The sequence below is a fragment of the Flavisphingopyxis soli genome, from assembly GCF_007995095.1.
In the GTDB taxonomy this organism is placed as follows: domain Bacteria; phylum Pseudomonadota; class Alphaproteobacteria; order Sphingomonadales; family Sphingomonadaceae; genus Flavisphingopyxis; species Flavisphingopyxis soli.
This window is the reverse complement of the sequence record NZ_VOPY01000002.1, coordinates 675241-731915: the sequence shown is the minus strand read 5'-3', so window position 1 is coordinate 731915 and position 56675 is coordinate 675241. Positions and strand designations below refer to the sequence as shown.

At 63.9% G+C, this 56675-nt stretch carries 57 protein-coding genes and 2 tRNA genes (2 of these 59 only partly in view); 50 read left to right on the top strand and 9 right to left on the bottom strand.

The features are described from left to right. The 14 genes from FSZ31_RS10120 to ccoS form a co-directional block, all read left to right on the top strand. Window positions 1-235 carry the 3' portion of a universal stress protein gene (locus FSZ31_RS10120; RefSeq protein ID WP_147123207.1) on the top strand. 572 nt of this gene lie to the left of the window's left edge, so 235 of the gene's 807 nt are visible here — the last part of the coding sequence; its start codon lies beyond the left edge, outside the window; its stop codon occupies window positions 233-235. Between the two features lie 78 nt (window positions 236-313). Then, window positions 314-1015 carry a VIT1/CCC1 transporter family protein gene (locus FSZ31_RS10115; RefSeq protein ID WP_147123206.1) on the top strand — a complete coding sequence of 234 codons (702 nt, stop codon included), beginning with the start codon at window positions 314-316 and terminating at the stop codon, window positions 1013-1015. Further along, on the top strand, window positions 1002-1478 hold the full coding sequence (locus FSZ31_RS10110; RefSeq protein WP_147123205.1) for a universal stress protein: 477 nt from the start codon (window positions 1002-1004) through the stop codon (window positions 1476-1478). The genes FSZ31_RS10115 and FSZ31_RS10110 overlap by 14 nt, the downstream gene beginning before the upstream one ends. A 102-nt stretch (window positions 1479-1580) precedes the next feature. After that, window positions 1581-2399 (top strand): SpoIIAA family protein, encoded by an 819-nt coding sequence (locus tag FSZ31_RS10105; RefSeq protein ID WP_147123204.1) that lies wholly within the window; start codon window positions 1581-1583, stop codon window positions 2397-2399. 18 nt (window positions 2400-2417) lie between these two features. After that, window positions 2418-2615, top strand: a complete 198-nt coding sequence (locus FSZ31_RS10100; protein WP_147123203.1) for a YgaP family membrane protein — start codon at window positions 2418-2420, stop codon at window positions 2613-2615. A gap of 288 nt (window positions 2616-2903) precedes the next feature. Next, the gene (locus tag FSZ31_RS10095) at window positions 2904-3545 is read left to right on the top strand and encodes a Crp/Fnr family transcriptional regulator (RefSeq protein WP_147123202.1); all 642 of its coding nucleotides are present in this window, start codon (window positions 2904-2906) and stop codon (window positions 3543-3545) included. 389 nt (window positions 3546-3934) lie between these two features. After that, window positions 3935-5503 (top strand): cytochrome-c oxidase, cbb3-type subunit I, encoded by a 1569-nt coding sequence (gene ccoN, locus FSZ31_RS10090; RefSeq protein ID WP_236643752.1) that lies wholly within the window; start codon window positions 3935-3937, stop codon window positions 5501-5503. 5 nt (window positions 5504-5508) lie between these two features. Next, window positions 5509-6255: a cytochrome-c oxidase, cbb3-type subunit II gene (gene ccoO, locus FSZ31_RS10085; protein ID WP_147123200.1), complete on the top strand. Its 747-nt coding sequence runs from the start codon at window positions 5509-5511 to the stop codon at window positions 6253-6255. Further along, a complete protein-coding gene (locus FSZ31_RS10080) occupies window positions 6252-6440 on the top strand; it encodes a cbb3-type cytochrome c oxidase subunit 3 (protein WP_147123199.1) in 189 nt (62 codons plus the stop codon). Before ccoO ends, FSZ31_RS10080 begins: the two co-directional genes overlap by 4 nt. Next, a complete protein-coding gene (ccoP, locus tag FSZ31_RS10075; protein ID WP_147123198.1) occupies window positions 6433-7350 on the top strand; it encodes a cytochrome-c oxidase, cbb3-type subunit III in 918 nt (305 codons plus the stop codon). Before FSZ31_RS10080 ends, ccoP begins: the two co-directional genes overlap by 8 nt. After that, entirely contained in the window at window positions 7337-8836 is a 1500-nt protein-coding gene (gene ccoG / locus FSZ31_RS10070) for a cytochrome c oxidase accessory protein CcoG (protein ID WP_147123197.1), read from the top strand. Before ccoP ends, ccoG begins: the two co-directional genes overlap by 14 nt. Beyond that, window positions 8833-9309, top strand: coding sequence for a FixH family protein (locus FSZ31_RS10065; protein ID WP_147123196.1), 477 nt, complete (start codon window positions 8833-8835; stop codon window positions 9307-9309). The genes ccoG and FSZ31_RS10065 overlap by 4 nt, the downstream gene beginning before the upstream one ends. Further along, on the top strand, window positions 9306-11447 hold the full coding sequence (locus FSZ31_RS10060) for a heavy metal translocating P-type ATPase (RefSeq protein ID WP_408021652.1): 2142 nt from the start codon (window positions 9306-9308) through the stop codon (window positions 11445-11447). Before FSZ31_RS10065 ends, FSZ31_RS10060 begins: the two co-directional genes overlap by 4 nt. Beyond that, window positions 11444-11611, top strand: coding sequence for a cbb3-type cytochrome oxidase assembly protein CcoS (ccoS, locus tag FSZ31_RS10055; RefSeq protein WP_147123195.1), 168 nt, complete (start codon window positions 11444-11446; stop codon window positions 11609-11611). The genes FSZ31_RS10060 and ccoS overlap by 4 nt, the downstream gene beginning before the upstream one ends. A 126-nt stretch (window positions 11612-11737) precedes the next feature. Here ccoS and FSZ31_RS10050 read toward each other — a convergent pair whose 3' ends face one another. After that, window positions 11738-15295 carry an autotransporter domain-containing protein gene (locus tag FSZ31_RS10050; RefSeq protein WP_236643751.1) on the bottom strand — a complete coding sequence of 1186 codons (3558 nt, stop codon included), beginning with the start codon at window positions 15293-15295 and terminating at the stop codon, window positions 11738-11740. Between the two features lie 499 nt (window positions 15296-15794). On the opposite strand from FSZ31_RS10050, the gene FSZ31_RS10045 reads away from it, so the two are divergent. Beyond that, window positions 15795-17675, top strand: coding sequence for a M1 family metallopeptidase (locus FSZ31_RS10045; RefSeq protein WP_147123194.1), 1881 nt, complete (start codon window positions 15795-15797; stop codon window positions 17673-17675). 15 nt (window positions 17676-17690) lie between these two features. Here FSZ31_RS10045 and FSZ31_RS10040 read toward each other — a convergent pair whose 3' ends face one another. The 3 genes from FSZ31_RS10040 to FSZ31_RS10030 all read right to left on the bottom strand — a co-directional run bounded on the left by FSZ31_RS10040 (window position 17691) and on the right by FSZ31_RS10030 (window position 18670). After that, window positions 17691-17840 (bottom strand): lmo0937 family membrane protein, encoded by a 150-nt coding sequence (locus FSZ31_RS10040; RefSeq protein WP_147123193.1) that lies wholly within the window; start codon window positions 17838-17840, stop codon window positions 17691-17693. 231 nt (window positions 17841-18071) lie between these two features. Next, window positions 18072-18148: transfer RNA gene (locus FSZ31_RS10035), tRNA-Pro, on the bottom strand. 111 nt (window positions 18149-18259) lie between these two features. Next, window positions 18260-18670: a JAB domain-containing protein gene (locus tag FSZ31_RS10030; RefSeq protein WP_161595999.1), complete on the bottom strand. Its 411-nt coding sequence runs from the start codon at window positions 18668-18670 to the stop codon at window positions 18260-18262. Between the two features lie 120 nt (window positions 18671-18790). Here FSZ31_RS10030 and thyA point away from each other — a divergent pair, with 120 nt between their 5' ends. The 6 genes from thyA (at window position 18791) to FSZ31_RS10000 (ending at window position 24923) form a co-directional block, all read left to right on the top strand. Further along, window positions 18791-19717: a thymidylate synthase gene (gene thyA / locus FSZ31_RS10025; protein WP_147123191.1), complete on the top strand. Its 927-nt coding sequence runs from the start codon at window positions 18791-18793 to the stop codon at window positions 19715-19717. 110 nt (window positions 19718-19827) lie between these two features. Beyond that, window positions 19828-21108 carry a 3-methyl-2-oxobutanoate dehydrogenase (2-methylpropanoyl-transferring) subunit alpha gene (locus tag FSZ31_RS10020; RefSeq protein WP_147123190.1) on the top strand — a complete coding sequence of 427 codons (1281 nt, stop codon included), beginning with the start codon at window positions 19828-19830 and terminating at the stop codon, window positions 21106-21108. Between the two features lie 44 nt (window positions 21109-21152). Beyond that, window positions 21153-22157 (top strand): alpha-ketoacid dehydrogenase subunit beta, encoded by a 1005-nt coding sequence (locus FSZ31_RS10015; RefSeq protein WP_147123293.1) that lies wholly within the window; start codon window positions 21153-21155, stop codon window positions 22155-22157. A 2-nt stretch (window positions 22158-22159) separates the two neighbouring features. Beyond that, complete coding sequence (locus tag FSZ31_RS10010) at window positions 22160-23551, top strand: dihydrolipoamide acetyltransferase family protein (RefSeq protein WP_147123189.1); 1392 nt, start codon at window positions 22160-22162, stop codon at window positions 23549-23551. Between the two features lie 80 nt (window positions 23552-23631). Further along, on the top strand, window positions 23632-24774 hold the full coding sequence (locus tag FSZ31_RS10005) for an AI-2E family transporter (RefSeq protein WP_236643750.1): 1143 nt from the start codon (window positions 23632-23634) through the stop codon (window positions 24772-24774). Between the two features lie 72 nt (window positions 24775-24846). Continuing rightward, a tRNA-Asp gene (locus FSZ31_RS10000) sits at window positions 24847-24923 on the top strand. Between the two features lie 41 nt (window positions 24924-24964). Here FSZ31_RS10000 and FSZ31_RS09995 read toward each other — a convergent pair. The 4 genes from FSZ31_RS09995 to FSZ31_RS09980 all read right to left on the bottom strand — a co-directional run bounded on the left by FSZ31_RS09995 (window position 24965) and on the right by FSZ31_RS09980 (window position 26626). Then, window positions 24965-25222 (bottom strand): DUF2842 domain-containing protein, encoded by a 258-nt coding sequence (locus FSZ31_RS09995; RefSeq protein ID WP_147123188.1) that lies wholly within the window; start codon window positions 25220-25222, stop codon window positions 24965-24967. Further along, on the bottom strand, window positions 25219-25794 hold the full coding sequence (locus FSZ31_RS09990; protein WP_147123187.1) for a 5-formyltetrahydrofolate cyclo-ligase: 576 nt from the start codon (window positions 25792-25794) through the stop codon (window positions 25219-25221). Before FSZ31_RS09990 ends, FSZ31_RS09995 begins: the two co-directional genes overlap by 4 nt. A gap of 285 nt (window positions 25795-26079) precedes the next feature. After that, on the bottom strand, window positions 26080-26397 hold the full coding sequence (locus FSZ31_RS09985) for a cell division protein ZapA (protein ID WP_147123186.1): 318 nt from the start codon (window positions 26395-26397) through the stop codon (window positions 26080-26082). After that, on the bottom strand, window positions 26390-26626 hold the full coding sequence (locus FSZ31_RS09980) for a hypothetical protein (protein ID WP_147123185.1): 237 nt from the start codon (window positions 26624-26626) through the stop codon (window positions 26390-26392). Before FSZ31_RS09980 ends, FSZ31_RS09985 begins: the two co-directional genes overlap by 8 nt. 148 nt (window positions 26627-26774) lie before the next feature. Here FSZ31_RS09980 and tkt point away from each other — a divergent pair, with 148 nt between their 5' ends. The 4 genes from tkt (at window position 26775) to FSZ31_RS09960 (ending at window position 32022) form a co-directional block, all read left to right on the top strand. Continuing rightward, entirely contained in the window at window positions 26775-28751 is a 1977-nt protein-coding gene (gene tkt / locus FSZ31_RS09975; RefSeq protein WP_147123184.1) for a transketolase, read from the top strand. Between the two features lie 21 nt (window positions 28752-28772). Then, complete coding sequence (gap, locus tag FSZ31_RS09970) at window positions 28773-29783, top strand: type I glyceraldehyde-3-phosphate dehydrogenase (RefSeq protein WP_147123183.1); 1011 nt, start codon at window positions 28773-28775, stop codon at window positions 29781-29783. A gap of 102 nt (window positions 29784-29885) precedes the next feature. After that, the gene (locus FSZ31_RS09965) at window positions 29886-31088 is read left to right on the top strand and encodes a phosphoglycerate kinase (RefSeq protein ID WP_147123182.1); all 1203 of its coding nucleotides are present in this window, start codon (window positions 29886-29888) and stop codon (window positions 31086-31088) included. A gap of 46 nt (window positions 31089-31134) precedes the next feature. Beyond that, window positions 31135-32022, top strand: coding sequence for a fructose bisphosphate aldolase (locus FSZ31_RS09960; RefSeq protein WP_147123181.1), 888 nt, complete (start codon window positions 31135-31137; stop codon window positions 32020-32022). On the opposite strand, the gene FSZ31_RS09955 is transcribed toward FSZ31_RS09960, so the two are convergent. Further along, window positions 32019-32405 (bottom strand): hypothetical protein, encoded by a 387-nt coding sequence (locus tag FSZ31_RS09955; RefSeq protein ID WP_147123180.1) that lies wholly within the window; start codon window positions 32403-32405, stop codon window positions 32019-32021. The two genes, FSZ31_RS09960 and FSZ31_RS09955, sit on opposite strands and share 4 nt — an antisense overlap. Window positions 32406-32507: 102 nt before the next feature. On the opposite strand from FSZ31_RS09955, the gene thiE reads away from it, so the two are divergent. The 25 genes from thiE to nuoN form a co-directional block, all read left to right on the top strand. After that, on the top strand, window positions 32508-33152 hold the full coding sequence (thiE, locus tag FSZ31_RS09950; protein ID WP_147123179.1) for a thiamine phosphate synthase: 645 nt from the start codon (window positions 32508-32510) through the stop codon (window positions 33150-33152). 97 nt (window positions 33153-33249) lie between these two features. After that, entirely contained in the window at window positions 33250-34482 is a 1233-nt protein-coding gene (locus tag FSZ31_RS09945; RefSeq protein WP_201739158.1) for a L,D-transpeptidase family protein, read from the top strand. Between the two features lie 9 nt (window positions 34483-34491). Next, on the top strand, window positions 34492-35160 hold the full coding sequence (locus tag FSZ31_RS09940) for a M23 family metallopeptidase (RefSeq protein WP_147123178.1): 669 nt from the start codon (window positions 34492-34494) through the stop codon (window positions 35158-35160). Between the two features lie 73 nt (window positions 35161-35233). Next, window positions 35234-37201, top strand: a complete 1968-nt coding sequence (locus FSZ31_RS09935; RefSeq protein WP_147123177.1) for an OPT family oligopeptide transporter — start codon at window positions 35234-35236, stop codon at window positions 37199-37201. Window positions 37202-37211: 10 nt separating this feature from the next. Beyond that, on the top strand, window positions 37212-38069 hold the full coding sequence (locus tag FSZ31_RS09930; RefSeq protein ID WP_147123176.1) for a phytanoyl-CoA dioxygenase family protein: 858 nt from the start codon (window positions 37212-37214) through the stop codon (window positions 38067-38069). Between the two features lie 121 nt (window positions 38070-38190). Continuing rightward, on the top strand, window positions 38191-38754 hold the full coding sequence (efp, locus tag FSZ31_RS09925) for an elongation factor P (protein WP_147123175.1): 564 nt from the start codon (window positions 38191-38193) through the stop codon (window positions 38752-38754). Window positions 38755-38756: 2 nt separating this feature from the next. Then, complete coding sequence (locus FSZ31_RS09920) at window positions 38757-39575, top strand: inositol monophosphatase family protein (RefSeq protein WP_147123174.1); 819 nt, start codon at window positions 38757-38759, stop codon at window positions 39573-39575. 213 nt (window positions 39576-39788) lie between these two features. Next, window positions 39789-40844, top strand: a complete 1056-nt coding sequence (locus FSZ31_RS09915; RefSeq protein WP_147123173.1) for an NHL repeat-containing protein — start codon at window positions 39789-39791, stop codon at window positions 40842-40844. A gap of 114 nt (window positions 40845-40958) precedes the next feature. Next, entirely contained in the window at window positions 40959-41333 is a 375-nt protein-coding gene (locus tag FSZ31_RS09910; protein WP_147123172.1) for an NADH-quinone oxidoreductase subunit A, read from the top strand. Beyond that, window positions 41324-41914: a NuoB/complex I 20 kDa subunit family protein gene (locus tag FSZ31_RS09905; RefSeq protein WP_408021657.1), complete on the top strand. Its 591-nt coding sequence runs from the start codon at window positions 41324-41326 to the stop codon at window positions 41912-41914. The genes FSZ31_RS09910 and FSZ31_RS09905 overlap by 10 nt, the downstream gene beginning before the upstream one ends. A 7-nt stretch (window positions 41915-41921) precedes the next feature. Beyond that, window positions 41922-42800 (top strand): NADH-quinone oxidoreductase subunit C, encoded by an 879-nt coding sequence (locus FSZ31_RS09900; protein ID WP_147123171.1) that lies wholly within the window; start codon window positions 41922-41924, stop codon window positions 42798-42800. A gap of 3 nt (window positions 42801-42803) precedes the next feature. Continuing rightward, a complete protein-coding gene (locus FSZ31_RS09895) occupies window positions 42804-44039 on the top strand; it encodes an NADH-quinone oxidoreductase subunit D (RefSeq protein WP_147123170.1) in 1236 nt (411 codons plus the stop codon). A gap of 204 nt (window positions 44040-44243) precedes the next feature. Continuing rightward, window positions 44244-44912, top strand: coding sequence for a complex I 24 kDa subunit family protein (locus FSZ31_RS09890; protein ID WP_147123169.1), 669 nt, complete (start codon window positions 44244-44246; stop codon window positions 44910-44912). Next, on the top strand, window positions 44909-45049 hold the full coding sequence (locus FSZ31_RS12910; protein WP_201739157.1) for a hypothetical protein: 141 nt from the start codon (window positions 44909-44911) through the stop codon (window positions 45047-45049). The genes FSZ31_RS09890 and FSZ31_RS12910 overlap by 4 nt, the downstream gene beginning before the upstream one ends. Window position 45050: 1 nt before the next feature. Next, complete coding sequence (gene nuoF / locus FSZ31_RS09885; RefSeq protein ID WP_147123168.1) at window positions 45051-46358, top strand: NADH-quinone oxidoreductase subunit NuoF; 1308 nt, start codon at window positions 45051-45053, stop codon at window positions 46356-46358. 134 nt (window positions 46359-46492) lie between these two features. Continuing rightward, on the top strand, window positions 46493-47071 hold the full coding sequence (locus tag FSZ31_RS09880) for a hypothetical protein (RefSeq protein WP_147123167.1): 579 nt from the start codon (window positions 46493-46495) through the stop codon (window positions 47069-47071). Between the two features lie 109 nt (window positions 47072-47180). Continuing rightward, window positions 47181-47888, top strand: a complete 708-nt coding sequence (locus tag FSZ31_RS09875) for a hypothetical protein (RefSeq protein ID WP_147123166.1) — start codon at window positions 47181-47183, stop codon at window positions 47886-47888. Beyond that, window positions 47888-49912: an NADH-quinone oxidoreductase subunit NuoG gene (nuoG, locus tag FSZ31_RS09870; protein WP_147123165.1), complete on the top strand. Its 2025-nt coding sequence runs from the start codon at window positions 47888-47890 to the stop codon at window positions 49910-49912. Before FSZ31_RS09875 ends, nuoG begins: the two co-directional genes overlap by 1 nt. Next, the gene (gene nuoH, locus FSZ31_RS09865; RefSeq protein WP_147123164.1) at window positions 49909-50952 is read left to right on the top strand and encodes an NADH-quinone oxidoreductase subunit NuoH; all 1044 of its coding nucleotides are present in this window, start codon (window positions 49909-49911) and stop codon (window positions 50950-50952) included. Before nuoG ends, nuoH begins: the two co-directional genes overlap by 4 nt. After that, entirely contained in the window at window positions 50952-51434 is a 483-nt protein-coding gene (nuoI, locus tag FSZ31_RS09860; RefSeq protein ID WP_147123163.1) for an NADH-quinone oxidoreductase subunit NuoI, read from the top strand. The genes nuoH and nuoI overlap by 1 nt, the downstream gene beginning before the upstream one ends. A 36-nt stretch (window positions 51435-51470) precedes the next feature. Continuing rightward, on the top strand, window positions 51471-52082 hold the full coding sequence (locus FSZ31_RS09855) for an NADH-quinone oxidoreductase subunit J (RefSeq protein ID WP_147123162.1): 612 nt from the start codon (window positions 51471-51473) through the stop codon (window positions 52080-52082). Continuing rightward, window positions 52079-52384: an NADH-quinone oxidoreductase subunit NuoK gene (nuoK, locus tag FSZ31_RS09850; protein ID WP_147123161.1), complete on the top strand. Its 306-nt coding sequence runs from the start codon at window positions 52079-52081 to the stop codon at window positions 52382-52384. The genes FSZ31_RS09855 and nuoK overlap by 4 nt, the downstream gene beginning before the upstream one ends. Window positions 52385-52391: 7 nt before the next feature. Then, window positions 52392-54485, top strand: coding sequence for an NADH-quinone oxidoreductase subunit L (nuoL, locus tag FSZ31_RS09845; protein WP_147123160.1), 2094 nt, complete (start codon window positions 52392-52394; stop codon window positions 54483-54485). Between the two features lies 1 nt (window position 54486). Next, complete coding sequence (locus tag FSZ31_RS09840) at window positions 54487-56040, top strand: NADH-quinone oxidoreductase subunit M (protein WP_147123159.1); 1554 nt, start codon at window positions 54487-54489, stop codon at window positions 56038-56040. Between the two features lies 1 nt (window position 56041). After that, window positions 56042-56675: the start of an NADH-quinone oxidoreductase subunit NuoN gene (nuoN, locus tag FSZ31_RS09835; RefSeq protein ID WP_408021651.1), read on the top strand. 839 nt of this gene lie beyond the right edge of the window; only the first 634 of its 1473 coding nucleotides appear in the window; it begins with the start codon at window positions 56042-56044; the stop codon falls past the right edge of the window.

Sequence of the window (56675 nt, the reverse complement as noted above, 5' to 3'; positions counted from 1 at the left end):
TGAGGCGGCGGTCTATCTCTCGCGTCACGATATCGGGGCCGAGATCAAGATGATCGAGAACCCCACCATGCCCGTTTCGACATATTTGCTCGACGAGGCCGAGGCGATCGGCGCATCGTTGTGCGTCCTTGGCGCCTACGATCACTCGCCGCTGCGCGAGCGCCTGTTCGGCGGCACGACCGAGCGCTTGCTCGAACACAGCCCGGTCCCGCTGCTGCTGGCGCATGAAAATTGACGATCGATCAACCAGACTGGCATGGCTGCTCATACAGTGCCGCCGCCTTTCCCTTCCCGCACGCAAAAGGAACCGCTCATGCCGCATTTGCATTCGGCCGCTGAGCGCCACCGTGTCACGCGTATCGGCTGGCTTCGCGCGGCCGTGCTGGGCGCGAACGACGGTATCGTCTCGACCGCCAGCCTGATCGTCGGTGTGGCGTCGGCGTCGGCGGCGCGCGGCGATATCCTGATTGCCGGTGCGGCCGGCCTGGTCGCCGGTGCGATGTCGATGGCCGCGGGTGAATATGTCTCGGTCAGCTCGCAGGCCGATACCGAAAAGGCCGACCTGGGACGCGAACGCGCCGAGCTGGCCGCAACCCCCGAGGCCGAGCTGCGCGAATTGACGAACATCTATGTGCAACGCGGGCTGAGCGACGAGCTGGCCGCAACGGTCGCCGAGGAGCTGACCGCGGGCGACGCGCTGGCCGCGCATGCCCGCGACGAGCTTGGCCTGTCGACCGCTACCGCGGCGCGTCCGATCCAGGCGGCGCTGGCTTCGGCGGCGACGTTTACCGCAGGGGCGGCGTTGCCGCTCGCAATAGTCGTGATGGTGCCGCTCGGCCGGCTCGTCGCTGCCGAAGCGATTGCCGCGTTGCTGTTCCTTGCCCTGCTGGGAGCGCTCGGCGCGGTCGCGGGAAGTGCCCCCGTCGGCCGCGCCGTCATCCGGGTCACGTTCTGGGGCGCGATCGCGATGCTTGTCACAGCCATTATCGGGAGATTAGTCGGTGCCGTCGTCTAGCCATCCATCGGGTCCTTCGGGATTCCGCCGCATCCTGATCCCCGTCGATATCGACGAACCGTCGTCATGGCAGATCGCGCTCCCGACCGCGCGCGAACTGGCCAGGGCATCTTCTGCGAAGGTAACCGTGCTGACGGTGTTGCGCGATATCGAGGCGATCGCCCAGGGAGTTGCCTATTCGCTGCCGGGCTATCGTGTCCTCCACGATCTCGCCGACGCCCGGCTGGTCTCGCTCGTCGCCGAGAGCATTCCCGATTTCCCGTCGCTCGAGACGATGGTCACGTCGGGCACAGTCTATACCGGCATTCTCGACACCGCGCGTGCGAAGGACATCGACCTGATCGTGATGGCATCGCACCGGCCCGCGATGAAGGACTATCTGCTCGGCAGCAACGCCGCCAAGGTCGCGCGCCATGCCAAATGTTCGGTCCTGATCGTCCGACCCGAAGCCGACGGGGGCTAGGTGGCGGGGCAAGCGGAAACGCGCGACCCATCCGTAAACATGCGTAACGCACGCGCCCGCGTGAAGGGGTAAACGGGACCCAAGCGAGCCCAGGAGACCGTCATGCTAGAAACACTTTTCACCGACGAAAACCGGATGGGGTTCAAGGTGTCCGGCCATCTCGACGCCAAGGAACTCGACGATCTCTATCGCGCGGTCGAGGGCGCGCTGGCCGATTTCGACAAGACGCATCTCTACATCGAAGTCGGCGACTACACCGGCTTCGACGCGCAGTTCGTCGCCAGCAACCTGCACCGGTCGTTCGCCCTGATGGGCAAGCTGTCGTCGTTCGGACGCGTCGCGGTGGTCGCCGACCAGCCGTGGCTGCGGCGCGCGGCCAAGCTCGAAAGCGCGTTGCTGCCGCACATCGCCTATGAAGTCTATCCGCTCGCCGATCGCGATTTGGCGCTGGCCTGGGTCAAAGGCGAAAGCGGTTCGCCGCACCAGCCCGCATTGTCGATCATCGCCACCGACCGAAGCGACCTCGTGGCATTCGACATCGCCGGTCGCCTTGCCGCCGCCGACATCCACCGCGTTGCCCAAGCGATCGAAAGCGCGCTGGCCGAGAGCCCCAAGATCAGCCTGCTGGCGCGTTTCACCAAGTTCGAGGGCATGGATGCGTCAAACCTTGGCGATGCCGATTATCTGCACATGAAATGGTCGCTGCTCGGCCATCTCGATCGCTATGCACTGATCGGAGCGCCGCACTGGCTGGCCGCGACAGCGCAGGGCGCGAGCATCCTTATCCCGGGTCAGATCCGCGCCTATGCGGCCTGTGCCGAGGACGAAGCGTGGCGATGGCTGAATGCCAAACCGCTCGACACCCAACACAACAAATCTGTTCAAGCCCGGTCGCACGACCTGGCCCAAAACGATGCCTGACAGGAAGGTCACAGTATCATGAAAACCAATGTCGGTCGCAATGACCGGATTATTCGCGCGATTGGCGGCACACTCGCGCTGGCAGCCCTTTTCGGCGGCCCCTTGTCGACCTATCCGACCGTCCGCGTGATCATCGGCGTGGTGGGAATTGTTCTCATCGCGACGAGCCTGTTCGCGTTCTGCCCGGCCTATCGCCTGTTGGGGATCAAGACCTAGTCACGCGTGCTGCTTTTCGTTCGCAAGCGCCACCGGGGGCAGGGGATAACCGCGTCTGAAGCTGGTTTCGCCGGAGCCGGACCCTGGCGCGACGCGGTGTCAGTTTTCGAACAGCGTCGAAATGGTCTGTTTGAGGCGGTTGATCTTGAACGGCCTGCCCTGAATGGCGTCATCGCAATACAGCCATCCCGGGCCGGCGTTTGACCTCGATGCCCGGTTGAGGCCAGAATGTGACCATCGACACCGGAACCTAGGCGTCCGGTCCAGGTCCGGTATTTAGGAACACCAATGCTACCGTGTAACACCTGCCTGATCAGAAGCCGGGCGATCTGCGGCGCGCTGAACGGCGACGAACTGGCGGCGCTCAATGCGATCGGTCGCACGCGGGTGTTGAAGGCGGGTGAGCCGCTGATGTGGGAAGGGGCCGAATCGCTGGTCGTCGCTAACGTCGTCGAGGGCGTCCTCAAGGTGACCAAATCGCTCGACGATGGCCGCGAGCAGATCGTCGGCATCCTTTGCCCCGCCGATTTCATCGGTCGCCCGTTCAGCGCGGTCAGCCACCAGAGCGTCGTCGCCTTATCTGACGCACGAATCTGCGTTTTTGCGCGCGGCGCTTTCGAGACGTTTTCGGGCAGCCACCCCCAGCTTCAGACCAAGATCCTCGAGCGAACCTTCAGCGAACTCGACCTGGCCCGCGACTGGATGTTGCTGCTGTCGCGAAAATCGGCGAGCGAGCGCGTTGCCACCTTCATCCTCGAAATGTCGCACCGGCTCGTCGATCACGGCTGCGCCGGGGGCAAGGGGCCGATCGACGACTTGCGACTCCCGTTCGGCCGGCGCCAGATCGCCGACATCCTTGGAATGACGATCGAAACCGTCAGCCGACAGCTGACCACGCTGAAGGCCCGCGGGCTGATCGCGCTGCCTTGACGCGACACAATTTCCATCCTCGATCGTGCCACGCTTGCCAATCTGGCCGAATCGAAGGTCAGTTAGTGCGGTTTTCGGCGGTCTTGCGTTGGCTCAGGCGATCGTGACTGACGGAAACATTGTGATGGTCGCCCGGTAGGTCCATAGTGAAGTGATGATGCGATGGGGGATCGCGGGCGTGGGCAACAAGACTTGCGATGACTGATTGACGCAAATTGATCGTGATCAATGTTGCTGTCTGCAATTCCCGCCAATGACCGGCCGAATCGACAAATTGAGGGGCAAGACTCGTGGAATCACTAATCGTCCGGACGGCGGCATGGCTTGGGGTTGTCCTCCTTGCCATGGTCGGCATTGCGCTTGCCGCGGACCGCGGATTTGCTGTTCATATGGGCATCGTCGCAGCGGCGGCGCTGGTCGTGCTGTGGCTGACGGTCAGTCGCACCGATTATGCGGCGCTGGCGCGCGGCATCATCCGTTCGCCCGCCGATCCAGAACGCTATGACGACGATCCGATCCGCTGGGGCGTTATCGCGACCGTCTTCTGGGGTGTGATCGGCTTTCTCGTCGGCGTCATCATCGCCTTCCAGCTCGTTTTTCCCGCGCTCAACCTGAGCAACGAGTTCACGACTTTCGGACGCATGCGGCCGCTGCATACCTCTGCGGTAATCTTTGCGTTCGGCGGCAATGCGCTCATCGCGACGAGCTTTTACGTCGTCCAGCGCACCTGCCGGGCCCGGCTCGCCTTCCCGGGCCTCGCCCGCTTCGTCTTCTGGGGTTACCAGCTGTTCATCGTGCTCGCCGCCTCGGGCTATCTCCTCGGCGTCACCGAGAGCCGCGAATATGCCGAACCCGAATGGTATGTCGACCTGTGGCTGACGGTCGTCTGGGTCGCCTATCTGGTCGTCTTCGTCGGTACGCTCGCGCGGCGCCGCGAGCCGCATATCTACGTCGCCAACTGGTTCTATCTGTCGTTCATCATCACCATCGCGATGCTCCACATCGTCAACAACCTGGCGATCCCGGTCTCGCTGACCGGCTCGCATTCCTACTCGGCCTTCGCCGGTGTCCAGGATGCGCTGACGCAATGGTGGTACGGGCATAACGCGGTCGCGTTCTTCCTGACCGTGCCGTTCCTCGCGATGATGTACTATTTCGTCCCCAAGCAGGCCGAACGACCGATCTACAGTTATCGGCTGTCGATCCTCCATTTCTGGTCGCTGATCTTCCTCTACATCTGGGCCGGTCCCCACCACCTCCATTACACCGCGCTGCCCGACTGGGCGCAGACGCTCGGCATGGTGTTCTCGGTGATGCTGTGGATGCCGAGCTGGGGCGGCATGATCAACGGGCTGATGACGCTCAACGGTGCGTGGGACAAGATCCGCACCGATCCGATCATCCGCATGATGGTCGCCGCGCTGGCCTTCTACGGCATGGCGACGTTCGAAGGCCCCATGCTTTCGATCAAGGCGGTCAATTCGCTCAGCCATTATACCGAGTGGACGATCGGCCATGTCCATGCCGGCGCGCTCGGCTGGAACGGCATGATCACCTTTGCCGCGATCTATTACCTCACCCCGCGCCTGTGGCACCGCCAACGGCTCTATTCGCTGCGCATGGTCAACTGGCACTTCTGGCTCGCGACGATCGGCATCGTTCTCTACGCGTCGGCGATGTGGGTGGCCGGGATCACGCAGGGCCTGATGTGGCGCGAATACGGGGCTGACAACTACCTCGTCTATTCGTTCGTCGAGGTCGTCGCAGCGATGAAGCCCTATTACCTCATCCGCGGTGTCGGTGGCCTGTTCTACCTGACCGGGGGGATCGTCATGGTGGTCAACGTATGGATGACGATCGCCGGGCGCCTGCGCGAGGAAAGCCCGATGGGTCAGCCGGCGTTCGATCCCGCTGCCGATCGCCCCTTGCCCGCGGCCGCGCCGCAATCGGCGGAGTAATCGACATGGCAGATTTTCTCACCACCCATCGCAAGATCGAACGCAACATCACGTTGCTTGCCGTGCTCGCCTTCATCGCCGTCGCGATCGGCGGCATCGTCGAGATCGCGCCGCTGTTCTGGATCGATTCGACGGTCGAAAAGGTCGAGGGCATGCGGCCCTACACACCGCTCGAACAGGCGGGGCGCAACATCTACGTCCGCGAAGGCTGTTACGCGTGCCACAGCCAGATGATCCGTCCGTTCCGCGACGAGGTCGAGCGCTATGGCCATTACAGCCTGGCAGCCGAATCGATGTATGACCATCCGTTCCAATGGGGCTCGAAGCGGACCGGTCCCGATCTGGCCCGCGTCGGCAATCGCTATTCGGACGAATGGCACGTGCAGCACCTGACCGATCCTCGCTCGGTGGTGCCTGAATCGATCATGCCGCCGTACGCCTTCCTCGCCAATCGTGAGATCAACGATCTCGACATGGGGGCCCACCTCCTCGCGCTTTCACGCGTCGGAGTGCCCTACAGCAAGGACGATATCACTAAGGCCAATGCGGACCTCGCGCTGCAGGGCGATGCCGAGGCCGATCCGAGCGATTTCCAGAAGCGCTATCCCAAGGCGCAGGTGCGTGACTTCGACGGCGACCCGACGCGGTTGACCGAGATGGATGCGCTCGTCGCCTATCTCCAGATGCTCGGCACGCTGGTCGATACCGAGAGCGCAGCCGCGCTCGAGCAGCAGTCGGAGGCGAAAAAATGAGCAGCCATTCGACCTATGACGCCATGCGGCATTTCGCCGACAGCTGGGCCCTGATGGTGATGATCGCGATTTTCCTGGTCCTCGTGCTCTGGCCGTTTCGTCCCGGCAATCGCGCACAAAACGATCGTGCGGCGCGCATGATATTCGATGAGGACGACAGTGCGGAGGCGCGCCACGATGACTAAACGGATCGACGAGCCGACCGGTACCGAAACGGTCGGTCACGAATGGGACGGGATCGAGGAACTCGACACGCCGATGCCGCGCTGGTGGCTGTGGACGTTCTACGCGTCGATCGCGTTCGCGATCGGTTATGTCATACTCTATCCGGCGCTGCCCGGGATTACCGGCGCGACCAAGGGAACGCTCGGTTGGTCGAGCCGCGGCCAGCTCGCCGAGGAAATGCAGGCCGAGGCGAACCGCCGCGCGCCGATGCTCGAAGCGTTGAGCCGGATCCCGATCGAACGCTTGCCCGAAGACAGCCGCCTGATGCGCGCGGCGGTCGAAGGCGGACGTTCGGCATTCAAGGTCTCGTGCGTCCAGTGCCACGGCTCGGGTGCGTCGGGCCGCAAGGGCTATCCCAATCTCAATGACGATGACTGGCTGTGGGGCGGCGATCTCAAGGCGATCGAATACACGCTGACCAACGGTGTTCGCCAGCCCGGCCATGAGGGCACGCGGATGTCGCAAATGCCCGCCTTCGGTCGCGACGGCATTCTCGATGCGCGCGCGATTGCAGACGTCGTATCCTATGTCAGGACCGTCTCGGGACAGGACAAGGCAAGCGCTTCGGCCCGCCGCGGTGCAGCGGTATTCGCCGCCAATTGCGCGGTCTGTCACGGGGCCGATGCCAAGGGGAAACGCGAATTCGGCGCGCCCAATCTGACCGATCCGATCTGGCTTTATGGCGGCGATCGCGCGACGCTGACCGCAACGGTCACGAACGCCCGCTACGGCGTCATGCCCGCCTGGGGCAACAGGCTCGACCCGGTAACGATCAAGATGCTTGCCGCCTATGTCCATTCGCTAGGCGGAGGCGAGGATTTTATTGCCGTTGCGGCCGATCCCGAGGTGAAGGTCGATGAACGCCCCTGAACAGGATGTCGACACGTCGAGAGCACGCGGCGAGATCACCCAGCACGTGCTCGCCGACAAGCGCAGCCTTTATGAAAAGCGCAAACCGGTCTTCCCCCAGGCGGTCGATGGATTCTATCGCCGCCTGAAATGGGTCATCATGGCGGTGACGCTCGCGGTTTATTACGTGACCCCGTGGCTGCGCTGGGATCGCGGGGCCTATGCGCCCGACCAGGCGGTGCTGGTCGATCTCGCCCATCGCCGTTTTTACATGTTCGCGATCGAGATCTGGCCGCACGAATTCTATTATGTCGCGGGCCTGCTGGTCATGGCGGGTATCGGGCTGTTCCTCGTCACCTCGGTGTTCGGGCGCGCATGGTGCGGCTATACCTGTCCGCAGACCGTATGGACCGACCTGTTCCAGCACATCGAGCGCTTTATCGACGGCGACCACAATGCGCAGGTGCGGCTGGAAAAGGCCCCGTGGGGGCCGGCGAAGATCGCGCGGCGGCTGGTCAAATGGTCGATCTGGCTGATGATCGCGGTCGCCACGGGCGGTGCGTGGATATTCTACTTCGCCGATGCGCCGTCGCTCGCGCGGCAGTTCTTTGCGGGCGAGGCGCCCCTGGTCGCCTATACCACCGTCGCGATCCTGACCGCGACGACCTTCATCCTTGGCGGCTTCCTGCGCGAACAGTTCTGCATCTACATGTGCCCCTGGCCGCGGATCCAGGCGGCGATGATGGACGAGCGATCGGCGCTGGTAACCTACAAGACGTGGCGCGGCGAACCGCGCGGCAGCGTCAAGCAGGCCAACAAGAGCCCGGGGGTGTTCGGCGACTGCATCGACTGCCTGCAATGCGTCAACGTGTGCCCGACCGGAATCGACATTCGCGAAGGAACGCAGATCGGCTGCATCACCTGCGCATTGTGCATCGATGCATGCAACAATGTCATGGACCAGGTCGGCCGGCCACGCGGCCTGATCGATTATGTCACGTACGAGGACGCCGCCCGCGAACAAAAGGGTGAGGCGCCGCGGTCGGCGTGGCGCAACGTGCTGCGGCCACGCACCTTGCTCTATTTTGCCGGCTGGGGGGCGATTGGCGTCGCCATGCTGTTCATGCTCGGCACCCGCAGCCATCTCGACATCAGTGTCCTGCAGGATCGCAATCCTGCCTATGTCCAGCTGTCGGACGGCTCGGTGCGCAACAACTACACGCTCAAAATCCGCAACATGCAGACACGGCCACGGCGGCTCGAAGTGACGCTGTCGGGAATCGACAATGCGGTGATATGGTCCGACGACGGCAGCCGCGAACAGGCGTCGCAGCGGATAGTTACGACCGCGCCGCCCGATAGCGTCGTGCGGCTGCGCGTATTCATGGCCGCATCGGGCAACGGTCCGGCCTTCGAAGATTTCACCTTTACCGTTCGCGCCCTCGATGAAGCCGGCGGGTCCGACAGCGAAAAAACGCGTTTCGAACGCCCGGAGGTCGCGCCATGAAGGATCAACCCGGTTCGCCGCGGCGCTTCACCGGGCGCCACATGTGGTTCATCCTGATCGCGTTTTTCGGGACGATTTTCGCCGTCAACTTTACCATGGCGCGCTTTGCCATCGGCACCTTCGGCGGCACTGTCGTCGATAACAGCTATGTCGCCAGCCAACAGTATAACGGCTGGCTCGACGAGGCCCGTGCGCAAGCGAAACTGGGCTGGCAGGTTACCGCGACGCGCGGCGCCGATGCGCACGTCTTCGTCACCGTAACCGACGCCGATGGGGCCCCGCTGGACAATGCCAAGGTCAGCGCGATCGTGCGCCATCCGCTCGGCCGTTCCGAACCGATCGATCTGGCATTCGCGCGTGCGGAGGGCGGAGGCTATCGCTCGCTCGCTCGATTGCCGCCCGGACGCTGGACCTTGCATCTCACGATCGTCCAGGGGGACACGCGATTTGCGGCGGTGCGAGACGTGCGGTGAACGCTCCGACTGTCCTGTCGCCGGCGGTCGCGCCGGGACCCGCGGACGCTTCGTCGCCGATCGACAGCCGCTTTATCGTGCCCGGCATGCGGTGCGCGGGATGTATCGGCAAGATCGAACGCGGACTTCTGGCGGTCGACGGCGTCGTGTCGGCGCGCGTAAACTTTTCCGCGAAGCGCGTCGCTGTCCGTCATCGACCCGATATCGATGACCGCGATCTCGTAAACGCACTCGAGCGGATCGGCTTCGAAGCCCAGGCGCTCGCCGACGCTCCATTTGGCGAGGATCGCAACGAGACCCGCTCGCTGTTGAAGGCGCTCGCGGTTGCCGGGTTCGGCATGATGAACATCATGCTGCTGTCGGTCGGCGTCTGGTCGGGGGCCGACGGCGCGACCCGCGAAATCTTTCACTGGCTGTCGGCGATGATCGCGATTCCGGTCGTCGCCTACGCCGGACGGCCGTTCTTTATCTCGGCGGCCAAGGTGCTGCGCCAACGCCATACCAACATGGACGTGCCGATCTCGATCGGCGTTTTGCTGGCGACGGGGCTGAGCCTTTACGAAACCGCAACCGGCGGGGCGCACGCCTATTTCGACGGCGCGGTGATGCTGCTCTTCTTCCTCCTTGCCGGCCGCGTCCTCGACGCGATGATGCGCGACCGGGCCCGTCAGGGCATCGGTGCGCTGATGAAACACACCGCGTTGCAGGCGCTGGTCGTCGGCCCGGCGGGGGACACGCAATGGGTCGCGGCTGCCGCGCTCGAACCCGGGCAAGTCATGATCGTCGCGGCGGGCGAAAACCTCGCCGCCGACGGCGTCATCGTGAAAGGCAGCAGCGCGTTCGATAATGCGATGCTGACCGGCGAAAGCGAACCGCAGGCACGCGGCGAGGGCGATACGGTCCTGGCGGGAACAACCAACGTCGGCGCGCCGGTTTCGGTCCGCGTAACCGCCGCGGGAGGGGATACGACGATCGCCGATCTCGCGCGGCTGATGGACGATGTCGGCCAGCACCGATCATTCTACGTCCGCGTCGCTGATCGCGCCGCCCGGATCTATGCCCCCGCGGTCCACAGCCTGGCGCTCGCTACGTTCGCGGGCTGGATGATCGCCGGCGCGGGACTCCATCAGTCGCTGCTGGTCGCGATTTCGGTCCTTATCATTACCTGTCCGTGCGCGCTCGGGCTGGCCGTCCCCGCGGCGCAGGTGGTGGCGGTCGGTGCGCTGCTCAAGCGCGGCGTATTGATCAAGGACGGCAGCGCGCTCGAACGGCTCGCGAGCGTCGACCGCGCCGTGTTCGACAAGACCGGCACCCTGACCCTCGGCACGCCCCACCCGGTCTCGCTCGAGGCGCTGTCAGACGACGAAAAATCGATCGCCCTGGCGCTGGCGAGCGCGAGCCGCCACCCGCTCTCGCGCGCGCTTCATGCCGCGCTGGCAAGCGAGGCGGTCGGCGCGAGCGAGGTCGGCAACATCTCGGAGGTCCCCGGCGTAGGGATCAGCGGCCGCTGGCAGGGCCAGATTGTTTCGCTCGGCCGGGCGGACAATCCGTCGGTTCCGACCGTCCGCCTGACGATCGGCGACCGGAGCCGCGACATTTCGTTCCGTGACCAGCCGCGTGCCGATGTTGGCCCGATGCTGGTCGCGCTGGAGAGGCTCGGCATCGAGTCCTCGATCCTTTCGGGCGACGCGGCGGGGCCGGTCGGGCGGCTGGCCAATGCGCATGGCCTGTCGTTTGTCGCCGCTGCCGATCCCAGGGCAAAGGTCGATGCGCTTAAAGCGCTGGCGGATGAAGGCCGGAACGTTCTGATGGTCGGAGACGGTCTCAACGACGGGCCTGCGCTTGCCGCGGCGCATGTGTCGATGGCGCCAGGGACGGCCAGCGATGTCGGCCAACAGGCCGCCGACGCGGTCTTCACCAGCCCGGGGATCATGCCGGTGGCTCTCGCCGTTCGCGTCGCCCGCCAGACGCGGCACATCGTCCGGGAAAACTTTGCCCTCGCGATCGCGTACAATGCGTTTGCCGTCCCGATCGCGATCGCCGGCTTGGTAACGCCGCTGGTCGCCGCGATCGCCATGTCGATGAGTTCGCTGATCGTCGTCGGCAATGCTCTGCGCCTGGCCGGGAGCGCCAAGTGAACGGGCTCGCCATCCTCATCCCCGTAGCACTGGGATTGGGGCTGTGCGGACTCGCGGCGTTTTTCTGGGCGATGCGCTCGGGCCAGTTCGACGATCTCGATGGCGCTGCACAGAGAATATTGATCGACGAAGAGGGCAATGAAGAGGACGTTTCACGCCCTTAAAGCGCCGGTGGTCGGCGCCTGCTGCGTCGCTCACGACAACGGTTTGCAGTCCAACGGCTCTCTACAATCGCGCAAAGAAAAGGGCGGCCCGTTGCCGGGCCGCCCGTCCCTGTCATCGCGATCGGGTCAGAACTTGACCGAGACCGATGCGCGATAGGTCTGGTAGCTGACGTCCGACCGGCCGATCGTCGTTTCGGCGGAGATGCCGATCGAGACAGGTCCCGTCGTGCTGATGCCCGCGCCGACTTCGGCCCAGTCCTGATCGTCGCCGGGAAGCGCGAAGAAGGCGTTGGGGCCGACGCCACCGACGAAGTTCGCACCGAACTGGTCGGGCTTGTTGTCGAAATCGTGGACATAGGTGCCGGTTACGTAGGGCTGGATGCTGCCCTTGCCGGCGATCCGCAGGCCTGCGCGACCCTGCAGGCTTTCATAATTGTCGAGCTGGTACTGCAGGGCAGGACCGCCGCCCCGCTCGGCCACGCGGTCGAACTTGATATTCGCATAGCGCACCGCAACCCGCGGCGTGATCGCAATCGCCGAACTCGTCGAGAGCTCCTTGCTCAGCCCGAGTTCACTGGTCAGCGTGAACGGCGTGCTGTTCGAGCTGAGGTCGTAGGTCGTGAGGCCGACCGCGATCGAACGGGCGGCATCGATGTCATAGGCACCCGCGCTCAGCTGCGCATCGAGAGTGAGACCCCCGGCGAAGCGGTTCGCCCCGTAGAAACTCAGCTGGTAGAGGTTGCCCTTGACCGACCGGGTCGGATCACCCGGCTTGCCCTTCATGTGGGCATAGGTGACCGCGATGCCGGCAAAACCGTCTCCGGCAAATGCCTTTTCGAGGCCGCCCGAGAAGTAATAGCCGTCGAACTCGTCGCCGACATATGGAACGGCGGTGGGTGCCCCGTCGCTCTTCCCGTCGATATAACCGCCGGCAAAGTAGGCGCTGATGTCTTCGGGCAAGGCGTTCTCGACCACGCGGTCGGGTGCGCCGCTGGCAAGCGCATCGCTCGCCGATATCATTGCGCTGGCCGACATCGTGCCGAGAACACCGCCGGGGGCGCCGTAGAAAGCGACGCTGCCGCCTTCGGACCCATCGCCGACATTCGCCATGCGGTCGCGCAACAGACGCGAGGTCGCATCGAGCGCTGCGGTGCCCATCGATTGCATGAGCGGCTGCGTGCGCGGAGCGAAGCTTTCGAGCGCGGCCTGGACAGCCGACTGCGACAGGACGTCGAGCGGCCCGAACAGGTCGCTATAGACGCCATATTGCACGCGGTTCTGATCGAGCAGTTGGGCGAAGGCCGACTGGATCGGTGACGAAGAGTCGATGACATCGGCATAGAGTCCAGCCTCGACCTCTACCTGTACCGCATTTGGCGTGTAGGTGAGCGTGGGCGTCAGGATCGCGCTGATAGCCCCCGGCGTATTGAAGGTGCCGAAAACGCCGCCCTCTGCGGTCAGGATCGTGTAGGTGTTGCCGTCGCGGACGAGCGCCCCCGAGGCAGCGTTGAAGATCACTGTGCCATCGATATAGGCCGTACCTGCCGTCTCGTTCGTCGCCTTGACGTCGATCAGATCGGACACCCCGTTGGTCCCGAGATTCGCCATATAGACGTTACCCGAGGCGAGGATGACGTTGCCGTTGAAGGTCAGCGTCCCGGTCGTCGTGGGCGTGCCCGGCGAGATGACGCCCGCCATGCTGGTGAAATAGGGCGCGTTGATGATGCCGCTGCCCTGCAGGCCGCCGCTCATCAGGAAATAGTCGCCGACGCTCGTGAGAGATCCGTTGACGCGCATCATCCCGCTATACTGGGTGACGTCCATCAAGCTGGTCAGCGATCCTGCGCTGGTGATGTCGAGCGCTGCGCCGATGCCTGCGATCGTGAGTCGATCAATCGTGACATCGCTCGAAAGCTTGGTCGTGCCGTTGGCCGACAGCGTTACGTCAAAATAGCGTGGCGCGACCCCATTCACCGGGTCTCCGTCGCTATTGTTGGGCACGAAGCCGGTCGCGCCGGGCAAGCCATTGCCAAGCGTAGCATTGGGCAACGCCAGCTGCTCGATCACGCCTGTGGTAATCAATCCGCTGCCGGTGCTGGCTTCAAGTGCAGGATTGAAGGCTGTCAAACCATCAACCGACGCATAGCCCTTGCCGTTGTTGATCGTGCCGATCGGATCGCCCGAAACCGTTTCGTTGCCGGTGGCGATATCATAGCAATCATTATAGCCAATCGTTACCTGATAGCAGGCCTGGCCGAAGCCGGCGCCCGGGTTGGTGCCTTCGCCGGGCGAGGTGGGAATGCCGTTGACCAGATCGCCAGCGGCGTTGAGCACCATGTAGTTGGGATCGAGCGAGCTGATCCAGTGCGTCGCATCCTCCCAGTTGCCGTCGCCGGCCTGTGCACTGACATAGTGATAGGGGTTATTCGCGACGATCCAGTCCCAGTAAAGATAGAGCGGCTGGTAGAAACTGGCGGTGCCGTAACCATTGGCAGGCTGGCCACCGAAGAAGCGCGTGTAGCCACCCGACAGGACGCCGATCACGAGCGGCGTGTCATAGGTGTCGTCGAGGATGAGCGGGCCGCCCGAGTCACCGCTCGCGGTGATCCCCTCGTTGGGCAGGGCGTTGTCACGCCAGGCGTTGAAGTCATAGGGGCTGGCGGTCGCTGTGCCGCGGCGCGGATCGTCGAAGTCGATCCAGTAGAGATTCTGGTAGAGGCCGTTGGGCGAGCCGAACAGGAAGGTCTCGAAGTCGTCGAGGCTGGCGAGCGCGCCGAGCGTGTTCTCGGCGATGCGACGGCGAAAATCGCTGCCGCCCGATCCGGTCGTTCCGGTGCCGGTGTTGCCATAGCCTTCGATGACGACGTGGTAACCCGTACCGTCCGCGTCGATCGCCCCAGGGTCGGGAAGTTGCGAGAACATCAGCGCCCAGGTCGGAATACCGGCCGCCGGCGTGTCGAGCGCCGCCATCGCGATATCGCTATAGAGGAACGAGCTGGCCTCGGGCTCGAGCGAGCCGGGATTGTAGGTCACGTAATTCGAATTGTAGAAGGCGTTGGCGGTGTTGGTCTGATGAGTCCCGAAATACCAGTCGAGAATTCCTGGCAGAGCGTTGCCCGCAAAGCCGAAGCCGATCGGTTTTCCGCCATTGGCGGCGCCATAGTCGGTCGCGGCATCGTCGTTGACGCAATGCGCGGCGAAGATGACGGTACGCGGGTTGATCAGCGTGGCCGTGCACAGGCCGATATAGCCGTTCTGCTGATCGACAATCATTTGACCGACGCCGGTAATGTCGTTCGGATCGCGCGCCGTGGTCGGCGTACCCGGGTCGGCAATGACGATCTGCGGACTAGGTGCGACTGGCGTCAGCGTCTGTTGCGTGTAGGCGGTATACTGTCCGGTGGCCGCGTTCTGAGCTTCGCGATAGTCGCCCGTCAGAGGACCGGTGACGAGGTCAGACGCCGAGCCGAGATTGCCGGAAATCCCGATCGTATTGCCTTGCGGCGCGAGGAAATCCTTGATTGGCGATAGGCCGATAACGACGTCTGAAACGGGAGTGGCGGCCTCCGGAGTGGCGCTTTGCGCCTGCGCACCCGTCGCCGTCATCATCGCGATACCGGCAACGGTGCCGAGCAACGCAATGCGACGATGCGAGCTCGACCTGCGAACCTGAGAAATTTTCATTATTACCCCCTTGAGAAATTCTGAATAGAATTTTTGCGCGCTGGATCAGGCACTGCCCCTGAAGCTCGTGGCCCGACCTGCGATATTAACCTTAGTAAGGGATCACGGTTGGTCAGTTTTTTTCCGCGCGTCAAGACACGATTGATCATAATCCACTGACAACGCAATAATATTATAACGAACAAACCCTTTCGAAGGCCCTTTTTCGCGCGCGGGTGGTCAGTGGCAGGCGGAGAGATGATTAATCGCGCGGTCGCGACCGGCAGGCCGATCAACACAGGATTGCCTGCGCAGCCTGGCGGTCGCCGAGTCGGTTGGATGGCAAGGTTTCAGGCCTTTGGCTTCGCTGCCTCATCTACGTGGTCCCGAACAATCTCCGCCGATTACCCTTTGCCGCAACGGCGCGGGGCCGCTAGGATTGGGCACCCGTCATCAGGAGTGTTTGATCTTGCGTAAATTTGCCCTGCCTTTGCTTGCCGTCCTTGCTTCCTGCACGAGCATGACGGGCCCGTCGCCGACCGCGCTGGCCGATGGGGCAACGCCGATGATCTCGCCGATCCTGACGACGGCTGATGCGCACGATCCGTTCACTTATGCCGAGCCCGAAGTCGCCCGCGTCACGCACGTCGCGCTCGACCTCGCGCTCGATTTCAAGGCGAAGCGGGTCAGCGGCAGCGCGACACTCGATATTCTCGCGGCGCCGGGCGCCGACCACGTCATCCTCGACAGCGACGGGCTCGACATCGCGTCGATAACCGATGCGTCGGGCAAGAAGCTGGCCTTCAATGTGGGCGCCGAACAGGCCGGCAAGGGCGCGCCGGTGAGGATCACGATCCCTGCGTCGAACGCTTCGATCACGCGCAAGATCGTCGTCACCTACACCACGCGCCCGGGCGCCGAGGCGCTGCAATGGCTGGCCCCCGAACAGACCGCGGGCGGCACCTATCCCTATCTGTTCAGCCAGGGCCAGCCGACACTCAACCGGACGTGGATTCCGACGCAGGACAGCCCGGGTATCCGCCAGACCTGGGAAGCGCGGATCACTGCGCCCGAACCGCTGACCGTCGTCATGTCGGGACTGCGTCTGTCGCAGGTCGGCGAGCCCGCCGGACCCGGGCGCCGCGCCTTCCGCTTCGCGATGGACAAGCCGGTTGCGCCCTATCTCATCGCGATCGCTGCGGGCGACCTCGAGTTCCGCGCGCTCGGCCCGCGCACCGGCGTGTGGACCGAACCGTCGATGATCGAGCGATCGGTCGCCGAACTCGCCGATACCGAGAAGATGGTCTCGGCCGCCGAGGCGCTTTACGGTCCGTATCGCTGGGGCCGCTACGACATGATCGTGCTGCCGCCGAGCTTTCCCTATGGCGGCATGGAAAATCCGACGCTGACCTTCCTGACGCCGACCTTCCTCGCGGGTGACAAGAGCCTCAACGGCCTCGTCGCGCACGAACTGGCGCACAGCTGGTCGGGCAACCTCGTCACCAACGCCAACTGGTCGGACAGCTGGATCAACGAAGGCGTCACGTCCTACTTCGAAAACCGCATCATGGAGGCGCTCTACGGCAGGAAGCGCGCGATGCAGGAAGCGGCATTGCAATATGACGGCATGGAAGAGGCGATCGCCGAATACGGTGCCGACGCCGACATCACGCGGCTCCACCTGCCCAAGGACGCCGATGCGCCCGACGGCGGAGCCAGCGGCATCATCTACGACAAGGGCGCGATCTTCCTGCGGACGATGGAGCAGATCGTCGGACGGGAGAAATTCGATGCATGGCTGATGAGCTGGTTCGATCGCCACGCCTTCCAGCCCGCGACATCGGCGCTGATCCTCGCCGACCTGCGCGCCAACCTGGTCAAGGGCGACGCCGCGCTCGAAAGGAAGCTGATGCTCGACGCGTGGGTGTATGGACCGGGCGTTCCGTCAAATGTCTGGCGCCCCGACCCGCAGGCGTTTGCCGATGTCGATGCCGCCGCAAAGGCCTATGGCGCCGAAGGCAAGATCGATGCGGCGGCATGGAAAGGCTGGACGACCGCAGAGCGGCTGCGTTTTATCAGCCGCCTGCCCGAGAAGCGTTCGGCGCCGCAGCTCGCCCAGCTCGATAGTGCGCTCGATCTGTCGAACGAGGGCAACAACGAGATCCTGTTCGCCTGGCTCAACCTCGCGCTCGCCAATCGCTATGATCCGGCGGTGCCCGTTGCCGAGAAATTCCTCGCGCACGTCGGCCGCCGCAAGTTCGTCGCGCCCTTGTTCAAGACGTTGATGGGGCAGGGCGACTGGGGCCAGCCGATCGCCAAGAGGATATATGCCGAGACGCGCAAGACCTACCACTCGGTGACCACGGGACCGGTCGACAAGATGGTGTTGGGCGCAAACTGAGCGCGCCCAACACGGTCAACCTGCGCGACGGCCTTTGACGAAGTGCACGACGAGCGCGATCACTGCGATGATCAGCAGAAGGTGGATCAGACCGCTGGCGATGTGGAAAGCAAGGAAGCCGAGCGCCCACAAGACAGCAAGAATGATCGCGATGGTCAAAAGCATGAAGACTCTCCGTTGGGCTTGCCACCATGGCAGCCCTTTCGTCACCAACCGAAGGTCGCGGCGAAGGTTCCGTGAGCGGGATAATAGGCTATCGATGGTTGCCAGCGCTTGTTGCAGGTGTCGCGTGGCGTCTCATAATTGGGGCACGCGAACGGCTCGGGAGTTGCATGCCTTGCCACAATCGTGGCCAGAGAGTTTTCTAAAACCGTCCCCCGGACGGTCTTAGAAAACTGGTCGGGGAGAGAGGATTCGAACCTCCGGCCCCTGCCTCCCGAAGACAGTGCTCTACCAGGCTGAGCTACTCCCCGACCGGGACCGGCGCGGATGCGAACATCGTGCGTCGGAGGAGGCAAGGCGCGTCGTATAGGGGCGCGGGCAGGGGCGATCAAGCGCGATCTCGGCTCTGCGCAAAACGGCTTTCAGAGCAGCGAAAGTGCGCGAAAACTGGCGTGGCGTTCGTGCCCGAAGATAAGGTGATCGGTCAGCGCAATGCGCGCGAAGCGGGCGATCTGGGCGATCCGGGCGGTCAGCGCGATGTCGCCGAGGCTCGGCGTCGGATCGCCGCTTGGGTGATTGTGGGCGAGGACGATCGCAGTCAGTCCGGGCGTTGCCAGCAGGGCGAACAGCGCCGCGCCGTCGACGGGAACCGCGCCCCGGCTGCCGCGACCGATCGAATCGAGAAACAAGAGCCGGCCGCGCGAATCGAAGCCCGACAGGACGATATGCTCGACCCGCGCCGACGGCAGCGCCGCGCGCATCAGTCCGACAAGATCGTGCGCGCAATCGCTGGCCGCATCGTCGTTCGGCAAGGCGTGGCGTGTCTGCCCCATCCAACGAGGATGCCGCCGCAGCTCAGGCCTGACGAGCGCTAGAGTCTCCAGAGTGGCGCCGAAACGGATCGGGCGGGCCCCGGCTTGCTCGTTATGCCCGCCTCGCCTAGCAAGGACGCGATGACCCAGCCGCATTACGAACAGCAATATCTCGACCTCGTCCGACGCGTGTGGAGCGAGGGCGACGAACGCGTCGACCGGACCGGCGTCGGCACGCGCTCATTGTTCGGCGCGCAGCTACGCTTCGACCTTGCCGACGACGCGATTCCGCTGCTGACGACCAAGCGTGTGTACTGGAAGACCGCGACGCGCGAGATGCTGTGGTTCCTCACCGGCGACACCAATATCCGCTCGCTGGTCGCGCAGGGCGTCCATATCTGGACCGACTGGCCGCTGGCGCATTATCGCCGCGAAACCGGCGAGGATATCGACCGAGACGCCTTCGAGGCGGCGATCATCGCCGATGACGATTTTGCCGCACGCTGGGGCGACCTCGGCCCGGTCTATGGCAAGCAGTGGGTCGACTGGCCGACCTACGAACCCGCGAGCGACGGGTTGTTCCGACGCGGGCCGGGGATCAACCAGATCGCCGAGCTGGTCGAATCGCTGCGCACCAATCCCGGCTCGCGGCGACATATCTTCACCGGCTGGAACGTCGCCGATCTCGATTCGATGGCGCTGCCGCCGTGCCACATGACGTACCAGTTCCATGTCTCCGACAAGGGCCTGTCGTGCCAGCTCTACCAGCGCTCGTGCGATCTCGGCCTCGGCTTTGCGTTCAACGTCTTCTCGGCGGCGCTGCTGACGCGGATGCTGGCGCAGCAATGCGATCTGCAGGCGCGCGAGCTGGTCTGGACCGGGGGCGACGTCCACCTCTACCTCAATCATGATGCGCTGGTCGAAGAGCAACTGGCGCGCAGGCCCGCAGGTTCGCCGCGGCTCAGGATCGCGCGCCGACCCGCGAGCATCTTCGATTACACGGTCGACGATTTCGCGGTGGAAGATTACGCGCCGCAAGCGCATATCGCGGCACCGGTCGCGGTCTGACACGTTGACGATCGGTCGGCTTGCGCGAATGCCGACTTTGAAATAATAATACGCGCACAGGAAATTATAAAAGTCTGGTCCGAAACGAGGCCAGATTGCAGGATGGATCCATGGCCGATCGGCAGAGCACACCCAAGAGCAACCTGGCGCCGTTGTCGCTGCACGTGCCCGAGCCGCCGTCGCGTCCGGGCGATGCGCCCGATTTCAGCCATGTCGAGATCCTCAAGGCGGGCGTAACGCCGCGCCCGGCCGAGGACAGCGATCCCGCCGCGATGCGCGATCACGCTTATGGTCTCGTCCGCGTGCTCGACGATGACGGCGCGGCGGTCGGCCCCTGGGCGCCCAAGCTCGATGCCGAGACCAAGCGCCGGATGCTCAAATACATGCTGCGCGTCCGCGCCTTCGACGACCGCATGTATCGCGCGCAACGCCAGGGCAAGACGAGCTTTTACATGAAGTGCACCGGTGAGGAAGCGGTCGCGATCCCGGCGACGATGGCGCTCGATCGCGACGACATGTGCTTTCCCAGCTATCGCCAGCAAGGTATTCTGATCGCTCGCGATTATCCGTTGATCGACATGATCAACCAGATCTATTCGAACAGCGCCGACCCGCTCAAGGGGCGCCAGTTGCCGATCATGTATTCGTCGCGCGAGCACGGCTTCTTCTCGATCTCGGGCAACCTCACGACGCAATATCCGCAAGCGGTCGGCTATGCGATGGCGAGCGCGGCCAAGGGCGACACGCGAATCGCCGCGACCTGGTGCGGCGAGGGATCTACCGCCGAGGGCGATTTTCACGCCGCGCTGACCTTTGCCGCGGTCTATAACGCCCCGATCATCTTCAACATCGTCAACAACCAGTGGGCGATCAGCTCGTTTTCGGGTTTTGCCGGCGGCGAGCGGACGACCTTTGCCGCGCGCGGGCTGGGTTACGGCATCGCTGCGCTCCGCGTCGACGGCAACGATGCGCTCGCGGTCTATGCCGCGACGCGCTGGGCCGCCGACCGGGCGCGGACCAACAAGGGTCCGACGCTGATCGAGCATTTCACCTATCGTAGCGAAGGTCATAGCACGTCGGACGACCCCTCGGGCTACCGCGCCGCCGACGAAAAGACCGCCTGGCCGCTTGGCGACCCGATCGAGCGATTGAAGGCGCATCTCGTTGCCTCGGGCGAGTGGGACGACGATCGCCACGAAGCGCTGCGCACCGAACTGAGCGACGAGGTCAAGGCGGCGGGCAAGGAGGCCGAGAAGAACGGCGTCCTCGGCCACGGCCTCCACCAGCCGTTCGAGACGATGTTCGAAGACGTCTATGCCGACATGCCGTGGCACCTGCGCGAACAGATGGAACAGGCGCTTGCCGAGAAGGACGCGAAATGGCCGAAGTGAAGCCGCTCGACGCAAAGCCCGCCGAGGCCAAGGCGCCCAAGGGCATGAACATGATCGAGGCGATCAATTCGGCGCTCGACACCATGCTCGACCGCGATCCCGACGTCGTCATCCTGGGCGAGGATGTCGGCTATTTCGGCGGCGTCTTTCGCGCCACCGCGGGCCTGCAGGAAAAGCACGGCAAGACGCGCGTGTTCGATTCGCCGATTTCGGAGAACGGCATTATCGGCGTGGCGGTCGGCATGGGCGCCTATGGCCTGCGCCCCGTGCCCGAAATCCAGTTCGCCGATTACATCTATCCCGGGCTCGACCAGATCGTCAGCGAAGCGGCGCGTATCCGCTATCGCAGCGTCGGCCAGTTCATTGCGCCGATGACGATTCGCTCGCCCTATGGCGGCGGCATCTTCGGCGGCCAGACGCACTCGCAGTCGCCCGAAAGCCTGTTCACCCATATGTCGGGGGTCAAGACGGTCATTCCGTCGACTCCCTATGACGCCAAGGGCCTGCTCATCGCGGCGATCGAGTGCGACGATCCGGTCGTGTTCTTCGAACCCAAGCGCATCTATAACGGCCCGTTCGATGGTCATTACGACCGTCCGGTCCAGCCCTGGGCCAAGCATCCGGCCTCTGACGTGCCCAAGGACTATTACCGGATCGAACTCGGCAAGGCGAACATCGTGCGCGTCGGCGAAGCGGTGACGGTGCTGGCTTACGGAACGATGGTCCATGTCGCGCTCGCGGTTGTCGAGGAACTCGGCATCGATGCCGAGGTAATCGACCTGCGCAGCCTCGTCCCGCTCGACATCGAGGCGATCGAGACGTCGGTCAGGAAGACCGGCCGCTGTATGATCGTCCACGAAGCGACGCGCACCAGCGGCTTTGGCGCCGAGCTCTCGGCGCTCGTCCAGGAACGCTGTTTCTATCATCTCGAAGCTCCGGTGATCCGTGTCACCGGCTTCGACACCCCCTATCCGCACAGTCTTGAATGGGCCTATTTCCCCGGCCCGATCCGGATCAAGACCGCGCTCGAGAAGATTTTGAAAGACTGATCATGGCCAAATTCACCTTCAATCTCCCCGATATCGGCGAAGGCATTGCCGAGGCTGAAATCGTCGCCTGGCACGTCAAGCTGGGCGACACGGTCGAGGAAGACGCGCCGATCGCCGACATGATGACCGACAAAGCGACGGTCGAGATGGAGGCTCCCGTCTCGGGCAAGATCGTCGCGGTCGCCGGCGAAGAAGGCGACGTCATCGCGATCGGATCGATGCTGGTCGAGATCGAGGTCGCCGGCGAGGTGCCCGACGACGTGCTGGAAGCCAACGAGGCTGCTGCCCAGGCGAGCGCTCAGGGCGAAGCCGATGTCGTCGATGCGACCGATGCCGGTCCGGGCATGGACGACACGCGCGTGGCCGCCGAAACCCCCGGAGTCGGAGATGAATCACCCTCTCCCCTTCAGGGGAGAGGCAGCGAGACTTATCGAGGCGAAGCCGAGATTAGTCGCAGCGGAGAGGGGGCGAGCGAGGCGCCTAGCCAGCCCCTCTCTCCAACTCTCTCCCCTGGAGGAGAGAGAGGGCTAAAGGTTCTTGCCTCGCCCGCCGTACGGGCGCGCGCCAAGGACCTCGGCGTCGACCTTGCTGACGTCAAGCCAGCGGCCGACGGCCGTATTCGCCATGCCGATCTCGATGCCTTCCTGTCGTATAACGGCGGGCAGGGCTATCGCGCGGCAGGGGCTTCGGCCACGCGCGACGACGAGACGATCAAGGTCATCGGCATGCGCCGCCGGATTGCCGACAACATGTCGGCATCGAAGCGCAGCATCCCGCATTTCACCTATGTCGAGGAAATCGATGTCACCGACCTCGAGACAATGCGCGGCGATCTCAACGCCAATCGCGGATCGAAGCCCAAGCTCACCCTGCTGCCGCTGATCATCACCGCGATCTGCAAGGCGATCCCCGATTTCCCGATGATCAACGCGCGTTATGACGACGAGGCGGGCATCGTGACGCGCTCAGGCGCGATCCATCTCGGCATGGCGACGCAGACCGATGCCGGGCTGATGGTGCCAGTCATCCGCGACGCGCAGGACCGCAACGTCTGGCAGCTCGCAAGCGAGATCGGTCGGCTCGCCGATGCGGCGCGCAGCGGCAAGGCGAAATCGACCGAACTGTCGGGATCGACGCTGACGATCACCTCGCTCGGCCCACTCGGCGGTGTCGCAACGACACCGGTGATCAACAAGCCCGAGGTCGCGATCATCGGCCCCAACCGGATCGTCGAACGCCCGATGTTCACCGCCAATGGCGATATCGAGGCGCGCAAACTGATGAACCTGTCGATTTCGTGCGACCATCGCGTCGTCGACGGTTGGGATGCGGCAAGCTTCGTCCAGGCGCTGCGCAAGTATCTCGAAACCCCGGTGCTGCTGTTCGCCGACTGACCCCGCAGGGCGAATTGCGAATCTAGTTAAAAAGATCGCACGGCTCGGCTATCGCCGCTCGCAACGCGAGAGGATGACGCATGGACCGACCCAAACAGGACATCGTCGAACATGAAGACGCGCTGGCGGTGCGGCGCGACCGCATGCTGGCGACCTTCAACCTGTTCGCGGCGGTCGGAATCTTCCTTGCTTTCCCCTTCGTGATGACCGCGGGGGCGGAGTTTTTCCTGCCGCTGTTCGCCGCGATCATCATCGCGATCGCGCTCGTCCCCGCGCTCGAATGGCTCGAGCGGCGGCGCGTGCCGTCGTCGCTGGCGGCAGCGATCTGCGTTCTCGGCTTCGTTCTGGCGGTCAACGGCGCGCTCGCGGTGATCGTGCTGCCGGCGAGCGACTGGTTCGTCGAACTGCCCGACAAGCTGCCGCGCATCCAACATAACCTGGCGCCGGTAATCGACTTGTATTCGAGCCTCAACGACTATGTCGCGCGAACCAGCGCGCAGGTCGGTAGCGGCCCGGTCGCGCGCGGCGACGTTGCCAGTGGAGCGGTCCCGTCGTCGGTCGTCGACCTGATCGCGACGAGCGCGCCGTCGGCGGCGATCGAGATTTTCTTTGCGCTGCTCGTCATCTTCTTCCTGCTCGCCGGATGGCGCCGCGCGCGCACCCGCACGATCGAGGCGCAGGGCAGTTTCGACAGTGCATTGAAGACCGCACGCATCATCCAGAACGTCGTTTCGGCGACATCGGCCTATCTGACGACGATCACGATCATCAACGTCACGCTCGGCCTGTCGGTCGCGTTCGTCCTGTGGCTGCTCGGCATGCCGTCGCCGCTGATGTGGGGCGGGATCGTCGCATTGTTCAACTTCGTCCCCTATGTTGGCCCGATTGCAGCTGCGCTGCTGCTCGGCGTGGGCGGATTGATGACCTATGACACGATCGGCATGGCGCTCCTGCCCGCAGCGATCATGATCGGTTGCCACCTCGTCGAGGCGAATATCTTCACCCCCGTCGTGCTCGGTCGCCGACTGACGATGAACCCGCTGCTGATTCTCATCTCGCTGAGTTACTGGGGCTGGGTCTGGGGGGCGATGGGGGCGCTGCTCGCGGTGCCGATCCTGGTCATCGTGATGACCATTATCGGGTCGACCGGCCTGCCCGCATTCCTAGTTTTCCTGATGCGCGGCGACGATGACGACGACGATGAAGCGGTCGCGACACCATAAAAGAACCAATCGGGCGAACGCGCTGTTGACACCCTGCCGATGCTCCCATATCTGCGCGGCTCCAAACCCCAAGCGGGTGTAGCTCAGTTGGTTAGAGCGCCGGCCTGTCACGCCGGAGGTCGCGGGTTCAAGTCCCGTCACTCGCGCCATTTCCCTTGCGGAAATCGGCCCGGATCCCTCGCTTAAATTGTCACTCTGACAGTTCGCTGTCGCGCGGCGCGCGCCAGCGCCCCGTCTCCATCCAGGCGAGCAGCGGCCTCAGCGGAGCGATCCAGACGATCCCCGCGACCAGATAGATGATCGCCTGGACCGGCCAGGGCAGCCGGCCGATAGTTTCGGACTGCGATACGATGAGCGCCGACCAAACCACGATCAGCAGCAGGATCAGGAACATTCCCGCGGGCTTGCGCCAGCTCGGGCCGTCTTGCGGTGTGCGCGGTGACGTCATGACGCCACGATCCATTCGCGTTCGGTCAATACGGCATTGAGGGACATGTCGTGATCCTCGTGTGGCAGGGCATCGCATTCCTGGACCGACCAGCCGATGCCGATCCGCATCGCGTGGGGATAGGCGGCAAAGGCGCGATCGTAATAGCCGCCGCCCTGGCCGAGGCGATGCATCGCACGATCGAAGCCGATCAGCGGACACACAATCGCGTCAGGAGCGAGCGTTGGCGCGTCGGCAACGGGATGCGCGAGGCCGTAGCGCGTCGGCTCCAGCGCATCGCCGGGTTCATAGGCGGCAAAGTCCATCGTACCGGCGCTCTCGCCGAGGCGCGGCATCGCGAGGCGGTGGCCGGCATCGACAAGCGCCGCGCCGATCCGCGCGATATCGGGTTCGTCGCCATGTGCGGCATGGATCGCGACGACCTTGCGGCCAGCTATCAGTTCGAGCAGCGGGGAAGGGGGGTGTGCAAAGACGATGCCGCGCTCCCATGCCGCCATTGCCGCGACATGGCTGGCGCGGCGGAAGCGCAGGCGCTGGCGCAGCTGCGCTTTGGTTTCTGCCCGGTCCGACATGCGAGGTTGTGTTTATCCGAAGGTTGGCGGTGGAACCGATGCGAGACTAGCAGGCAAGGGGTGACGGGACCGCTTGGTCGTTGGCTGGAATATCCTCTGACGCCTCTACGTCAGGTGGGCGCCGTATGCATCGGGCCCCAATGCGAAAAAGTGGCCCGGACAGGGACAGCTCCCGTGGATGTTGTATCGCCTCAGGGATGTTCGCTTAAGCTCGTACTGCGCAGCACCCGTCACGCCCAAGATAGGCGCACCCGAGGCTTTCCTCAAGGCGTTGCTGGCCGCGGGTCAGGATTGGGCGATTTTGCTCGCCAGCGCCTCGATCCGCGCGGCGACCCAGTCGATCACCTCTTCGTCGATTGCCGGCGCGACCCTGGGAGGCGGGGCAGGGGTCGCCGCGGCGGTTGCTGCGTTGCCCGCCTCGTCGGCGAGCATCAGTGCGGCGAACAGCAGCTGGCGCACCTCGTTGATTCCGCCGATCGCAGCCTGGGCGTCGCGCGCCTTGGCATCGACGCGCGCGGCGAGGCGGCCGATGTGCGCCTCTTCGCCCTCTTCGCAATGAATATCGTAATGCCGACCGCCGATTTCGAGCCGCAAATTAGGCATCGCCATTGCCTCCGTCATCGATCAGCGCATCGATATCGTCGATGCACCCGGCGACCGCCGACTTGAGCGCCGCATGGCGGCGGGCAAGGTCGGAATCCTCGCTCGGCGCAGCCGATTGAGTGTCTCTGGCGACGGCATCTCTCTCGTGACGGTCGGACACCGCATCTTCGAGCAACGCGATCGCCCGTTCGAGCCGGGTCCAAGCCGGCGTCTGCGCTTCATTGTCCATCGACCTGATTTAGCACAGCTTTGTATCCTGGTAAAATGGTAAGCTAAGCGCCGAGATTCGAAGAGTTTAGGGCGCCCCGGTTGACGATGGAGGACGAAGCCAGCAAAGCGTGCGCGAGTCGCGCGACTCGCTACCAAAGGGGAAATGCATGCCGGTATCTGACCAGTCGCTCGCCAATGCCATCAGGGCGCTGGCGATGGATGCAGTGCAGGCGGCCAATAGCGGCCACCCCGGAATGCCGATGGGCATGGCCGATGTCGCCACCGTCCTGTGGGGCGAATATCTCAAGTTCGACGCCGAGCAGCCGCACTGGGCCGACCGCGACCGTTTCGTCCTGTCGGCGGGCCATGGCTCGATGCTGCTCTATGCGCTGCTCTATCTGACCGGGCATCGCCATCCGACGATCGACGACATCCGCAATTTCCGCAAGCTGTCGAGCCCGTGCGCGGGCCATCCCGAGAACTTCCTGCTCGACGGTGTCGAGGCGACCACCGGTCCGCTGGGCCAGGGACTGGCGATGGCGGTCGGCATGGCAATTGCCGAACGCCACCTCAACGCGGTGTTCGACGACGACCTCGTCGATCATCGCACCTGGGTGATCGCCGGCGACGGCTGCCTGATGGAAGGGATCAACCACGAGGCGATCGGGCTTGCCGGGCATCTCCAGCTCGGCCGGATAATCGTCCTGTGGGACAGCAACAAGATCACGATCGACGGATCGACCGACCTGTCGACCAGCGAGGACATCCCCGCGCGCTATCGCGCGACCGGCTGGCACACCGTCGCCTGCGACGGCCACGATCCCGTCGACATCCGCCGCGCGATCGACGAGGCGATCGCCGATCCGCGCCCGAGCCTGGTCGAATGCCGCACGATCATCGGATATGGCGCGCCGACCAAGCAGGGCACGTCGGCGACGCACGGCGCCCCGCTCGGAGACGACGAGATCGCCGGAACACGCAAGGCGCTCGGCTGGGATCATCCGCCGTTCGACATTCCCGCCGACATCAAGGCGCGCTGGGAAGAGTTCGGCAAGCGCGGCGCCGAACCGCGCGCGGCCTGGGACGCGCGGCTGGCCGATCATGGCGAGCGCGCCGAGTTCGAACGGCGCATGGCCGGTCGGCTCAAAGACGGGGCCGACCTGTCGGGCTATATCGATGGTCTGATCGCCGATCCCAAGACCGTCGCGACGCGCAAGGCGAGCGAGATGGCGCTCGGCGCGATCAACGACCTGTTGCCCGAAACGATCGGCGGATCGGCCGATCTTACGGGTTCGAACAACACCAAAACATCGGCTACCAAGCCGTTGACCAAGGATGACTATTCGGGTCGCTATATCTATTACGGTATCCGCGAATTCGGCATGGCGGCGGCGATGAACGGGATGGCGCTGCACGGCGGCGTGATCCCCTATGCCGGGACCTTCCTCGTCTTTGCCGACTATTGTCGCGCGGCGATCCGCCTGTCGGCACTGCAGCGCCAGCGCGTCGTCTATGTCATGACGCATGACAGCATCGGGCTTGGCGAAGACGGCCCGACGCACCAGCCGATCGAGCATCTCCAGTCGCTGCGCGCGATGCCCAATTTGCTCGTCATGCGCCCCGCCGACACGGTCGAGACCGCCGAATGCTGGGCCTTGGCGCTCGCCCAGGATGATCGCCCGTCGCTGATGGCGCTGAGCCGCCAGAACCTGCCGCAGCTGCGCCTCGAAAAGGCGGACAATCGCTGCGCCAAGGGGGCCTATCGCCTCAAGTCGGCCAAAAACGAGCGGCGCATCATCCTGCTGGCGACCGGATCCGAGCTTCATGTCGCGGTCGAGATCGCCGAAAAGCTTGAAGCCGCTGGTTACGGCACCGACGTCGTATCGATGCCGTGCACCGAACTGTTCGACGAACAGCCCGCCAGCTATCGCGAGGATATCCTTCCCGATGTCTCGAACCGCGATGTCCTGCGCGTCTCGATCGAGGCGGGAACGACCTTCGGCTGGGAACGCTATACCGGCCTCCACGGCCTGCGCTTCGGCATCGACCGGTTCGGTGCCTCGGCCCCCGCGCCCGATCTCTACGACGCGTTCGGACTGACCGCGGACAAGATCGCACCCAAGATTCTGGACCATTTGAACTGATTTAAACCAAGGAGTTACTCGATGACGGTAAAAGTCGCCATTAACGGTTTCGGGCGCATCGGTCGCCTCGTCGCTCGCGCCATCCTCGAGCGCGACGACCATGATCTCGACCTCGTCGCGATCAACGACCTCGCCGATGCCAAGGCCAATGCGCTGCTGTTCCAGTATGATTCGACGCACGGTCGTTTCCCCGGAGACGTCAGCGCCGACGCGAACAGCATCACCGTCAACGGCAAGAAGATCGCGGTGACCTCTGAGCGCGATCCGGGCAACCTGCCGCACGCCGACATGGGCATCGATATCGTTCTCGAGTGCACCGGCTTCTTCCAGTCGCACGAGGCGGCCGAGCCGCATCTGAAGGCGGGCGCCAAGCGCGTGCTGATCTCGGCGCCGGCGAAGGACGTTTCGGCGACGATCGTTTACGGCGTCAATCACGAGACGCTGACCAGCCAAGACGTCATCGTTTCGAACGCCAGCTGCACGACCAACTGCCTCGCGCCCGTCGCCAAGGTGCTCAACGACCTGGTCGGGATCGAGCGCGGTTTCATGACGACGATCCACAGCTACACCAACGACCAGCGCATGCTCGACCAGATGCACAGCGACATGCGTCGTGCGCGCGGCGGGGCGCAGAACATGATCCCGACGACGACCGGCGCCGCGCGCGCGGTCGGCCTCGTCCTGCCCGAACTCAACGGCAAGCTCGACGGATCGTCGGTGCGCGTGCCGACGCCGAATGTCAGCCTGGTCGATCTGGTCTTCGTGCCAGGCCGCGAAACGAGCGTCGACGAACTCAATACAGCGCTCAAGGCGGCGTCCGAGTCAGGCCCCATGAAGGGCATCCTCGATTATACCGACCAGCCGCTGGTCAGCTCGGATTTCAACCACTATCCCGCAAGCTCGACGATCGACAGTCTCGAAACCTCGGTGATGGAGGGCAAGCTGTGCCGCGTTGTGTCGTGGTACGATAACGAATGGGGTTTCTCGAACCGCATGATCGATACCGCCGGCGTAATGGCAGGGTTGCTGTAACGCCGTGCCCTTGCTTGATCCTGGGCCGATCGTCCGACGTTTCCCCTGGCGAAGCGCCGGAGATGGGTTCCCGCCTGCGCGGGAACACGCAAAAGGAAGTCTATGACCAAGGCATTCAAGACTCTCGATGACATCGGCGACGTGCGCGGCAAGCGCGTGCTCGTCCGCGTCGATCTCAACGTGCCGTTTGCCGACGGGCGCGTGACCGACGACACGCGGATGCGCGCGGCGGTGCCGACGATCACCGAACTTGCCGACAAGGGCGCGATCGTCCTGCTGCTGAGCCATTTCGGGCGGCCGAAGGGGGCCAAGAGTTCGACCGAATCGCTGAGCATGATTACCGGCACGCTCGAGCACGTGCTTGGCCGCGAGGTGATGTTCATACCTTACTCGTCGGGTCAGGGTGCGATCGACGGTGCCGCGGTGCTCGAGGCGGGCGATATCGGGGTGCTCGAGAATACGCGCTTCGAGCCGGGCGAAACGAGCAACGATCCGGCCCTGGTCGCCGAAATGGCGCGCGTCGGCGATATTTATGTCAACGACGCCTTTTCGGTCAGCCACCGCGCGCATGCCTCGACCGAGGGGCTCGCCCATGCGCTGCCGGCGTTTGCCGGACGGGCAATGGAGAGCGAACTGGATGCGCTCGAGACAGCACTCGGTGATCCCGATCGGCCGGTTGCCGCGGTGGTCGGGGGGGCGAAGGTGTCAAGCAAGCTTGACGTTCTGCGCCACCTGGTCGGCAAGGTCGATCACCTGATTATCGGCGGCGGCATGGCCAACACCTTCCTCGCCGCGCGCGGCGTCGATGTGGGGAAATCGCTGTGCGAGCACGAGCTGACCGAGACCGCCATCGCGATCCTCGATGCCGCCGATACCGCGAACTGCACGGTGCACCTGCCTTATGACGTCGTGGTAGCAAAGGAATTTGCTCCAAATCCGCCGTCGCTGCGTATCTGCAATGTCCACGAGGTTGCCGCCGACGAGATGATCCTCGATATCGGCCCCGCCGCGACCGAGGCACTGGCTGACGTCTTGAAGACGTGTCGCACGCTGGTCTGGAACGGCCCGCTGGGGGCGTTCGAAATCCCACCCTTCGATGCCGCGACCGTTGCGCTGGCGCGTCATGCGGCCGCATTGACGCGCGAAGGATCGCTCGTTTCGGTGGCCGGCGGTGGCGATACGGTCTCAGCCCTCAATCACGCGGGCGTTGCGGGTGATTTCACTTTTGTTTCAACGGCAGGCGGCGCTTTCCTAGAATGGATGGAAGGTCGTGAATTGCCTGGAGTCACCGCGCTGAGGCGCTGATATCGGTTATAATTCCCGTTTTTCGGGCCAGATTGGGGACAGCACGATGCAAGATGCCGACATGATGCAACAGATCGCCACGGGGCAGGGCTTTATCGCCGCGCTCGACCAGAGCGGCGGTTCGACGCCCGGTGCGCTGATGGGCTATGGCATCGGTGAAGATGCCTATGGCAGCGAAGACGAAATGTTCGGCCTGATCCACGCGATGCGCAGCCGGATCATCACCTCGCCCTCGTTCGGCAGCGGCAAGGTCATCGGCGCGATCCTGTTCGAACGCACGATGGACGGCAATATCGACGGCAAGCCCGTGCCCGATGTCCTCAAGGACCGTGGCATCGTGCCCTTCCTCAAGGTCGACAAGGGGCTCGAGGACGAAGCCGACGGCGTCAAGCTGATGAAACCGATGCCCGGGCTCGGCGACCTGCTCAAACGCGCCAAGGCGAAGGGCATTTTCGGGACCAAGATGCGTTCGGTGATCGAGCGCGCCAATCCCGCCGGGATCGCGGCCATCGTCGAGCAGCAATTCCAGGTCGCGAACGAGATCGTCGATGCCGGCCTGATGCCGATCATCGAGCCCGAAATCTCGCTCAAGAGCCCCGAACGCGCCGAAGCCGACGTCATGCTCCACCGCGAACTGGTGAAAGCGCTCGATGCGCTGCCCGACGACCGCCAGGTGATGCTCAAGCTGTCGCTCCCCGCCAAGGCGGGACTGTATGACGATATCGTCGATCATCCGCGCGTGCTGCGCATCGTTGCGCTGTCGGGTGGCTACAGCCGCGAAGACGCGTGCCGCGAACTGGCCAAGAACAAGGGCATGATCGCCAGCTTCAGCCGCGCGCTGCTGTCCGAGCTGCGCCACGACATGAGCGACGACGAGTTCGATGCAAAGCTCGGCGAAGCGATCGACGGAATCTCGGCGGCGTCGGCGACCTAATTCGTGAAGCTGAAGTGCAGGCGGTAATCGGCGGGTTTGGTTTTCTGCCCGGCGAGCTTGCCGGGTTCGCCGCTATCGAGCATCAATCGTCCGCCCGCGATCGCAACCGGCGTGCCGAGCGTCAGGTTGCGCGCCTCGCTTTTCGCGCCATGGGTGATGTTCGCGCGGACGATGAGCCGGCCGGCCCAGACACAGCGTGCGTTGATCGGGCAGCGGCTGTCCTCGACGATCCTGGTGGGGCGAACAATGAGCGGGCCGGCGCGCGTCGGCTCGCCCAGGCGGGCATAGCCGTCGTCGCGGGCGACCTGCTGCGTCGTGACGCAGCCGGCGATCGGGAGGATGAGCGTCATGGCGAGCGCGGCGAGCGGGATTCGATAGGTCATGCGGTCTTTTCGTCCGCCAGGGCTGCACGAACGATGAACGGCGCGATGCGTCTTTCGCAACGCGCCATTTGCGCGGACGCTCAACCTCGCTAGAGCGGCTCCATGACCAAATCGCCCCCGCGCCAGCCGCCCTGCCAGCTCTATCTCATTTCGCCGCAGCACGTTGCCGGCGAGTTTCCCGATCGGCTGCGCCGCGCGCTCGATGCCGCGCCGGTCGCGGCGTTCCAGTTCCGCGTCAAGGGAGTCGACCCGCACGAGGCGGCGCGCCTCGCCGAACCTCTCCAGCGGATCTGCGCCGATGCCGACACCGCCTTCATCGTCAACGATTCGGTCAGCCTCGCCAAGCGGCTCGGCGCCGACGGCGTCCATCTCGGTCGCTCGGACGGCGACATCAAGGAGGCGCGCGCCGAGCTCGGGCCGAGCGTCCAGATCGGCGCGACCTGCCACGACAGCCGCCATTTCGCGATGGAAGCGGGCGAGGCGGGGGTCGATTACGTCGCCTTTGGCGCGTTCTACGACACGCAGACCAAGCCGAGCGAATATCGCCCCGAGCCCGAAATCCTGACCTGGTGGAACAGCATCTTCGAACTGCCGTGCGTTGCGATCGGCGGGATCACGCCCGACAATGCGCGCCCGCTGGTCGAGGCGGGCGCCGATTTCGTCGCGACGTGCGGCGCGGTGTGGAACGGCGACGAGGCGGCGGTGGTCAAGCAGTTCGCCGAACTGTTCGCGGGGATCCGGCGCTAGCAGCGCAATCGTCACGGAAACTCAATCGCTTGTCGTGCGTTTGATGCTGCGAAGGCGCCGCCTCCGCGCGCCGCGAACGACCCCGGAGTTTTCGTACATGACCAAATTCATCCTCCTCGCCGCCGGTTCGGCGCTGGCGCTTTCGGCCTGCAACTTCGCCGATGACGGCGACCAGAAGACAGAAGTCGCCGCCGCCGATAACTCGCAGGCGCTGCAGACGGGCTGGCAGTCCGATCCGATGGCGTCGAACGATGACATGAGCGGCGACATGACCGGCGTCGAGGGCGACGACAAGCCGCGCCCGATGATGCAGGCGCAGGTCGTGCTAGACCGGCTCGGCTTCACCCCGGGCGTCGTCGACGGCAAGATGGGCGCATCGACCAGGAACGCGATTACCGGCTTTCAGACCGCCAACAACCTCAAGGTTACCGGCGAGCTTGACGAAGCGACCAAGCAGGCGCTGTCGCAATGGTCGAAAATCCCCGCAACGCGCGTTGTAACGATCCCGGCAGACTTTGCCGAGGGTCCCTTCGTCAAGATCCCGCATGGCGATCCGCAGGCCGAAGCGAAGATGGACCGGCTCGGCTATGAAAGCCTCGACGAGAAGCTCGCCGAGCGCTTTCACACCACGATCGATGTCCTGAAGGAGCTCAACCCCGGCGGAAAACCCGCGGGACTGGGCGCATCCGCCAATGGTGACGCCATGACGTCAGTGGCGAAGAGTGCCTCCAGCAGCGGCATGGCGGGCAACGAGCAAGGCAAGGTCGATGCGGGAACCGCGTCGAAGTCGTTCTTTAGCGCAGGGCAGAAGCTGCGCGTGCCCAATATCGGCGGCGACAAGATCGATCCATCGCAGGTCGCCGACAGCGGCTGGCGCGATACGCTCAAGATGCTCGGCGTCGGCAGCGACCAGCCCAAGGCGGCCAAGATCGTCGTCGACAAGTCCGACGGCACGCTGCAGGCGTTCGACGACAGCGGCAAGCTGATCGCCGCCTTCACCGCGACGATGGGATCGACGCATGATCCATTGCCGCTGGGCAACTGGGGCATCACCGGCGTCGCCAAGAATCCGCCGTTCAACTACAATCCCGACCTGTTCTGGGACGCCAAGCCGGGCGAGAAGGAAGCCAAGCTGCCGCCGGGTCCGAACGGTCCGGTCGGCGTCGTCTGGATCGACCTGACCAAGGAACACTACGGTATCCACGGCACACCGGCGCCCGAGACAATCGGCCGCGCCGAAAGCCATGGCTGCGTGCGCCTGACCAACTGGGATGCGGCACGCCTTGCCCAGATGGTCTCGACCTCGACAAAGGTCGTCTTCAAGGCCTAAGTCGGACAGATGAACGACGCGACCCCCGGCTGGCGGCAAACGACCAAGACGATCGCGGTGACCGCGGTCGTCACGTCGGCGCTGTGGATCGTCGCGGGCGCGTATCTCTACGTCAACAGCGGCGGCGATTTCGGTGTCGCGGGTTCACATGGCGATGCTGTGGCGCCCACCGAGGCCGCCGCCCCAGCGGCGGCGCGGGCGCGTCCCGCACCGAGCAACCGCGAACCTGTCTACCCCTCGCCATCGGGCAGGCTGACGATCCCGGTCGCGGGGGTAAGGCCCGGCGACCTCGTCGATACCTTTACCCAGGCGCGCGCCGGCGGCGAGCGCGTTCACGATGCGATCGACATCATGGCCGCCGACGGCACGCCGGTTGTCGCGGCGGCACCGGGGACGGTCGAGAAACTGTATTTCAGTGAGGGCGGTGGCGGAATCACCGCCTATATCCGCTCGCCCGACCGCCGCTGGATGTATTATTATGCACATCTAGAAGCTTATGACCCGAACCTCAAAGAAGGTGACAGCATTTCGCGCGGCGCGCCGATCGGCCTTGTCGGGCACAGCGGCAATGCCAGCGCCGAAGGCCCGCATCTCCATTTCGCGATCAACCGGATGGAGCAGGGCGAGGACTGGTGGGCAGGAACGCCGGTCAATCCCTATCCGTTGCTGACGCGCTGAACCGGCGATTTTTCCGATTGCCTTTCGATAACGCAAGCGTAACAAGCCCCCCGCGACAAATGGGGAGATCGACATGGCAACTGTGGCACCTGGAGCAGCACCGCTGCGCGAACTGACCCTGCGCGGGATCGTGCTCGGCGCGCTGATCACCGTGCTGTTCACCGCCGCCAACGTCTATCTCGGGCTCAAGGTCGGGCTGACCTTTGCCACGTCGATCCCCGCCGCAGTCATTTCGATGGCGATCCTTCGGATGTTCCGCGACGCCAACATCCTTGAGAACAACATCGTCCAGACGATTGCATCGGCCGCGGGGACGCTCGCGGCGATCATTTTCGTCCTGCCCGGCCTCGTCATCGTCGGCTGGTGGCAGGGCTTTCCTTACTGGACGACGGCGGCGGTGTGCTTCGTCGGCGGGACGCTCGGCGTCATGTTCTCGGTGCCGTTGAGGCGTGCGCTGGTCACCGGATCGGACCTGCCCTATCCCGAAGGCGTGGCGGCGGCCGAAGTGCTGCGTGTCGGATCGCAGTCGGCCGAGGGCGCCAAGGAAAACAAGCGCGGGTTGGCGACGATCCTCGCGGGCAGCCTCGCCAGTGCAGGATTTGCTGCTCTAGTTGCGATGAAACTCGCGGTCGGAGAAGTCGGCAAGAATTTTAGCCTTGGGGGTGGCAGCGCGACCGGGTTCGGTTTCGGTCTGGGCACCGCCTTTATCGGTATCGGCCATCTGGTCGGGTTGACCGTTGGCTTGGCGATGTTCGTCGGCGTCCTAATTTCATGGGTCGGGCTGATGCCGATCCTGACCGCAGCGCTGCCCGGCGGCGGCGCGATGCCCGTCGACGACCTCGTCAGCACGGTGTTCTCAACTGAGGTGCGTTTCATCGGCGCGGGCGCGATCGGTATTGCCGCGCTGTGGACCTTGCTCAAGATCCTCGGCCCCGTGCTTGGCGGGATCAGGGGTTCGATGGCGGCATCGAAAGCGCGCGGCGCGGGCGAGCTCGTCGATATCACCGAGCGCGACCTGCCGGTTTCGATCGTTGCCGGCACGATCCTGCTGTCGCTGATCCCGATCGCGGTGTTGCTCTACATGTTCGCGCAGGGCGGGCCGATCGCGGCCAACCCGGTCCCCGTTATTCTCGCCAGCCTTGGCTTTGTCCTCGTCGTTGGCGCGATCGTCGCGGCGGTGACGGGTTATATGGCGGGCCTGATCGGCGCGTCGAATTCGCCCGTCAGCGGCGTCGGCATCCTCGCGGTGATCGCCGCGGCGCTGATGCTCGCGGCGTTTTTCGGCCGGTCGATGGGGGAGAATGATACCGCTGCGCTCGTCGCCTATGCGCTGTTCGTCACCGCGATCGTCTTTTCGGTCGCGACGATCTCGAACGACAACCTGCAGGACCTCAAGACCGGGCAGCTGGTCGGCGCAACGCCGTGGAAGCAGCAGCTCGCGCTCGTCCTTGGCGTCGCCTTCGGTTCGCTGATCATCCCGCCGGTGCTCGACCTGCTCAACCAGGCGTTCGGCTTTGCCGGGGCCGCCAATGCCGGGGCCAATGCGCTGCCCGCGCCGCAGGCCGCGCTGATCTCGGCGCTCGCCAAGGGCGTCCTCGGCGGCGATCTGCGCTGGGACCTGATCGGCTATGGTGCGGCGATCGGCGCGGCGGTGATCGTGGTTGACGAAGTTCTGATGAAGTTGCGCAAGGGAGCATTGCCACCGCTCGCTGTCGGGATTGGTATTTACTTGCCGATGTCCGTTACGGCTTTTGTAACGGTGGGCGCAATAATCGGTCATTTCTGGGAGAAGCGCGCGACACGCGCCAAGAACCCCGAATTCTACAGCCGAATGGGCATTTTGCTCGCGACCGGGCTGATTGTCGGAGAGAGCCTGTTCGGCGTCGTCTTCGCCGGTATCGTCGGCGCCACCGGGAGCGAGGCGCCGCTCGCGATCGTCGGCGAGGACTTCGCCTTCGCCATCCCGATCGCGATCGTCGTGTTCGTCGGCATCATCGCCTGGATGTACAATCGCACCCACGCATCGGCACGCGACGCCTGATCGCATCGCGATGTTCGGCGAAGCGGCTCAGCGGCAGTTCGAGACCCAAGGCTATCTGCGCCTGCCCGGACTGATCGCCCCCGACATGCTCGCGCGGCTCGACACACTGTTTGATACCTTGCTCGAGCCCGATGGCGATCCGGCCAAGGCTGTCCAGGCATCGCCGACCGGACCCGTCGTCACCAACGTCAGCGGCCTTTGCAATCGGGGCAACCTCGCGGCGCTCGAGCTGCTCGCGCTGCCCGAGGTCATGAAGGTCGCCACCGCGATCTGCGGCGAAGACGTGTTCCTGTTGCAGGAATTTGCGGTGATCAAGCACCGCGGCGACGGCAATCCCGTGCTGTGGCACCAGGACATGGTGCACAATCGCACCGCCCCGTGCGTCGCGTTCGGGATATATCTCGACGACGCCGACCCGGGCGAGGGCGCGTTGCGGGTCGTGCCCGGCAGCCATTTGAGCGATCGGCCGATAGCCGAACTGGCGCACGAACCTGCCGTCGAAGTCCCGATGAAGGCGGGCGACGTCTTGATCCACGACATGATGCTGGCGCATTCGTCCGAGCCGATGGAGGGCAATAGCCTGCGCCGGGTGATCTATCTCGAGTTCCTGTCGACGCGTCTCGCGCTTGGCGAGGAGATCTATCCGCGCGCCGTGGTCGACAATCGCACGCGGCTGTCGTTCGCGGCACGGCGATTCCGGCGCGAGGCACGCCCGAACGGCGCGTGTTTCAAGCCGCGCCAGCGCGACCCTTCGTCGCGCGACCGCCGCCGCGACCTGCACGAAGTCCTCGCCGAAATCTACGCGATGCCGACCCACCCGCGCCCCGCGAACTATTGTTTCGAGCGCATCCCGGCAAACCTCGCGTAAAGCCTCGCACGCGGCGAGGGTGCACGATCCGGTTGCGATGATCCGCGCCGCCCGCTAAGGCGCGCGGCAACCGACCGCGCACCCGGTCAGCTCTTTCCACCGTCAACCAGAGGTTTCGCCCATGAAGATCAGCGGCGTCGATATCCGTCCCGGCAACATCATCGAATACGAAAAGGGCATCTGGAAGGTCGCCAAGACCCAGCATACCCAGCCCGGCAAGGGCGGCGCGTTCATGCAGGTCGAGATGAAGAACCTCATCGACGGTCGCAAGACCAACGTCCGTTTCCGCAGCCAGGACACGGTCGAGAAGGTCCGTCTCGACACCAAGGACTTCCAGTACCTCTACATGGACGGGGAAGCGTTGGTGTTCATGGACACCGACAATTACGAACAGATCAACCTCGACGCCGACATGCTCGGCGATGCGGTCGCCTTCCTCCAGGACGGCATGACGGTCACGCTCGAACTCTATGACGAACGCCCGATCTCGGTCGCGCTGCCCGAATATGTCGAGGCGACGATCGTCGAGGCCGATGCGGTGGTGAAGGGGCAGACCGCCTCTTCGTCGTACAAGCCCGCCCTGCTCGACAACGGCGTGCGCGTCATGGTGCCGCCGCACATCGGCGCCGGCACGCGGATCGTCGTCGACGTCTACGCGCAGGAATATGTAAAGAAAGCCGAATAACGATGGCACAGATTTCCGGCCTGATCACCGTCATGGAACGCGCTGCGCGCAAGGCGGGCTCGAAGCTGCGCCGCGACTTCGGCGAGATCGAGCATCTCCAGGTGTCGAAAAAGGGCCCCGCCGACTTCGTCTCGAAGGCCGACCAGCGGTCCGAGCGGATCCTTTACGACGAGCTCAAGCACGCGCGTCCGGGCTGGGGCTTCCTGCTCGAAGAGGGCGGCGACATTCCCGGCGACGACGACAAGCCGCGCTTTGTCATCGACCCGCTCGACGGTACGACCAACTTCCTCCACGGCATCCCGCATTTCGCGATCTCGATCGCGGCGCAGGAGCGCAAGCCCAATGGCGACTGGGGCGCGGTCACCTCTGCGATCGTCTACCAGCCCGTTACCGACGAGAGCTTCTGGGCCGAAAAGGGCAGGGGCGCATGGCTGCACGATCGCCGCCTGCGAGTCTCGGCGCGCCGCAACCTCAACGAGGCGGTGATCGCGACCGGAACGCCCTATGCAGGCCATGGCAATGTTGCGCAGTGGCAGGCGATTTTCGACACGCTCGCGCCCGAAATCGCGGGCATCCGCCGCTTCGGCGCGGCCAGCCTCGATTTCGCATGGCTCGCCGCGGGCCGCTATGACGGCTTCTGGGAAACAGATCTCGAGCCATGGGACGTCGCGGCCGGGCAGCTGCTCGTGCGCGAAGCGGGCGGCTTCGTCACCGATTTCCGCGGCGGCGACCAGGCGATCGAGCGGCGCGAATTCCTAGCCGCCAACGACCAGCTGCATTCGCGGCTGCACAAGCTTGTCGCAGGAGCGCTGAAGTCTTAGTGCTTCCACATGGCAAGGTATCTTGTTCTTTCGTGCACGCTGGCCCTCACCGCGTGTTCGACCATGCCGGCAACGCGCGCGCAGGGGCCGGTCGCACCGCTTGCCGCGCCGCTGTGGCAACCGCTTGACGAAAGCTTCACTGGCGACAGTTCGCTCGAGGGGCGCAAGCGATTGCAGGCGGCCACGCCAAATAGCGGATCGACCCGTCTTCGCTTGCTGGGGGCAGCACTGGGCGCCGATAATCGGCAAACCGTGCGCGAAATGGTCGCTTCTATCGCAGCGATGGGCGCCGTCGTTCCGGACAGCGCGCGACCGGTCGTAGCGCCGTATTTTTCACCCGGCGAATGGGAACGATTGCAAGCGCAGATGGGAGCTTCGCAATTACCGGTAGCGGCAAGTTCGCTGTATGCAATCGTTCCAGCGGAGCATGAAATTATCGAAGGTATCGCCTTCGATGCTGGCGGGCGGCCGATCGTATCGAGTGTCGTGTCGCGCGGATTGCTGCGTTTTGTCGATGGCGCGTGGACCGGGATGCCGGTGGCGGACGATCTGGCTAGCCCGCTCGCCATGGCATATGATTCGAAACGCGGCATGCTGTGGGTGCCGAGCGCCATCGTCGACCCTACGCCACACCCCGCCGGGGCATTTATCGGCTTGATCGGGATCGATCCATCGTCTGGAGAACGGCGGCACTATCCTGCCCCCGAGGGAGCAAGAGCACCCGGCGATGTCGCCGTGGGGCCGGACGGGACCGCCTATGTCAGCGACAGCAGCGGGGCGATGATTTATCGTCTGAGACCGGGCGACGATGCGCTGCAGCCGTTCGTCCCCCAAGGATATTTCCGAAGCCCGCAGGGGATGGCGATTTCTGCCGACGCGCGGCTGCTTTATGTATCCGATTATTATTACGGCCTGGCGGCGATCGATCTTGCCACGGGGACCGTCCATCGGGTTACGGCCGATTCGACCATCATGCTCGATGGCATCGATGCCATGCTGCGCGATGGCGATACGCTATATGTTATACGCAACAGCCAGCCACCGATGCAGATTGCGGCGCTTACCCTCTCCGCCGATGGGCTGAGCGTGACGCATTTGCGGGTGATCGAGCGTAACCACCCAGAATGGGGGGAGATAACGACCTTCGCCCGCCGAGGTGATCGGCTCTATTATATCGCCGATGCGCAATGGGAGCGGTACTCCACGCCAGAAGGCGAAGACCGGCCTGCGGCCAAGCCTACCCCGATACGCGTCGTTTCGCCGCGCTAGTCCGGCAGCGTACACCCGGCAGAAAAGACGCGCTTTCGCCCATGCTGGCCTTGCCCTACGGCGCGGTGCGCTTTAGGAGCGCGGCAACGATTCCCTAGTCGTATGAAGAGCCGAATGACCGACCTATCGCAATATCTGCCGATCCTGATCTTCCTCGGTATCGCCGTGGGATTGTCGGCCCTGTTCGTCTTCCTGCCGATGGGCGTCTCGCGCCTGACGGGCACGCACAATCCCGACGCCGCCAAGCTGAGCGAATATGAATGCGGCTTTCCCGCGTTCGAGGATTCGCGCAGCCAGTTCGACGTGCGCTTCTATCTCGTCGCGATCCTGTTCATAATTTTTGATCTCGAAGCCGCGTTCCTGTTTCCCTGGGCAGTCAGCTTGCAGGATATCGGCTGGGCCGGCTGGACGACGATGATGGTGTTTCTCGCCGAACTCGCGCTCGGCCTCGTCTATGCGTGGAAAAAGGGAGCGTTGGACTGGGAATGAGCAATTCTTCGATCCTTACCGACCATCGAGGGCTGACGCCCGAAGGCCATGTACCCGAGCTGCACCCCGCCGAAGGGACGCCACCCGATCGCGCCTATTTCGACGATCTCAATGGCGAGCTCGGCGACAAGGGCTTTCTCGTCACTTCGACCGAGGATCTGTTCAACTGGGCGCGCACCGGCTCGCTGTGGTGGATGACCTTCGGTCTGGCCTGCTGCGCGGTCGAGATGATCCACGTCAACATGCCGCGCTACGACATGGAGCGCTTCGGCGCCGCACCGCGCGCATCCCCGCGCCAGAGCGACGTGATGATCGTCGCGGGCACGCTGTGCAATAAGATGGCCCCCGCGCTGCGCAAGGTCTATGACCAGATGTCCGATCCCAAATATGTGATCAGCATGGGCAGCTGCGCCAATGGCGGCGGCTATTACCATTACAGCTACTCGGTCGTGCGCGGCTGCGACCGGATCGTGCCGGTCGACATCTACGTGCCCGGCTGCCCGCCGACCGCCGAGGCGCTGCTTTACGGCGTCATGCAGTTGCAGCGGAAAATCCGCCGCGTCGGCAGCTTCGACCGGTAACGCGCAGATGGCATCCCCCGCACCCAAATTCGCCCCGAACGACGGCATTCTCGACACGCTCGTCGGCGCGCTCGGCGACGCCGTGCGCTCGTCGAAGGAAGCCGTTGGCGAGATCGCGCTGACGGTTGACCGCGACAGCCTCGTCGCGACGCTGACGACGCTGCGCGACAATCATGCCTATCAGCAGCTGATGGAGATCGCGGGGGTCGACTACCCTTCGCGGCCCGACCGTTTCGAAGTCGTCTATTGCCTGCTCAGCCTGACGAAAAACCACCGTATCCGCGTTCACGTCACGACCGACGAGGACAGCCCGGTGCCGAGCGTGACGGGGCTGTGGCCCAACGCCGGCTGGTTGGAACGCGAAGTGTTCGACATGTACGGCGTGCTGTTCGCGGGCAATACCGACCTGCGCCGCATCCTGACCGATTACGGCTTCAAGGGTCATCCGCAGCGCAAGGACTTCCCGCTGACCGGCTATGTCGAATTGCGCTATTCGGAGACCGAAAAGCGCGTTGCCTATCAGCCGGTCGAACTGGCGCAGGATTTCCGCACCTTCGATTTCCAGTCGCCCTGGGAAGGCGCCGAATATGTCCTGCCCGGCGACGAAAAGGCGCCGCAGGAGCCAGGTGCTCCGTCGCCGATCAAGTCCGACAAGGCGGCCGACGCAAAGGCGAGCGAAAGCGATGCCAAGGCGCCGCCCCCAACGCCCAAGACGACCGACAACGCGTCGCAAACCGGCGCTGGCAAGGCGACCGACAAGAAGGCGGCCAAGCCCGTCGATGACGTCGACAAGGCGCTGAAGACCAAACCCGCGTCGAAGAAGCCTGCGCCGAAAAAGCCGGCAGCCAAGCGCAAGCCTGCTGCCAAGCCTAAGAAGGAGGGATAACCGATGGCTGACCTCCTCGAAGAAATCGCGCACGAACGCGACGCCGCCGATCCGACGATCGGCGATACCGAGATCCAGAACTACACGATCAACTTCGGGCCACAGCACCCCGCGGCGCACGGCGTGCTGCGCATGGTGATGGAACTCGACGGCGAGATCGTCGAGCGGATCGATTGCCATGTCGGCCTGCTCCATCGCGGCACCGAGAAGCTGATCGAATACAAGACGTATCTGCAGGCGTTGCCCTATTTCGACCGGCTCGATTATTGTTCGCCGCTGTGCATGGAGCATAGCTACGTTCTAGCGATCGAGAAGCTGCTTGATCTGGAAGTGCCGCTGCGCGCGCAATATCTGCGCGTGCTGTTCGCCGAGCTGACGCGCATTTCGAACCACATGCTCAACATCGGTTCGCACGTCATGGACGTCGGCGCGATGACGCCCAATTTGTGGGTGTTCGAGCTGCGCGAAGACTGCATGAACTTCTTCGAGCGCGTGTCGGGCGCGCGGATGCACAGCGCCTGGTTCCGCCCCGGCGGCGTCCACCAGGATGCGCCGCTCAAGCTGCTCGCCGACATCGGCGACTGGGTCGATACGCGCCTGCCCAAATTGTTCGGCGACGCGATGAGCCTTGTCATCGACAACCGCATCTTCAAGCAGCGCAACGTCGACATCGCCGTGGTCAGCAAGGACGATGCGGTTCGCTGGGGCTTTTCGGGTCCGATGCTGCGCGGGTCGGGCATCGCCTGGGATTTGCGCAAGTCGCAGCCTTACGACGTCTACGACCGGATGGAATTCGAAGTGCCCGTCGGCACGCGCGGCGATTGCTACGATCGCTTCATGGTCCGCGTCGAGGAAGTCTACCAGTCGGCGAAGATCATCAAGCAGTGTCTCGCCGAAATGCCCGACGGCCCGATCGCCAGCCTCGACCGCAAGGTGGTGCCGCCCAAGCGCGCCGAGATGAAGCAGTCGATGGAAGCGCTGATCCACCATTTCAAACTCTATACCGAGGGCTTTCACGTCCCCGCCGGCGAAGTTTATGTCGCGACCGAAAGCCCCAAGGGCGAGTTCGGCGTGTACCTGATTGCCGATGGCAGTAACAAGCCGTACCGCTGCAAGATCCGCCCGACCGCCTTCAGCCATCTGCAGGCGATGGACTTCATGACCCGCGGCCACATGCTCGCCGACGCGACCGCCATTCTCGGCGCGATCGACGTCGTGTTCGGGGAGTGCGACCGGTGAAAATCTTTAAACCCGTGGTCTTGATCGCTTTCGCGGTTGGGATGTTGGTTCCTGCGTTTGTCCTTCAAAGCCATCCTGATCCATCCTCTGACGGGCATCAGGGTTTAGCGGTACGATTTCTCATCCTAGGCACAATTGTCCTCGTGATTTCCGTTTTGTGGGAACTCTTAAGACAGTTGAAGTCACTCGATACGAGGCGCGAAAATGGCTGACGCACCCCAAATTCCCGACGAAGCCGAAACCCGTGCGCGCTGGGGCGCGTTTGCGTGGACTCCTGACAACGCCAAGGAAGCGCAGCGGCATATCGACAAATATCCCGCCGGGCGGCAGGCGTCGGCGGTGATGCCGCTGCTCGACCTCGCCCAGCGTCAGGTCGGGGCAGAGACTGATACGCAGGGCTGGCTGCCGATCCCGGTGATCGAGTACGTCGCCGCGCAGCTCGACATGCCCAAGATGCGCGTGATCGAGGTCGTCAGCTTCTACACGATGTACAACATGGCCCCGGTCGGCAAATTTCACATCCAGGTCTGCGGCACGACGCCGTGCATGCTGCGCGGGTCCGACGACGTGCTGGCCGCCTGCTATGCCAAGGGCATGAAGAAGGGCGCGACGACGCCCGACGGGCTGTTCACGCTGACCGAGGTCGAATGCCTCGGCGCGTGCGCCAACGCGCCGATGGTCCAGATCAACGACGACAATTACGAAGACCTGACCGAGGCGAGCATGGCATCGATCCTCGACGATCTTGCCGCGGGCAGGCAGCCGGTGATCGGATCGCAGATCGGCCGCCGCACCAGCGAGCAGGTCGGCGGGCCATCGACGCTCAAGGACATGAAAAAAGAAAACCACGATTATCGCGGGGAATGGGCATGAGCCAACTGGCCATTATCGTCGTCGCGGTGATTGCCATCGGCATCGCGTGGAAACTGCTCAAGGGCGTGGTCAAGACCGTCGCGCTGATCGCGATCCTGCTGATCGCCTTCGGCGTCGTTTACGGCGGGGGATTCTAACGTGCTCGCCGATAAAGACCGCATTTTCACCAACCTCTACGGCTTCCAGCCGTTCGGCCTCGATGCCGCGCGCAAGCGGGGCGACTGGGACGATACGAAGGCGCTGATGGCCAGGGGCCAGGACGCGGTGATCGAGGATATCAAGGCGTCGGGCCTGCGCGGTCGCGGCGGCGCGGGCTTCCCGACCGGGCTCAAATGGAGCTTCATGCCCAAGGAGCCGGTCAAGGATCGCAATGGCAATCCGCGGCCCAACTTCCTCGTCATCAACGCCGACGAATCCGAACCTGGGAGCTGCAAGGACCGCGAGATCATCCGCCACGATCCGCACAAGCTGATCGAAGGCGCGCTGATCGCCGGTTTCGCGATGCGCGCGCGCGCCGCCTACATCTACATTCGCGGCGAATATATCTTCGAAGCCAAGGTGCTCCAGCAGGCGATCGACGAAGCCTATGCCGCCGGGCTGATCGGCAAGAACGCGTCGAAATCGGGCTATGATTTCGACGTCTTCATGCACCGTGGCGCGGGCGCCTATATCTGCGGCGAAGAGACCGCAATGCTCGAAAGCCTCGAGGGCAAGAAGGGCCAGCCACGCCTCAAGCCGCCGTTCCCCGCCGGTGCTGGCCTGTACGGCTGCCCGACGACGGTAAACAACGTCGAGAGCATCGCCGTCGTGCCGACGATCCTGCGGCGCGGCCCGGCCTGGTTCGCCGGTTTCGGCCGCGAGAAGAACCAGGGGACCAAGCTGTTCCAGATTTCGGGCCATGTCGAAAAGCCGTGCGTCGTCGAAGAGGAAATGGGCATCCCGTTCCGCGACCTCATCGAAAAGCATTGCGGCGGCATTCGCGGCGGCTGGGATAACCTGCTCGCGGTCATCCCGGGCGGATCGTCGGTGCCATTGGTCCCCGCGCATGAGATCATCGACGCGCCGATGGACTTCGACGGGCTGAGCGCGCTCAAGTCCGGCCTCGGTACTGCCGCGGTCATCGTCATGGACAAGTCGACCGACATCGTCCGCGCGATCAGCCGCCTGAGCTATTTCTACAAGCACGAGAGCTGCGGCCAGTGCACCCCGTGCCGCGAAGGCACCGGCTGGATGTGGCGCGTGATGGAACGGCTGCGCACCGGCGATGCCGAGATCAGCGAAATCGACATGCTGCTCCAGGTGACAAAGCAGGTCGAAGGCCATACGATTTGCGCGCTGGGGGATGCCGCCGCCTGGCCGATCCAGGGACTGATCCGGCATTTCCGTCCCGAGATCGAGCGCCGAATTGAGGCGCACAGCGGTGCGATGATGGAGGCAGCGGAATGAAGACTTTTCGTATCATGGTCATGCTGGCGTGCGGCTCGTTTCTGGCGAGCGCTGCAATTCCTGCTTTGGCGCAATCGGACAAGCGCATCGGATCGCGCGTCAAGGACCGCCTGATCGCTGTGCCCAACGCTTCGATGGCCGACAATGACACGCTGATGTACCGCATCGCGGAGTGCTCGGCGAACTTGTACGAGCCGGCTGTCCGGGCGGTACTTGCCGCGCGCGACGCGGACAGTCTTGATAAGGCGAAGCGGCCTTTGCACGAACTGCGCCGCTGCGATTTCGTTTACGAGGTCGACGCGAATGCCGAGATGTTCACCATGGCGCTCGACCTGCCGACGATGCGCGGTCTCTATGCCGAGGCGATGTTGCGCAATAAAAAGGCGGACGATGGTTTGCAACCGTTGCCGCTGGTGCAGAACTACAACCGCGACTGGTTTGCCATCACCGGCCGTCCGACCGCGCTCGACGATATGGCGACCTGTGTCGCCGCGATCGATCCGGCCGGCATCCAGTCCATCTTCAAGACCAAATATGGCAGCGAAGATGAAAAGCTGGCGGTAGCCGCGCTCGTGCCCGATTACGGTCAGTGCTTGCAGACAGGCTTCGAACTTCGCTCCGATTCCAAGACGATCCGGCAGGCACTTGCCGAAGCGCTGTATCACCGTGCCTTCGACCCACCCGTTGCGCCCGCTTCGGGGAATCCGTCATGATGGCTGGCGTATTCGGCGGTAGATCAGTCCGCCACTCCATGGCCGACCTTCGCCGCGGAGCTGGACGGCGTTACCAATGGTATGGCGATTCAATCATGGAGTCGGCTCAATGAAATTCCTCCTGGCGACAGCGGCGACCGCGCTGCTCTTGACCCCGGGCCCATCCTTTGCTGCGACTAGTGCGCAGAACACGCAGCGCGTGCAAATCGCGAACTTCGGGCGTTGCCTCGCCGAGCGCGATCGCGCCAAGGCAGCTGCGCTGCTGTCGGGAACGCTCGACGACGATGCCGAACGGGCTGCGCGCGTGAACCTCGACTATAAGGTCTGCAAAGAATATTTCAGCACCTATCAAGGGACGCTGCGCGCGTCTCAGATGCTGATCGACGGCGCGATGGCCGAGGCGTTGCTGGGCAAGACATTGCCCGCACTCGACGCGTCGGCGGTGGCGGCGATCGCGCCGCTGACCTATCCCGAAATCCACGACGTCAATCCGATCGACAAGAAGACCGGCAAGGCGTTGAGCGCCGACGCACTTGCGAAGAAGGAAGAGGGCCGCGTGAACTTTGCCAATTTCGTTGCTTTGCGCCGCCTCGGCGAATGCGTTGTGCGGACCGACCTGGCCGGATCGGTGGCATTGCTGGCGACCGCAATTGCCAGCGATGAAGAGCGCGCTGCGCTGAAAGCCGTTGCGCCCGCATTGCCAGCCTGCATCTCGGCAGGTCAGACGATCAAGCTTGATTACGCCAGCATCCGCGCTTCGACCGCGATCGCTTATTACCGGCTGGCGATGGCCCCGACCGCAAAGGCTGCCGACTAATGCCCAACGTCACCGTAGACGGAATCCCGATCGCCGTACCCGACGGCGCGACCGTGCTGCAGGCGTGCGAGCTTGCCGGCAAGGAAATCCCGCGCTTCTGCTACCACGAACGGCTGAGCATCGCGGGCAATTGCCGCATGTGCCTGGTCGAGGTGAAGCCCGGTCCGCCCAAGCCGCAGGCGAGCTGTGCGCTGCCCGCGACCGAGGGGCAGGAAATCCGTACCGACACGCCGATGGTCAAGCATGCGCGCGAAGGCGTGATGGAATTCCTCCTGATCAACCATCCGCTCGACTGCCCGATCTGCGACCAGGGCGGCGAATGCGATTTGCAGGACCAGTCGATCGCTTACGGCCGCGGCCACAGCCGCTACGACGCCAACAAGCGCGCGGTGACCGAGAAATACATGGGGCCGATCGTCAAGACGGTGATGACGCGCTGCATCCAGTGCACGCGCTGCATCCGCTTTGCCGAGGAGGTCGCCGGGGTCGAGGACATCGGCGCACTCTATCGCGGCGAAGACATGCAGATCACGACCTATCTCGAGCACGCGATCCAGAGCGAGCTGGCGGGCAATGTTGTCGATCTGTGCCCCGTCGGCGCGCTGACATCGAAGCCCTACGCGTTCGAAGCGCGGCCGTGGGAGCTCAAGAAGACGCTCGCGATCGACGTCATGGACGGCGTCGGCAGCAACATCCGCCTCGACAGCCGCGGCCGCCAGGTGCTGCGCGTGCTCCCGCGGATCAACGAGGACGTCAACGAGGAATGGGCGCACGACAAGACGCGCCACCATGTCGACGGTCTCGTTCGTCGCCGGCTCGACAAGCCATTTGTTCGCCAGGGTGGCAAGCTCGTCGCGGCGAGCTGGGACGAGGCGTTTGCCGCCATCGCCAAGGTCGCCAGGTCGGCCAAGGGCTCGGTCGCCGCGATCGCCGGTGACCAGGTCGATTGCGAGACGATGTTCGCCGCCAAATCGCTGGTCAAGGCGCTCGGTTCGGACATGCTCGAAGGCCGCCAGACCGGTTTGGCTTACGACGTGTCGAACCTTGGCGCGGTCAATTTCAACAGCACGATCGCGGGCGTCGAGGATGCCGACGCGATCCTGCTGATCGGCAGCAACCTGCGCTGGGAAGCGCCGTTGATCAACACGCGCGTGCGCAAGGCAATCAAGCGCGGTGCCAGGGTGTTCGGCATCGGCCCCGAGGTCGATTTGACCTATGCGGTCGAATGGTTCGGCAACGATGCATCGCTGATCGCCAAGCTGCCCAAGGCTGCGACCGACGCGTTCAAGGACGCCAAGCGTCCGATGGTCATCGTCGGCGGCGGTGCGCTCAAGCTCGACGGCGTGCAGGGCGCGGCGATGGGCCTGATCAAGACGCTCAAGCTCGTCTCCGAGGGCTGGAACGGCTTCAACGTTGTCCACACCAGCGCGAGCCGGATGGGCGGACTGATGCTCGGCTTTGCGCAGACGGGCGGCATTGCCGACATCGTTGCGGCGAAACCCAGACTCGCGTTCTTCCTCGGCGCCGACGAGGTCGATTATTCGGGCTTCGAGGGCAGCTTCAAGGTCTATATCGGCCATCACGGCGATGCCGGCGCGCATGCCGCCGATGTCGTCCTGCCCGGCGCGAGCTATGCCGAAAAGCACGGCACCTGGGTCAATACCGAAGGCCGCGTGCAGTATTCCGACAAGGCGGTGTTCGCGCCCGGCGACGCGCGCGAGGACTGGAGCATATTGCGCGCTCTCGCCGATGCCTGCGGCGTCGATGTCGGCTTCGACAGTTTCGACGGGCTGCGCGCCGCGATGATCACTGCGGTGCCCGCACTCGGCCGTGAAGGTCTTGCCGGATACGACTTCAGCGCGCCCAAACTCGATGCGAAAGCGCAGATGAAGCTCGGGGGCGAAATCGCCTATCCGATCGCCGATTTCTACCTGACCAACGCGATCTGCCGCGCCAGTCCGACGATGCAGCGCTGCTCGTCCGAAATCCTCCACGGCGACGAGATGCTGGAGGCCGCGGAATGACCGCCTGGTTCGCAAGCTGGGGCCTGACCTACGAAGCTGCGTGGCTTGTCGCCACCATCGTCGGCATCCTCGCGATCGCGTTGCCGCTGATGCTCGCGGTGGCAATGATCATCTACGCCGATCGCAAGATCTGGGCGGCGATCGCGCTGCGTCGCGGGCCCAACGTCGTCGGTCCGTTCGGCTTGCTGCAATCGTTCGCCGACGGCCTCAAGGTGTTCCTGCAGGAAACGATCATCCCGTCGGGCGCCAATCGTGGGCTGTTCCTGATCGCACCGATCATCACCTTTACCGTCGCACTGATGGCGTGGGCGGTGATCCCGTTCCAGGCGGGCGTGGTGCTGGCCAATATCAACGTCGGCCTGCTCTACATCCTCGCGATCAGTTCGCTGGGCGTCTACGGCGTCGTCATCTCGGGCTGGGCGTCGAATTCGAAATACCCGTTCTTTTCCGCGCTGCGCGCCGCCGCGCAGATGATCAGCTACGAAGTCTCGATCGGCTTCATCCTGATTTCGGTCGTGCTCTATGCCGGCTCATTCAATCTGAGCGTCATCACGCTGGCGCAGAAGGGCAACATCCTCGGAATATTCAGCGCCAATGGCCTCAACCCGCTGCTGTTCCCGATTTCGGTGATGTTCCTGATCAGCTCGATGGCCGAAACCGCGCGCGCGCCGTTCGACCTGACCGAGGCCGAGAGCGAGCTCGTCGCGGGCTACCAGACCGAATATTCGTCGATGAGCTTCGCTTTGTTCTGGCTCGGCGAATACGCCAACGTCATCCTGATGTGCGCACTGAACGCGATCCTGTTCTGGGGCGGCTGGCTGCCGCCGGTCGACTGGGCGCCGCTCTATGCCGTGCCTGGGATCATCTGGCTGTTCGCCAAGATACTCCTTTTCTTTTTCATCTTCAGCTGGGTCAAGGCGACCGTCCCGCGCTACCGCTATGACCAGCTGATGCGGCTGGGCTGGAAGGTCTTCCTGCCGATTTCGCTGTTCTGGGTCTGCCTCGTGTCGGGTTGGCTAATGCTGACAAGGTACTCGTAATGATCGCCCACCTCTTCAAATCCTTCTTCCTCGTCGAGTTCGTCAAGGCGCACTGGCTGACCTTGAAGTATTTCTTCAAGCCCAAGGCGACGATCAACTATCCGTACGAGAAGAACCCGCTCAGCCCGCGTTTTCGCGGCGAGCATGCGCTGCGCCGCTATCCCAATGGCGAGGAACGCTGCATCGCGTGCAAATTGTGCGAGGCGGTGTGCCCGGCGCAGGCGATCACGATCGAGGCCGAGCCGCGCGACGACGGCAGCCGTCGGACGACGCGCTATGACATCGACATGACCAAGTGCATCTATTGCGGCTTTTGCCAGGAAGCGTGCCCGGTCGACGCGATCGTCGAGGGGCCCAATTTCGAATATTCGACCGAAACCCGCGAAGAACTGATCTACGACAAGGGCAAATTGCTTGAGAACGGCGACAAATGGGAACGCGCAATCGCCGCGAACCTTGCCGCCGATGCGCCCTATCGCTAACCGGCTCGCACGACTCAAAAGGGGCACCAGAATCACGTGATCCAGACGATCGCCTTTTACCTGTTCGCTACGCTGGTCATCGCCAGCGGGGCGCTGACGGTGTTCGCGCGCAATCCGGTCCATTCAGTGCTGTGGTTGATCCTCGCCTTCTTCAACGCGGCAGGATTGATGATCCTACTCGGTGCCGAGTTCATCGCGATGCTGCTGATCATCGTCTATGTCGGCGCGGTCGCGGTGCTGTTCCTGTTCGTCGTCATGATGCTCGACGTCGATTTTGCCGAATTGCGCGCCGGTTTCGTGCGCTACCTGCCGCTCGGGGCCTTGCTTGCGATCGTGCTGGCGGTCGAGATCGTCTTTGCCATCGGCGCGTGGAGCGCGGGCGCGATCAACATGGGCGCGCGGATCGCACCGGTGGCGAGCGACGTTTCGAACACGCAGGCGATCGGGCAATTGCTCTATACGCGCTACATCTTCCTGTTCGAGGCAGCAGGGATCATCCTGCTCGTCGCGATGGTCGGCGCGATTGTCCTGACCCATCGCAAGCGTGGCGGCGTCAAGCCGCAAGATATCGGCCACCAGGTCCGCCGTCGACCCGAAGACGCAACGCGCCTGACGCGGCCCGAAAGCGGGCAGGGGGTAGAACTGTGATTGGTTTGACGCATTACCTCGTCGTCGGCGCGATCCTGTTCGTGCTCGGCGTGCTCGGCATCTTCATCAACCGCAAGAACGTGATCATCATCCTGATGGCGATCGAGCTGATCCTGCTTAGCGTGAACATCAACCTCGTCGCCTTCAGCGCCTATCTCGGCGATCTCGTCGGGCAGGTGTTTTCGATGTTCGTCCTCACCGTCGCGGCGGGCGAGGCGGCGATCGGGCTTGCCATCCTCGTCATCTATTTCCGTGGCCGCGGCACGATCGCCGTCGACGACGTCAACCGGATGAAGGGATAGATCCGGCGTGATCAAGCTTATCGTTTTCCTGCCGCTGCTCGCCGCGCTCGTCGCCGGGCTCGGCAACCGCATGATCGGCAATGTCGTCGCCAAGGCGATCACGACCGGCGCGCTGCTGACCTCGTGCGCGCTGAGCTGGCCGATCTTCCTCGCCTTCGTCGCGGGTAACGCATCGCCAAGCGTCACGCCGCTGTTCACCTGGATGCAGTCGGGCGGTCTCGATATCGCCTGGAGCCTGCGCGTCGATACGCTGACCGCGGTGATGCTCGTCGTCGTCACGAGCGTGTCGAGCCTCGTCCATATCTACAGCTGGGGCTATATGGACGAAGACCCCGACCAACCGCGCTTCTTTGCCTATCTGTCGCTGTTCACTTTCGCGATGCTGATGCTGGTCACCGCCAACAACCTGGTCCAGATGTTCTTCGGCTGGGAAGGCGTCGGCCTGGCCTCGTATCTGCTGATCGGGTTCTGGTTCAAGAAGCCCAGCGCCAACGCCGCCGCGATCAAGGCGTTCGTCGTCAACCGTGTCGGCGATCTCGGCTTCATGCTGGGTATCTTCGGCACCTTCCTTGTTTTCGGGACGGTCTCGATCCCCGACATCCTCGCCGCCGCACCGGGCATGGCGGGCAGCGCGATCACCTTCCTCGGCATGCGGCTCGACACGATGACGATCCTCACCCTGCTGCTGTTCGTTGGCGCGATGGGCAAGTCGGCACAGCTTGGCCTCCACACCTGGCTGCCCGACGCAATGGAAGGCCCGACCCCGGTCAGCGCGCTGATCCACGCCGCGACGATGGTCACCGCAGGCGTGTTCATGGTCTGCCGCCTGTCGCCGATGTTCGAAGCCGCGCCCGTCGCGCAGGGCTTCGTTATTTTCATCGGCGCGGCGACCTGCCTGTTCGCTGCCACCGTCGCGACGACGCAGACCGACATCAAGCGCGTCATCGCCTATTCGACCTGCAGCCAATTGGGTTACATGTTCTTCGCCGCGGGCGTCGGAGCCTATGGCGCGGCGATGTTCCATCTGTTCACCCACGCGTTCTTCAAGGCGCTGCTGTTCCTTGGCGCGGGCAGCGTGATCCATGCGATGCACCATGAACAGGACATGCGCTATTACGGCGCGCTGCGGAAACGCATCCCGCTGACCTTCTGGGCGATGGTTGCCGGTACGCTGGCGATCACCGGTGTCGGCATTCCCGGACTTGCGGTCGGTTTCGCCGGATTCTGGTCGAAGGATGCGATCCTCGAAAGCGCCTGGGCGGCCGGATCGCTCGGCGTCGAAGGCGGCCATCTCGCCTTCCTCGTCGGCGCGTTCGCCGCTCTCCTGACGAGCTTCTACAGCTGGCGGCTGATCTTCCTGACGTTCTTCGGCAAGGCGCGCTGGACGCAGAGCGAGCATATCGCGCACGCGCTGCATGATGCGCATGGCGATCATCACGCCGACAGCGATCACGACAATCCTCCGTCGCAGGAAGATGCCGGGCACGAACCCGCGCAACATGGCCCCGCTGCAGCTGGCCTGAGCGACGGAACCGGCGGCTATCACCCGCACGAAAGCCCATGGTCGATGCTTGTCCCGTTGATCGTCCTGTCGATCGGTGCGGTCGCCGCCGGACAGGTGTTCCACCATGTCTTCGTCGATCCCGAGGGCGGTCTCGCCTTCTGGAACGGCAGCATCGCGTTCGACGCGCATCTCGCGCACGCCAGCCACGAAGTGCCGACCTGGGTGATGTTCACGCCGTTCGTCGTGATGCTGACCGGTCTGTGGATAGCGTACAACAACTATATCCGCGATCCGGGCGCGCCTGCGCGCTTCACCGCGATGTTCGGACCGCTCTACACCTTCCTGCTCAACAAATGGTATTTCGACGAGCTCTACAACGTCATCTTCGTGCGACCCGCTTTCTGGTTCGGTCGCCTGTTCTGGCAGCGTGGCGACGTCGGTATCATCGACCGTTTCGGCCCCGATGGCGCAGCGCGCGCGGTGCAGGGCGGCAGCGTCCTGACCGGACGGCTCCAGTCGGGTTTTCTTTATACCTATGCGCTCGTGATGCTGCTGGGTCTCGCCGGTCTCGCGACCTGGGCAATGGTGCGTTTCTGACATGATCGAGTCCAGTCTCCCTATCCTCAGCCTGATGCTCGCGGTGCCGTTTGTGGCGGCGCTCGCCTGCCTGTTCGTCGGTGATCGTGCCGCACGCTGGATCGCGCTCATCGCGACGCTGGTCGATCTTGCGCTCGGCGCCGTGCTGTGGGCGAATTACGACATTGGCGGCGCTCAGTGGCAGTTTGTCGAAAGCATCGCCCTGTTCGGAACCTTCAAATGGGCGCTCGGCATCGATGGCATCGCGCTGATGCTGATCATGCTCAGCGTCTTCCTGATGCCGATCTGCATCGGCGCCAGCTGGGTGGCGATCAAGACTCGCGTCGGCCTCTACATGGCGTGTTTCCTGCTGATGGAAACGCTGATGATCGGCGTATTCGCGGCGCAGGACCTGTTCCTGTTCTATATCCTGTTCGAGGCCGGGCTGATCCCGATGTACCTGATCATCGGCATCTGGGGCGGAACCAACCGGATCTACGCCAGCTACAAGTTCTTCCTCTACACGCTGCTCGGATCGGTGCTGATGCTGATCGCGATGCTGTGGATGGCCAATGCTGCGGGTACGACCGACATCCCGACGCTGATGCAATATGATTTCCCGGCGCAGGCGCAGACCTGGCTGTGGCTCGCCTTCTTCGCCAGCTTTGCGGTCAAGATGCCGATGTGGCCGGTTCACACCTGGCTGCCCGACGCACACGTCCAGGCGCCGACCGCGGGCTCGGTGATCCTGGCCGGCGTGCTGCTCAAGATGGGCGGTTACGGCTTCCTGCGCTTCAGCCTGCCGATGTTCCCCGATGCCAGTGCGCAGTTCATGTGGCTGATCTTTGGCCTGTCGATGGTCGCGGTGGTCTACACCAGCCTTGTCGCGCTGGTGCAGTCGGACATGAAGAAGCTGATTGCCTATTCGAGCGTAGCGCACATGGCGATCGTCACCGCCGGGCTGTTCGCGTTCAACCAGCAGGGCATCGAGGGCGCGATCATGGTCATGCTCGGCCACGGTCTCGTTTCGGGCGCGTTGTTCCTCTGCGTCGGCGTGATCTACGACCGGCTCCACACGCGCGAGATCGCGCGCTATGGCGGCCTGGCGATCAACATGCCGCGTTATGCGCTGTTCTTCATGCTGTTCACCATGGCCAGCGTCGGCCTGCCGGGGACGAGCAACTTCGTCGGCGAATTCCTCGGCATCATGGGTATCTATCAGGCATCGAGCTGGATGGCATTTGTCGCGACGACGGGAATCATCCTGGGCGCTGCCTACATGCTCTACCTCTATCGCCGCGTCGTCTTTGGCGAGCTCGTCCATGACGACGTTCGCGCGATGCCCGATCTTTCCATTCGCGAATGGGCGTTGCTCGCGCCGATCGCCGCCGCCGTCCTGTGGATGGGCGTCTATCCCGAAAGTTTCCTCGCGCCGATCCGCGGCGACGTCACCGCGCTGACCGCGCGCCTTGCCGCGACCGCACCTGCCGGCGACGCGCATCTTGCGATCGGCAAGCCGAAGCTGACGCCCAAGGGCGAAGCGCTGCACGGCGCCGCAACCGGCGAGGGCCATTGAGATGAACCACGATATGTCCGCCTCGCTCTTGCTCGTTGCGCCCGAACTGACCCTGACGCTTGCCGGTCTCGCCTTGCTGATCTGGGCGGCCTTCTTCGGCGATCGCCACGCGACCGGCATCAGCATCGCCGCAGTCGCCGCGCTGGTTGGCGCGGGCGCGCTGACCTCGCTTGCGCCCGCCGCTGGCGGCAACGCCTTTGACGGCCTTGCCCGCGTCGATGCTTTTTCGACCTTCGCGCACGTCCTGATCTATTTCGCCGCAGCCGTCGCGATCATCATCGCGCCGCGCTTTTTCCGCGCGCACACGCCGGGCGGGCACGGGTTGATGCGCGCCGAATATCCGATCCTGATCGTCTTTGCCGCGGTCGGCATGGGGATGATGGTTTCGGCAACCGACCTGATGACGCTCTATGTCGGGCTCGAGATGAACAGCCTCGCGGCCTATGTCCTGGCGAGCTTTATCCGCACCGATACGCGCTCGGCCGAGGCGGGCCTCAAATATTTCGTTCTCGGCGCGCTCGCCAGCGGCATCCTGCTTTATGGCATGAGCCTGCTCTACGGGTTCAGCGGCACGACGAATTTCGCGGGCATCGCCGCCGCGATGGGGGCCGATTTCTCGGGCGGGCTTGTCTTCG

Bases quoted from the DNA above. Each gene is read 5' to 3' on its own strand.
- FSZ31_RS09995 (WP_147123188.1), bottom strand. From the start codon at position 25,222: ATGACGTCACCGCGCACACCGCAAGACGGCCCGAGCTGGCGCAAGCCC.
- FSZ31_RS09890 (WP_147123169.1), top strand. From the start codon at position 44,244: ATGGCTGACGCACCCCAAATTCCCGACGAAGCCGAAACCCGTGCGCGC.
- FSZ31_RS09880 (WP_147123167.1), top strand. From the start codon at position 46,493: ATGGCCGACAATGACACGCTGATGTACCGCATCGCGGAGTGCTCGGCG.
- FSZ31_RS10065 (WP_147123196.1), top strand. From the start codon at position 8,833: ATGAAGGATCAACCCGGTTCGCCGCGGCGCTTCACCGGGCGCCACATG.
- FSZ31_RS09840 (WP_147123159.1), top strand. From the start codon at position 54,487: ATGATCGAGTCCAGTCTCCCTATCCTCAGCCTGATGCTCGCGGTGCCG.
- FSZ31_RS10115 (WP_147123206.1), top strand. From the start codon at position 314: ATGCCGCATTTGCATTCGGCCGCTGAGCGCCACCGTGTCACGCGTATC.
- FSZ31_RS09945 (WP_201739158.1), top strand. From the start codon at position 33,250: ATGACCAAATTCATCCTCCTCGCCGCCGGTTCGGCGCTGGCGCTTTCG.
- FSZ31_RS10020 (WP_147123190.1), top strand. From the start codon at position 19,828: ATGGCCGATCGGCAGAGCACACCCAAGAGCAACCTGGCGCCGTTGTCG.
- FSZ31_RS10010 (WP_147123189.1), top strand. From the start codon at position 22,160: ATGGCCAAATTCACCTTCAATCTCCCCGATATCGGCGAAGGCATTGCC.
- FSZ31_RS10050 (WP_236643751.1), bottom strand. From the start codon at position 15,295: ATGAAAATTTCTCAGGTTCGCAGGTCGAGCTCGCATCGTCGCATTGCG.
- FSZ31_RS09900 (WP_147123171.1), top strand. From the start codon at position 41,922: ATGGCATCCCCCGCACCCAAATTCGCCCCGAACGACGGCATTCTCGAC.
- efp (WP_147123175.1), top strand. From the start codon at position 38,191: ATGAAGATCAGCGGCGTCGATATCCGTCCCGGCAACATCATCGAATAC.
- FSZ31_RS09985 (WP_147123186.1), bottom strand. From the start codon at position 26,397: ATGCCTAATTTGCGGCTCGAAATCGGCGGTCGGCATTACGATATTCAT.
- FSZ31_RS09960 (WP_147123181.1), top strand. From the start codon at position 31,135: ATGCAAGATGCCGACATGATGCAACAGATCGCCACGGGGCAGGGCTTT.
- nuoH (WP_147123164.1), top strand. From the start codon at position 49,909: ATGACCGCCTGGTTCGCAAGCTGGGGCCTGACCTACGAAGCTGCGTGG.
- FSZ31_RS10015 (WP_147123293.1), top strand. From the start codon at position 21,153: ATGAACATGATCGAGGCGATCAATTCGGCGCTCGACACCATGCTCGAC.
- FSZ31_RS09910 (WP_147123172.1), top strand. From the start codon at position 40,959: ATGACCGACCTATCGCAATATCTGCCGATCCTGATCTTCCTCGGTATC.
- ccoP (WP_147123198.1), top strand. From the start codon at position 6,433: ATGACTAAACGGATCGACGAGCCGACCGGTACCGAAACGGTCGGTCAC.
- FSZ31_RS10045 (WP_147123194.1), top strand. From the start codon at position 15,795: ATGACGGGCCCGTCGCCGACCGCGCTGGCCGATGGGGCAACGCCGATG.
- FSZ31_RS10030 (WP_161595999.1), bottom strand. From the start codon at position 18,670: ATGGGGCAGACACGCCACGCCTTGCCGAACGACGATGCGGCCAGCGAT.
- FSZ31_RS10100 (WP_147123203.1), top strand. From the start codon at position 2,418: ATGAAAACCAATGTCGGTCGCAATGACCGGATTATTCGCGCGATTGGC.
- FSZ31_RS09980 (WP_147123185.1), bottom strand. From the start codon at position 26,626: ATGGACAATGAAGCGCAGACGCCGGCTTGGACCCGGCTCGAACGGGCG.
- gap (WP_147123183.1), top strand. From the start codon at position 28,773: ATGACGGTAAAAGTCGCCATTAACGGTTTCGGGCGCATCGGTCGCCTC.
- FSZ31_RS10105 (WP_147123204.1), top strand. From the start codon at position 1,581: ATGCTAGAAACACTTTTCACCGACGAAAACCGGATGGGGTTCAAGGTG.
- thiE (WP_147123179.1), top strand. From the start codon at position 32,508: ATGACCAAATCGCCCCCGCGCCAGCCGCCCTGCCAGCTCTATCTCATT.
- thyA (WP_147123191.1), top strand. From the start codon at position 18,791: ATGACCCAGCCGCATTACGAACAGCAATATCTCGACCTCGTCCGACGC.
- FSZ31_RS10005 (WP_236643750.1), top strand. From the start codon at position 23,632: ATGGACCGACCCAAACAGGACATCGTCGAACATGAAGACGCGCTGGCG.
- ccoN (WP_236643752.1), top strand. From the start codon at position 3,935: ATGGGCATCGTCGCAGCGGCGGCGCTGGTCGTGCTGTGGCTGACGGTC.
- FSZ31_RS09895 (WP_147123170.1), top strand. From the start codon at position 42,804: ATGGCTGACCTCCTCGAAGAAATCGCGCACGAACGCGACGCCGCCGAT.
- ccoG (WP_147123197.1), top strand. From the start codon at position 7,337: ATGAACGCCCCTGAACAGGATGTCGACACGTCGAGAGCACGCGGCGAG.
- nuoI (WP_147123163.1), top strand. From the start codon at position 50,952: ATGATCGCCCACCTCTTCAAATCCTTCTTCCTCGTCGAGTTCGTCAAG.
- FSZ31_RS09875 (WP_147123166.1), top strand. From the start codon at position 47,181: ATGAAATTCCTCCTGGCGACAGCGGCGACCGCGCTGCTCTTGACCCCG.
- FSZ31_RS09920 (WP_147123174.1), top strand. From the start codon at position 38,757: ATGGCACAGATTTCCGGCCTGATCACCGTCATGGAACGCGCTGCGCGC.
- FSZ31_RS09930 (WP_147123176.1), top strand. From the start codon at position 37,212: ATGTTCGGCGAAGCGGCTCAGCGGCAGTTCGAGACCCAAGGCTATCTG.
- FSZ31_RS10080 (WP_147123199.1), top strand. From the start codon at position 6,252: ATGAGCAGCCATTCGACCTATGACGCCATGCGGCATTTCGCCGACAGC.
- nuoG (WP_147123165.1), top strand. From the start codon at position 47,888: ATGCCCAACGTCACCGTAGACGGAATCCCGATCGCCGTACCCGACGGC.
- FSZ31_RS09965 (WP_147123182.1), top strand. From the start codon at position 29,886: ATGACCAAGGCATTCAAGACTCTCGATGACATCGGCGACGTGCGCGGC.
- FSZ31_RS09935 (WP_147123177.1), top strand. From the start codon at position 35,234: ATGGCAACTGTGGCACCTGGAGCAGCACCGCTGCGCGAACTGACCCTG.
- FSZ31_RS09940 (WP_147123178.1), top strand. From the start codon at position 34,492: ATGAACGACGCGACCCCCGGCTGGCGGCAAACGACCAAGACGATCGCG.
- FSZ31_RS09990 (WP_147123187.1), bottom strand. From the start codon at position 25,794: ATGTCGGACCGGGCAGAAACCAAAGCGCAGCTGCGCCAGCGCCTGCGC.
- tkt (WP_147123184.1), top strand. From the start codon at position 26,775: ATGCCGGTATCTGACCAGTCGCTCGCCAATGCCATCAGGGCGCTGGCG.
- ccoO (WP_147123200.1), top strand. From the start codon at position 5,509: ATGGCAGATTTTCTCACCACCCATCGCAAGATCGAACGCAACATCACG.
- FSZ31_RS10095 (WP_147123202.1), top strand. From the start codon at position 2,904: ATGCTACCGTGTAACACCTGCCTGATCAGAAGCCGGGCGATCTGCGGC.
- FSZ31_RS12910 (WP_201739157.1), top strand. From the start codon at position 44,909: ATGAGCCAACTGGCCATTATCGTCGTCGCGGTGATTGCCATCGGCATC.
- FSZ31_RS10040 (WP_147123193.1), bottom strand. From the start codon at position 17,840: ATGCTTTTGACCATCGCGATCATTCTTGCTGTCTTGTGGGCGCTCGGC.
- FSZ31_RS09955 (WP_147123180.1), bottom strand. From the start codon at position 32,405: ATGACCTATCGAATCCCGCTCGCCGCGCTCGCCATGACGCTCATCCTC.